Source organism: Paraburkholderia jirisanensis, from assembly GCF_054782355.1.
In genome coordinates this window covers 676,506-734,176 of the sequence record NZ_BAAGSQ010000026.1, presented here as the reverse complement: position 1 = coordinate 734,176, position 57,671 = coordinate 676,506, and the positions used below count along the sequence as shown (strand labels likewise).

The 57,671-nt window shown below is 64.1% G+C and carries 51 protein-coding genes (2 of these 51 cut by a window edge); 22 read left to right on the top strand and 29 right to left on the bottom strand.

Features of this window, described 5'->3' with window-relative positions:
• From ACYVNQ_RS19655 to ACYVNQ_RS19590, 14 genes are all read right to left on the bottom strand, one after another.
• On the bottom strand, window positions 1–344 hold the 5' portion of the coding sequence (locus ACYVNQ_RS19655) for an HU family DNA-binding protein (protein WP_460904233.1). It extends 106 nt beyond the left edge of the window; 344 of the gene's 450 nt are visible here — the first part of the coding sequence; it begins with the start codon at window positions 342–344; its stop codon lies beyond the left edge, outside the window.
• 210 nt (window positions 345–554) lie between these two features.
• On the bottom strand, window positions 555–2,066 hold the full coding sequence (gene pdxR / locus ACYVNQ_RS19650; RefSeq protein ID WP_460904232.1) for a MocR-like pyridoxine biosynthesis transcription factor PdxR: 1,512 nt from the start codon (window positions 2,064–2,066) through the stop codon (window positions 555–557).
• A gap of 12 nt (window positions 2,067–2,078) precedes the next feature.
• Window positions 2,079–2,513: a hypothetical protein gene (locus ACYVNQ_RS19645; RefSeq protein WP_460904231.1), complete on the bottom strand. Its 435-nt coding sequence runs from the start codon at window positions 2,511–2,513 to the stop codon at window positions 2,079–2,081.
• 37 nt (window positions 2,514–2,550) lie between these two features.
• Window positions 2,551–2,850 (bottom strand): hypothetical protein, encoded by a 300-nt coding sequence (locus ACYVNQ_RS19640; protein WP_460904230.1) that lies wholly within the window; start codon window positions 2,848–2,850, stop codon window positions 2,551–2,553.
• Window positions 2,851–2,970: 120 nt separating this feature from the next.
• A complete protein-coding gene (gene panE / locus ACYVNQ_RS19635; protein WP_460904229.1) occupies window positions 2,971–3,912 on the bottom strand; it encodes a 2-dehydropantoate 2-reductase in 942 nt (313 codons plus the stop codon).
• A gap of 114 nt (window positions 3,913–4,026) precedes the next feature.
• Window positions 4,027–5,211 (bottom strand): thiolase family protein, encoded by a 1,185-nt coding sequence (locus tag ACYVNQ_RS19630; protein ID WP_460904228.1) that lies wholly within the window; start codon window positions 5,209–5,211, stop codon window positions 4,027–4,029.
• Between the two features lie 112 nt (window positions 5,212–5,323).
• A complete protein-coding gene (locus tag ACYVNQ_RS19625) occupies window positions 5,324–6,856 on the bottom strand; it encodes an efflux transporter outer membrane subunit (protein WP_460904227.1) in 1,533 nt (510 codons plus the stop codon).
• Between the two features lie 10 nt (window positions 6,857–6,866).
• Complete coding sequence (locus ACYVNQ_RS19620; protein WP_460904226.1) at window positions 6,867–8,447, bottom strand: DHA2 family efflux MFS transporter permease subunit; 1,581 nt, start codon at window positions 8,445–8,447, stop codon at window positions 6,867–6,869.
• Window positions 8,448–8,505: 58 nt separating this feature from the next.
• A complete protein-coding gene (locus ACYVNQ_RS19615) occupies window positions 8,506–9,603 on the bottom strand; it encodes an HlyD family secretion protein (RefSeq protein WP_460904225.1) in 1,098 nt (365 codons plus the stop codon).
• Window positions 9,604–9,688: 85 nt separating this feature from the next.
• Window positions 9,689–10,186: a MarR family winged helix-turn-helix transcriptional regulator gene (locus ACYVNQ_RS19610; protein ID WP_460904224.1), complete on the bottom strand. Its 498-nt coding sequence runs from the start codon at window positions 10,184–10,186 to the stop codon at window positions 9,689–9,691.
• Between the two features lie 54 nt (window positions 10,187–10,240).
• On the bottom strand, window positions 10,241–10,663 hold the full coding sequence (locus ACYVNQ_RS19605) for a MarR family winged helix-turn-helix transcriptional regulator (protein WP_460904223.1): 423 nt from the start codon (window positions 10,661–10,663) through the stop codon (window positions 10,241–10,243).
• A gap of 107 nt (window positions 10,664–10,770) precedes the next feature.
• Entirely contained in the window at window positions 10,771–11,667 is an 897-nt protein-coding gene (locus ACYVNQ_RS19600) for a transglutaminase family protein (protein ID WP_460904222.1), read from the bottom strand.
• Complete coding sequence (locus ACYVNQ_RS19595) at window positions 11,664–14,279, bottom strand: circularly permuted type 2 ATP-grasp protein (protein WP_460904221.1); 2,616 nt, start codon at window positions 14,277–14,279, stop codon at window positions 11,664–11,666. Before ACYVNQ_RS19595 ends, ACYVNQ_RS19600 begins: the two co-directional genes overlap by 4 nt.
• A gap of 25 nt (window positions 14,280–14,304) precedes the next feature.
• Window positions 14,305–17,802 carry a transglutaminase family protein gene (locus ACYVNQ_RS19590; RefSeq protein WP_460904220.1) on the bottom strand — a complete coding sequence of 1,166 codons (3,498 nt, stop codon included), beginning with the start codon at window positions 17,800–17,802 and terminating at the stop codon, window positions 14,305–14,307.
• Window positions 17,803–18,196: 394 nt separating this feature from the next.
• Here ACYVNQ_RS19590 and ACYVNQ_RS19585 point away from each other — a divergent pair, with 394 nt between their 5' ends.
• Entirely contained in the window at window positions 18,197–19,396 is a 1,200-nt protein-coding gene (locus ACYVNQ_RS19585) for a zinc-binding metallopeptidase family protein (protein WP_460904219.1), read from the top strand.
• Between the two features lie 17 nt (window positions 19,397–19,413).
• Here the strand turns inward: ACYVNQ_RS19585 and phaP are convergent, their stop codons facing one another.
• On the bottom strand, window positions 19,414–19,836 hold the full coding sequence (gene phaP, locus ACYVNQ_RS19580; protein ID WP_460904218.1) for a TIGR01841 family phasin: 423 nt from the start codon (window positions 19,834–19,836) through the stop codon (window positions 19,414–19,416).
• Window positions 19,837–20,157: 321 nt separating this feature from the next.
• Between phaP and ACYVNQ_RS19575 the strand changes: the two genes are divergently transcribed.
• The 5 genes from ACYVNQ_RS19575 to ACYVNQ_RS19555 all read left to right on the top strand — a co-directional run bounded on the left by ACYVNQ_RS19575 (window position 20,158) and on the right by ACYVNQ_RS19555 (window position 26,702).
• A complete protein-coding gene (locus ACYVNQ_RS19575; protein WP_460904217.1) occupies window positions 20,158–21,600 on the top strand; it encodes a cytochrome P450 in 1,443 nt (480 codons plus the stop codon).
• A gap of 158 nt (window positions 21,601–21,758) precedes the next feature.
• Entirely contained in the window at window positions 21,759–22,727 is a 969-nt protein-coding gene (locus tag ACYVNQ_RS19570; protein ID WP_460904216.1) for a LysR family transcriptional regulator, read from the top strand.
• Window positions 22,728–23,052: 325 nt separating this feature from the next.
• Entirely contained in the window at window positions 23,053–24,240 is a 1,188-nt protein-coding gene (locus tag ACYVNQ_RS19565; protein ID WP_460904215.1) for an HPP family protein, read from the top strand.
• 179 nt (window positions 24,241–24,419) lie between these two features.
• Window positions 24,420–24,833, top strand: a complete 414-nt coding sequence (locus ACYVNQ_RS19560) for a MarR family winged helix-turn-helix transcriptional regulator (RefSeq protein ID WP_460904214.1) — start codon at window positions 24,420–24,422, stop codon at window positions 24,831–24,833.
• 12 nt (window positions 24,834–24,845) lie between these two features.
• Window positions 24,846–26,702, top strand: a complete 1,857-nt coding sequence (locus ACYVNQ_RS19555; protein ID WP_460904213.1) for a chloride channel protein — start codon at window positions 24,846–24,848, stop codon at window positions 26,700–26,702.
• Between the two features lie 153 nt (window positions 26,703–26,855).
• Here ACYVNQ_RS19555 and ACYVNQ_RS19550 read toward each other — a convergent pair whose 3' ends face one another.
• Together ACYVNQ_RS19550 and ACYVNQ_RS19545 are read right to left on the bottom strand one after the other, a co-directional pair.
• Window positions 26,856–28,307 carry a catalase gene (locus ACYVNQ_RS19550; protein WP_460904212.1) on the bottom strand — a complete coding sequence of 484 codons (1,452 nt, stop codon included), beginning with the start codon at window positions 28,305–28,307 and terminating at the stop codon, window positions 26,856–26,858.
• Between the two features lie 88 nt (window positions 28,308–28,395).
• The gene (locus ACYVNQ_RS19545; RefSeq protein ID WP_460904211.1) at window positions 28,396–29,085 is read right to left on the bottom strand and encodes an HD domain-containing protein; all 690 of its coding nucleotides are present in this window, start codon (window positions 29,083–29,085) and stop codon (window positions 28,396–28,398) included.
• A gap of 610 nt (window positions 29,086–29,695) precedes the next feature.
• Between ACYVNQ_RS19545 and ACYVNQ_RS19540 the strand changes: the two genes are divergently transcribed.
• Window positions 29,696–30,226, top strand: a complete 531-nt coding sequence (locus ACYVNQ_RS19540; RefSeq protein WP_460904210.1) for a GNAT family N-acetyltransferase — start codon at window positions 29,696–29,698, stop codon at window positions 30,224–30,226.
• A gap of 45 nt (window positions 30,227–30,271) precedes the next feature.
• On the opposite strand, the gene ACYVNQ_RS19535 is transcribed toward ACYVNQ_RS19540, so the two are convergent.
• Window positions 30,272–30,640 (bottom strand): DUF2917 domain-containing protein, encoded by a 369-nt coding sequence (locus ACYVNQ_RS19535; protein ID WP_460904209.1) that lies wholly within the window; start codon window positions 30,638–30,640, stop codon window positions 30,272–30,274.
• A gap of 309 nt (window positions 30,641–30,949) precedes the next feature.
• Here ACYVNQ_RS19535 and ACYVNQ_RS19530 point away from each other — a divergent pair, with 309 nt between their 5' ends.
• Window positions 30,950–31,894 (top strand): hypothetical protein, encoded by a 945-nt coding sequence (locus ACYVNQ_RS19530; protein WP_460904208.1) that lies wholly within the window; start codon window positions 30,950–30,952, stop codon window positions 31,892–31,894.
• A 52-nt stretch (window positions 31,895–31,946) separates the two neighbouring features.
• On the opposite strand, the gene ACYVNQ_RS19525 is transcribed toward ACYVNQ_RS19530, so the two are convergent.
• The gene (locus ACYVNQ_RS19525) at window positions 31,947–32,417 is read right to left on the bottom strand and encodes a ferritin-like domain-containing protein (protein ID WP_460904207.1); all 471 of its coding nucleotides are present in this window, start codon (window positions 32,415–32,417) and stop codon (window positions 31,947–31,949) included.
• 222 nt (window positions 32,418–32,639) lie between these two features.
• Complete coding sequence (locus tag ACYVNQ_RS19520; protein ID WP_460904206.1) at window positions 32,640–33,014, bottom strand: response regulator transcription factor; 375 nt, start codon at window positions 33,012–33,014, stop codon at window positions 32,640–32,642.
• A 628-nt stretch (window positions 33,015–33,642) separates the two neighbouring features.
• On the opposite strand from ACYVNQ_RS19520, the gene ACYVNQ_RS19515 reads away from it, so the two are divergent.
• Entirely contained in the window at window positions 33,643–33,873 is a 231-nt protein-coding gene (locus ACYVNQ_RS19515; protein WP_460904205.1) for a hypothetical protein, read from the top strand.
• A gap of 175 nt (window positions 33,874–34,048) precedes the next feature.
• Here ACYVNQ_RS19515 and ACYVNQ_RS19510 read toward each other — a convergent pair whose 3' ends face one another.
• Window positions 34,049–35,107: an AraC family transcriptional regulator gene (locus tag ACYVNQ_RS19510; RefSeq protein WP_460904204.1), complete on the bottom strand. Its 1,059-nt coding sequence runs from the start codon at window positions 35,105–35,107 to the stop codon at window positions 34,049–34,051.
• Between the two features lie 267 nt (window positions 35,108–35,374).
• On the opposite strand from ACYVNQ_RS19510, the gene ACYVNQ_RS19505 reads away from it, so the two are divergent.
• The gene (locus tag ACYVNQ_RS19505) at window positions 35,375–35,641 is read left to right on the top strand and encodes a hypothetical protein (protein WP_460904203.1); all 267 of its coding nucleotides are present in this window, start codon (window positions 35,375–35,377) and stop codon (window positions 35,639–35,641) included.
• Window positions 35,642–35,731: 90 nt separating this feature from the next.
• Here the strand turns inward: ACYVNQ_RS19505 and ACYVNQ_RS19500 are convergent, their stop codons facing one another.
• From ACYVNQ_RS19500 to ACYVNQ_RS19490, 3 genes are all read right to left on the bottom strand, one after another.
• The gene (locus tag ACYVNQ_RS19500; protein ID WP_460904202.1) at window positions 35,732–36,928 is read right to left on the bottom strand and encodes a mechanosensitive ion channel family protein; all 1,197 of its coding nucleotides are present in this window, start codon (window positions 36,926–36,928) and stop codon (window positions 35,732–35,734) included.
• Window positions 36,929–37,036: 108 nt separating this feature from the next.
• Window positions 37,037–38,584 carry a hopanoid C-3 methylase HpnR gene (gene hpnR / locus ACYVNQ_RS19495; protein WP_460904201.1) on the bottom strand — a complete coding sequence of 516 codons (1,548 nt, stop codon included), beginning with the start codon at window positions 38,582–38,584 and terminating at the stop codon, window positions 37,037–37,039.
• 429 nt (window positions 38,585–39,013) lie between these two features.
• Window positions 39,014–39,274, bottom strand: a complete 261-nt coding sequence (locus ACYVNQ_RS19490) for a DUF1488 family protein (protein ID WP_460904200.1) — start codon at window positions 39,272–39,274, stop codon at window positions 39,014–39,016.
• A 223-nt stretch (window positions 39,275–39,497) separates the two neighbouring features.
• Between ACYVNQ_RS19490 and ACYVNQ_RS19485 the strand changes: the two genes are divergently transcribed.
• Entirely contained in the window at window positions 39,498–39,809 is a 312-nt protein-coding gene (locus ACYVNQ_RS19485) for an antibiotic biosynthesis monooxygenase family protein (RefSeq protein WP_460904199.1), read from the top strand.
• Window positions 39,810–39,848: 39 nt separating this feature from the next.
• Here the strand turns inward: ACYVNQ_RS19485 and ACYVNQ_RS19480 are convergent, their stop codons facing one another.
• Window positions 39,849–40,778: a LysR family transcriptional regulator gene (locus ACYVNQ_RS19480; RefSeq protein ID WP_460904198.1), complete on the bottom strand. Its 930-nt coding sequence runs from the start codon at window positions 40,776–40,778 to the stop codon at window positions 39,849–39,851.
• A 236-nt stretch (window positions 40,779–41,014) separates the two neighbouring features.
• On the opposite strand from ACYVNQ_RS19480, the gene ACYVNQ_RS19475 reads away from it, so the two are divergent.
• The 6 genes from ACYVNQ_RS19475 (at window position 41,015) to moaA (ending at window position 47,242) form a co-directional block, all read left to right on the top strand.
• A complete protein-coding gene (locus tag ACYVNQ_RS19475; RefSeq protein WP_460904197.1) occupies window positions 41,015–41,959 on the top strand; it encodes a cupin in 945 nt (314 codons plus the stop codon).
• A gap of 267 nt (window positions 41,960–42,226) precedes the next feature.
• On the top strand, window positions 42,227–43,324 hold the full coding sequence (locus ACYVNQ_RS19470) for a hypothetical protein (RefSeq protein WP_460904964.1): 1,098 nt from the start codon (window positions 42,227–42,229) through the stop codon (window positions 43,322–43,324).
• Window positions 43,325–43,486: 162 nt separating this feature from the next.
• Complete coding sequence (locus ACYVNQ_RS19465) at window positions 43,487–43,819, top strand: ArsR/SmtB family transcription factor (RefSeq protein ID WP_460904196.1); 333 nt, start codon at window positions 43,487–43,489, stop codon at window positions 43,817–43,819.
• A gap of 48 nt (window positions 43,820–43,867) precedes the next feature.
• Window positions 43,868–44,317 carry an SRPBCC family protein gene (locus tag ACYVNQ_RS19460; RefSeq protein ID WP_460904195.1) on the top strand — a complete coding sequence of 150 codons (450 nt, stop codon included), beginning with the start codon at window positions 43,868–43,870 and terminating at the stop codon, window positions 44,315–44,317.
• Window positions 44,318–44,556: 239 nt separating this feature from the next.
• Window positions 44,557–45,930, top strand: coding sequence for a class I SAM-dependent methyltransferase (locus ACYVNQ_RS19455; RefSeq protein WP_460904194.1), 1,374 nt, complete (start codon window positions 44,557–44,559; stop codon window positions 45,928–45,930).
• A gap of 256 nt (window positions 45,931–46,186) precedes the next feature.
• Entirely contained in the window at window positions 46,187–47,242 is a 1,056-nt protein-coding gene (moaA, locus tag ACYVNQ_RS19450; RefSeq protein ID WP_460904963.1) for a GTP 3',8-cyclase MoaA, read from the top strand.
• A 37-nt stretch (window positions 47,243–47,279) separates the two neighbouring features.
• Here moaA and ACYVNQ_RS19445 read toward each other — a convergent pair whose 3' ends face one another.
• Together ACYVNQ_RS19445 and ACYVNQ_RS19440 are read right to left on the bottom strand one after the other, a co-directional pair.
• Entirely contained in the window at window positions 47,280–47,594 is a 315-nt protein-coding gene (locus ACYVNQ_RS19445) for an ArsR family transcriptional regulator (RefSeq protein WP_460904193.1), read from the bottom strand.
• 58 nt (window positions 47,595–47,652) lie between these two features.
• A complete protein-coding gene (locus ACYVNQ_RS19440) occupies window positions 47,653–49,077 on the bottom strand; it encodes an aminotransferase-like domain-containing protein (protein ID WP_460904192.1) in 1,425 nt (474 codons plus the stop codon).
• A 336-nt stretch (window positions 49,078–49,413) separates the two neighbouring features.
• Between ACYVNQ_RS19440 and ACYVNQ_RS19435 the strand changes: the two genes are divergently transcribed.
• Together ACYVNQ_RS19435 and ACYVNQ_RS19430 are read left to right on the top strand one after the other, a co-directional pair.
• Entirely contained in the window at window positions 49,414–51,720 is a 2,307-nt protein-coding gene (locus tag ACYVNQ_RS19435) for an FdhF/YdeP family oxidoreductase (protein ID WP_460904191.1), read from the top strand.
• A gap of 40 nt (window positions 51,721–51,760) precedes the next feature.
• Window positions 51,761–52,678 carry a bestrophin family protein gene (locus ACYVNQ_RS19430; protein ID WP_460904190.1) on the top strand — a complete coding sequence of 306 codons (918 nt, stop codon included), beginning with the start codon at window positions 51,761–51,763 and terminating at the stop codon, window positions 52,676–52,678.
• 90 nt (window positions 52,679–52,768) lie between these two features.
• Here ACYVNQ_RS19430 and ACYVNQ_RS19425 read toward each other — a convergent pair whose 3' ends face one another.
• A complete protein-coding gene (locus tag ACYVNQ_RS19425; protein ID WP_460904189.1) occupies window positions 52,769–53,665 on the bottom strand; it encodes a LysR substrate-binding domain-containing protein in 897 nt (298 codons plus the stop codon).
• A 195-nt stretch (window positions 53,666–53,860) separates the two neighbouring features.
• Between ACYVNQ_RS19425 and ACYVNQ_RS19420 the strand changes: the two genes are divergently transcribed.
• On the top strand, window positions 53,861–55,381 hold the full coding sequence (locus ACYVNQ_RS19420; protein ID WP_460904188.1) for an MFS transporter: 1,521 nt from the start codon (window positions 53,861–53,863) through the stop codon (window positions 55,379–55,381).
• A gap of 39 nt (window positions 55,382–55,420) precedes the next feature.
• Window positions 55,421–56,866, top strand: a complete 1,446-nt coding sequence (locus tag ACYVNQ_RS19415; protein ID WP_460904187.1) for an aminotransferase-like domain-containing protein — start codon at window positions 55,421–55,423, stop codon at window positions 56,864–56,866.
• A 1-nt stretch (window position 56,867) separates the two neighbouring features.
• On the opposite strand, the gene ACYVNQ_RS19410 is transcribed toward ACYVNQ_RS19415, so the two are convergent.
• The gene (locus ACYVNQ_RS19410; RefSeq protein WP_460904186.1) at window positions 56,868–57,056 is read right to left on the bottom strand and encodes a DUF2970 domain-containing protein; all 189 of its coding nucleotides are present in this window, start codon (window positions 57,054–57,056) and stop codon (window positions 56,868–56,870) included.
• 267 nt (window positions 57,057–57,323) lie between these two features.
• On the opposite strand from ACYVNQ_RS19410, the gene ACYVNQ_RS19405 reads away from it, so the two are divergent.
• Window positions 57,324–57,671, top strand: partial view of a nitrite/sulfite reductase gene (locus ACYVNQ_RS19405; protein ID WP_460904185.1) — the beginning only. The gene runs 1,452 nt beyond the window's last position; 348 of the gene's 1,800 nt are visible here — the first part of the coding sequence; its start codon is at window positions 57,324–57,326; its stop codon lies beyond the right edge, outside the window.

The following is a 57,671-nucleotide window of genomic DNA, read 5'->3' as shown; positions in this document are numbered from 1 at the left end:
CCGAAGCGCTTCTTCTTCGCCGGCACCGATTGCACGACGATCTTCAGAAGACCCGACAGCGTGAATTCGCCAGCGCCCTTCTTGTGGACCGAGCCGAGGATCGTGTCTTCGAGCGCGGCCAGCACGGCCTTGGCGGACTTCGGTTCGACACCCGAACGCTCTGCAACGTGAGCCGCCAGCGAGGCCTTCGTGAAGGTGTCCTTGATCGGCGACGCTGCGCCGGACGCCTTCACGGCGACCTTCTTAGCCGCTACTTTCTTCGTTGCGGGAGCCTTCGTTGCAGCGACTTTCTTGGTCGCTACGGTGGTCGCCTTCTTGGCAACCTTCTTTGCGGAAGTCGGCATGTTTCTCCTACCTGTTGTTGGTCAGTGAACTACGAAGTGCACACGACATGTGTGTCTTCACGCGGGATTCTACAAGCGTCGCGGCGTTTCGCGTGAATCTTTTTACGCGTTACAGCGCGATTTGTTGCGTGTCGCAGACTACGTGACACATTTTGACGCTTGTTTTACGGGTTAAAAGTCGCCGCGTTACGTTTTGTAGGTACCTGTCCATCACCTTTTGGGTTGTGGATGCTTGAACGTCGCGCCGTATGCAGCGGCGCGAAGCAGCTGCGCAAGCTGCGTCAACGCAGCGTCGATCCGTTCGGCTTCGATGCCGCCATAGCCGAACATGAGGCCACCGGGCGACGGCCCGCTCAACTTGAATTGAGCAAGTCCGTACAGCGCGATCGATGCGTCGCGCGCGAGCGCCACTACCGCGCCCTCTTCGAGCGGCGCCTTCAAAAGCGCAGCGAGGTGGATGCCGGCAGTCGGCACGATCGGCTCGAACCATGGCGCGAGGTCGCCTTGCAGATGCGCAAGCAAAGAAGCGCGTCGCGCTGAATAGAGCTTGTGCATGCGTTTCAGGTGTTTGGCGAACTCGCCGTCGAGCATGAACTTCGCCAGCGCGGCCTGTATCAGCGTGGCGCCGTGCCAGTCGCCGACCCGCCGTGCATTGCAAAGCGCTTGCGCGAGCGACGCGGGCGGCACCATGTAGCCCACCCGCAGTTCGGGAAACACGGTCTTCGAAAAGGTGCCGACGTAGGCGACCAGTTCGGCGCGATCGAGGCTTTTCAGCGGTTCGGTCGGGCGGCCCTCGAAGCGGAACTCGCAGTCGTAGTCGTCTTCGATGACGAGCGCGTCGTGCGCCTGCGCCCATTCGAGCAGCGCGACGCGCCGCTCGAGGCTCATCGGCATGCCGAGCGGAAACTGATGCGAAGGTGTCACATAGACGAGCCGCGCGTCTTTCGGCAGCCGTTCGACCACCAGCCCTTGCGCATCGACCGGCACCGGCACGACCCGCGCGCCGGCGGCCGCGAAGACGGCGCGCGCGGGCGGATAGCCGGGGTCTTCGACGGCGGCCACGTCGCCTGGGCGCAGCGTCACGCGAGCGAGCAGATCGAGCGCCTGCTGCGCACCTTGCGTGACGATAACGTCTTCCCAGTTACTGGCAACGGCCCGGTTGAACGCCAGATAACGCGCCACCGCAAGCCGCAATTCCTGCTCGCCGGCCGCCTCGCGATAGGCGCCGTTGCCGCGCGCCTGGGCACGCAGCGCATGGTTCATGCAACGCCGCCAGACATCGAAAGGGAAGTGCTTCATGTCGGTCACGCCGCCGATGAAGTCGTATTGCACCCCGCGCGACGGCAGCGGCGGCACCAGCACGCCGACCGAAGGATTGCCGCCCGAAGGGTCCCATAACGGCTGCGCGTGTAGCGCCGTTTTCGCGCTAGCCCGCGCCTTGAGCGCGCGCGCATGCGCGGAAGGCTCGGCCGGTAAACGCTGCAGTCCCTGTGCGACAAAGGTGCCGGCGCCGGCGCGTGTATAGAGAAAACCTTCGGCAAGCAGGCGTTCGAACACGTCGAGCGTGGTCTTGCGCGATACGCCGAGTTGCAGCGCGAGATCGCGGGTGGACGGCAACTGCGTGTCGCCGGCAAGACGCCCTTCGACGATCGCCGCGCGCAGCTGCCGGTAGATCTGGCTGGCAAGATCATGGCGCCCGTGAACCGCGATATGAAGATCCATGCGGCCCTGGCTTCAATAAGTGCGGTAAGCGGGATCGACCAGATGACCGGCGACGAACACGCTCGCGCACGGCACGGTAAACAACAGAAACAGCACAAGCAGCGTGACGTGCGCGGACCGGCGGCGCTGATGGCGCCGGCCGATCCAGACTAGCGCGACGCACAGTTGCACACCATAGAAGATCCACAGCGGCACGCTGGTCAGAATGCTGGCGTTACGCGCACCGGCGCTCCACAACGCGACCGGCACCGCTGCGACGCTAGCCAGCACGAACACCGCGAACACCCGGCTGGCACGTACCGACGGCACCAGCAGCAGCGCGGCCAGCACGCACTGCGCGGCGACCGTGGCGACAATCCAGTGCGGCAGTATGCTGCCCCTTGGATAAGCCTGCGGATCGCTCAGATACGCGAGGTAGACGATGGCGGTTCGCAAAGTGTCTGTCATCGTATTGCAGGGGAATAGGCCGGGCGGCAGCGCGGAGTCAGAACAGCACCGAGACCAGAATGGCCAGCCAGATCGACCCGACGCCGAACACGAACAGGCGGCGTGCGATGCGCACCTTGGCGTCGCTGGTGTCCGGCTCGACCGGGGACGTGGCCACCCACGGCACGAGCCCGAGAAGTGCGAAGCCGAGCAGCGCGAGCGCCGCGACCACCCGGTCGACCGGCCGCCAGCCCGACGCTTCGTTCACCCCCCAGTAGCCGAGAAATACGATGCCGACGGAGAACACCGTGGCCGATGCGGAACTGAGCGCCGTCACCGACCCTTGAGGACTCGGCATGATTTCACCTCCTGTCGCGGGGCTTTTTCTGGTGCGTCGATTCTACTTCATGCGCCTCGCGTGTTTGGCGCGGCGTAGCGCGCCTTGCAGGTGGCCGACCGCGGCCATGGCAATCTCAGATCAAGCGGCGCTGCGCGTCTGGCGCGCTTCGTATGCTTTCAGATTCGTGTACGCGACGCGCAGCAGCGACAGCGGCGCCGCACGATGCTGATCGTCGCCGCCGCGCGCGATCATGTCGCCGATGATGTGGTCGGCTTCGATCCGAGACTGGTTCTCGAGATCGCGCAGCATCGAAGCGGTGAGCGGCGAACCTTGCGCAAGCAGGATGCCGCGCGAACGCGCGAGGGCCGCTTCGCTGACCGGAAAGCCATGCTGCTGCGCAACGTTGCAGCACTCGTCGAACAGGCCTTCGATCAGCTGGCGGCCATCCGGCGTGCTCAGGATGTCGCCGATCGTCGCGCGGTTCGAAGCGGTGCTGGCTGCCAGCGTCGCCAGAAACACCCATTTTTCCCACATCCGCTGCATGATGTCGCCCACTGCATGGCTGTCGAATCCGGCGCCTTCGAAGCTGCGCTCGACTGCGCGGATCCGCTCCGACATCGAGCCGTCCAGTTCGCCATAGGTGATCTGATGCAGATCGTTCAGATGCTCGACTTCGCGCTCGCGGTTCAGCGTCGCGGAGATCAGACCCGCGCCGCCCAGCACGTTGGCCGCGCCGAACTTTGCCCGTAGCACGTCGATATGGCGCATGCCGTTCAGCACCGGCAGGATCATCGTAGCGGGGCCGACCGCCGGCGCGAACGATTCGATCGCGTCGTCGAGGTTATAGGCCTTGCAGCTCAACAGCACGAGATCGAACGGCGCGTCGAGACGCTCGGCCAGTACGGTCTTCACGTCGCGCAAGGTCACGCTGCCGCGCGGGCTTTTGATCACGAGGCCGTTGCGCTGCAATTCCTCGGCGCGTCCGGCGCGAACCAGAAACGTGACGTCGCGGCCTGCCTGCACCAGCCGTCCGCCAAAATAGCCACCGAGCGCGCCGGCGCCCACTACGAGAATTCGCATCACGATCTCCTGTTTGAATGAATGATGACGGCCTGGTCGCCCCAGGCACGAGTATCCGGTAAACGGACACGGCTCGCAGCGTGCGCGGCGAGCCGTCGGAAGTATGGCGGTGCTTCAGAGCATCTCGAGCGCGAGCGCAATGCCCTGGCCACCGCCGATACACAGCGTGACCACGCCGCGCTTCAAGCCATCGCGGCGCATCGAATGGATCAGACGGGTGGTCAGAATCGCGCCGGTCGCGCCGATCGGATGGCCGTGCGCCACCGCGCCGCCTTCGACGTTCACCACGTCTTCAGCCAGCCCAAGCTGACCGATGATCGCAAGCGGCACCGCCGCAAATGCTTCGTTGATCTCATAGCGCTCGACGTCGCCGATACTCCAGCCCGCGCGTTCGAGCGCCATCCGGACTGCCGGCACCGGGCCGAGCCCGAACATGCCCGGCTCGACGGCGGCCACGCCGAACGCGACCAGCCGCGCATGCGGCTCGAGGCCGTGCGCTTCCGCGTAGCCGCGTTCGGCCACCAGCATTGCTGACGCGCCGCTGTTCAGGCCCGGCGCATTGCCGGCCGTGATCGTGCCGTCGCTGCGGAACGCGGGACGCAGCCGCGCCAGCGTTTCGACGGTCGTATCCGGCCGCGGCTGCTCGTCGCGGATAAAGCTGATGGTCTCCTTACGGGCTTTGACGTCGACCCCCACCAGTTCCGCGTCGAACGCGCCACGCTGTTGCGCGGCGACGAAGCGTTGTTGCGAGCGTGCCGCGAAACGGTCTTGCGCGTCGCGCGTGATACCGAGCTGCGCGACCAGATCCTCGGTATGCCAGCCGGAATGCTGGTTGGAAAACGCATCGACCAGACCATCGTGCAGCGCGCTGTCGTAGATCTGCGCATTGCCCATCCGATAGCCCCAGCGGCCGTTGTCGAGCAGGAACGGCGCGCGGTCCATGTTTTCCATGCCGCCTGCCAGCGCGACGTCGCCGAAGCCTAGCCAGATTTCCTGCGCTGCCGACGCGATCGCCTGCGCACCCGAACCGCATACGCGGTTCAAGGTTTGCGCAGGCACCGTCACCGGCACGCCGCCGCCCAGCGACGCCTGGCGTGCCGGATTCATCTTGTTGCCGGCCTGGATCACGTTGCCCATCGTCACCGATGCGAGCTGGTCCGCGGCAAGACCGCTGCGGCGCAGCGTTTCGCGGATGGCTGCAGCGCCCAGTTGCGTGGCCGGCACGTCTTTCAACGCGCCGCCGAACGCGCCGATTGCGGTTCTCACCGGATGACTGATCACTACCTGTCGATTGCTCATCGCGATTCCTCAAATGAAGTACTGCATTGCGAATGCCTCGCCGATTGCGAAGCGCTTTCGTTGTTGCGGTAAGGGGCCGAGGGGCTGCAAGGCGGCTGCGGCACGGCGGCGTTCATTGCGCTGCGACCGATGCGGTTGGGGCTGCGGCTGCGGCTGCGGTTGGGGCTGCGCGGCTTTGCGGCGCGAGCGCGCTCGTGGCTGCAGGCTTTGCATCGCTCGCGCTTGCGTCTGCCGTGCCCGGCTCCGCCACGCTCCAGCCGCCGCCGAGCGAACGATACAGCGCCACCGCCGATTGCGCATGCGCCCGCTTCGCCTGGTTCAACGATTCGGCATCGATCAGATACGCCTGCTGCGCATCGAGCACGTCGAGGAAGCTCGATGCGCCTCCTTTATATAGTTGCGTCGACAAACGCAGCGCCTTGCCCGACGAATCCAGCGCGCCGGACAACCGCTCCACCTGGGTCGCGCCGCTGACCAGATCGCTGCGCGTATCCTCGATTTCTTTCAGCGCGTTGAGCATGGTCTGATTCAGCCCAAGCTGCGATTCGCGCATGCGGCTTTCGTTTTCGTTGATGTTGGCCGTAATGCGGCCGGCGCTGAAAATCGGCGCCGTCGCGCTCAATGCCGCGCTGAACAGGTTGTCGGTCAGCGTCGGCGCGCCGACCCACGACGCGGCCAGCAAGCCATCGGTCAGACTCAGATTGAACTGCGGATAGCGCTGCGCGCGCGACACGCCCACTTCCGCCGCGCGCTGCTGGACCTTTGCATAAGCAGTCAACACGTCCGGGCGACGCAGCAGCGCTTCGGACGGCAGCGTCTGCGGCACGCCGAGCGACGGCACCGGGATCGCGCCCGGCGCGCTCAACATCAGGTTCTGCACGCTTTCCGGCGTGCGGCCCGAAAACACGGCGATCAGGCTCAACTGATGCTGGACCTCCGACTGCACACGCGGAATCCGTGCCTGCAGATCCTGCAGCTGGTTCTGCGCCCGCGCGACGTCGAGCTGTGTCGACAAGCCATAACGCAGACGGTCTTGCGTCAGCTTCAGCGCGCGGCTGCGGATCTGCTCGTTGTCGTTGAGAATCTGCAGTTCCGACTGCGCCCAGCGCAAATCGATGTAGGCTGCCGCCGTATTCGCGGCGAGCGCGAGGCGCAGCTCGTTCAACGCCGACGCGCGGCCTGTGGTTTGCGCCTGTGCGGCAAGCACCGCGAGCCGTTCGCCGCCGAACACGTCGGGAGTCCAGTTCGCGGCAACGCCGATACCCGCGGCATCTACATAGCCGAGCGGCGGCGGCAAAGTCTGCCGTGTGTGCGATGCGGCCGCGGTGGCATCGAGTTGCGGCAACAGCGCGGCGCGTTGCTGCTTCGTTTGCTGCTGCGCCTGCGTGACGCGCTCGACCGCCGCTTGCACATCGAGATTGCTGTTCAGCACCGATTCGATCAGCTCATGCATCACCGGATCGCCAAAGTGCGCCCACCACGCCTGCGCGTCCACCGTGTCCTGCGGCGCAGCGACGCTCCACGCGTCAGGCGCAAGCGTCTTCACGGACTGCGGCAAATCCGCGTGCTGCGCCGGCGGCACGGCACAGGCCGCAAGCGTTAACGTGAGCGCCGCAGCAAACGCCGTTTTAAGCATTGCGTTCATGTCGGTTCCTTCAATGAGCATCGGGAGGCGGCGCGCTGAGTCCAAACGGCCGTGAAAAGATCATCGCCAGTACCGCAACGCCGAAACACAGCGCGACGGCCAGGAAGGTATCGGAGAACGTCAGCACCAGCGCTTCGCGCATCAGCAGCGAATGCAGCATCGCGAGGCTGCCTTGTACGCCGTTCACCACGTTGCCGCCCATCTCGGCGAGATACGCCGACTGCCGATGCAAGATCGCTTCGATAACAGGACGGCCCACGCTGACGTGCTCGTCAAGCCGTTCGTAATGCAGGTTAAGCCGGTCGTTGAGCATCGTGCTGACCACCGCGATGCCGATCGCGCCACCCAGATTGCGCATCAGGTTGAACAGGCCGCTGGCCGATTTCAGTCGCGACGGTGGTAACGAGCCGAGCGCCATTGTGACGATCGGCGCGATACAGAACTGCTGCCCGAAGCCGCGCAGCGCCTGTGGAATCAATAGTTCGCGCCAGCCCCAGTCGTTAGTGATCGGCACATACAGATAGCAGCCGAGGCCGAACAGGATCAACCCGAACACCAGCAGCGCGCGCAGACTGATAAAGCGTGCGACTGTCGAATACACCACCAGCCCGATCATCTGGAAGCCGCCGACCGACAGCAGCGCAATGCCGATCTGCAGCGAATCGAAGCCGCGCACGCGCGACAGATAGACCGGTGTCAAAAACACCGTGCAGAAGATGCCAATGCCGGTGATGAACGACAGCAGGCTGCCAATGCCGAAATTACGGATCGCCAGTGCCCGCAGATCGACGATCGGATCCTTCGCGGTGAACGCGTGCACCAGAAACAGAAAGCCGCTGATGCCGGCAATCCACGCGCAGGTCAGGATCACGTCGTCGCCGAACCAGTTCTTGCGCGGGCCTTCTTCGAGCACGTATTCGAGGCAGCCGAGAAAGCCGCACATCAGCAGGATGCCCAGATAATCGCCGCGTTTGAGCAGCGACACATCCGCCTCGTCGACGTGCACGAACTTCGGCACCAGCACCGTGACGAGCACGCCCGGTATCAGGTTCAGGTAGAACAGCCAGTGCCACGACCACTGGTCGGTGATCCAGCCGCCGATCACCGGGCCGATGGTTGGCGCGATCGACGCCAGCGTGCCGATCGCGGTCGACGCGACCAGCCGCTGCTTGCCCGGAAACAGCATGAATGCTGTGGTGAACACAGTCGGAATCATCGCCGCGCCGGCCGCACCTTGCAGGGCGCGAAACAGGATCATCGAATTGATATCCCACGCGAGGCCGCACAGCATGCTGGTAATCGTGAAGCTGAACGCCGAGGCAGCGAACAGCCAGCGCGTCGAAAACACCTTGGTCAGCCAGCCGGACATCGGAATCACCAGTATTTCGGCGATCAGATAGGAAGTCTGCACCCAGGACAGTTCGTCCTGGCTCGCCGACAGGCCGCCACCGATGTCCTTCAGCGATGACGCGACGATCTGGATGTCGAGCGTCGCCATGAAGAAGCCGACGCACATCAGCACGAAGGCAATCACCTTTGCGCGCATCGGCTGGTCGGCCGGGTTGGCGGGCAGGGTCGCGGTGGAAGTCATGGGGCGCGGTCCGGGTTCGTTGCGGTGGGGTTAGTCACGGTTTGCTCACACGCCTTGTTCAGGATCGGGTGCGTGCCGGGTCGAGGTGCACGTCCACCGTCGCCGACAGCCCCGGCCGCAATACCTGCTGCATGTCCTTCGGCACGTTCAGGTGGACCCGCACCGGCACGCGCTGCACAATCTTCGTAAAGTTGCCGGTGGCGTTTTCCGCGGGCAGGACGCTGAAGGTCGCGCCGGTCGCAGGCGCCAGGCTCTGCACGGTGCCGGTGATGCTCCGGCTCGATGCGTCGAGCTTCACGTCCACCGTGTCGCCGGCGTGCATGTGTTTGAGCTGGTCTTCCTTGAAGTTCGCGTCGATCCACAGGCCGCTGGCCGGCACCACGGTCAGCAACGACACGCCGATGTTCGCCAGCATGCCGACCCGCGCGGTGCGATTGCCGATGTAGCCGTCGATCGGCGCGCGGATCGTCGTGTATTCCACGTTCAGTTCGGCCACGCGCTGCGCCGCCCGGGCCGTCGCGACCCGCGCCTGCGCATCGCCGATCTGCGCATCGATTACCCCCAGTTGCCGCTGCGCGGCAATCAGCGACGCATTGCTGCGCGCCACCGCGGCGCGCGCCTTGAGCTGGTCCGCATCGGCCCGCTCGACCACCTGGTCGGAGACAGCCTCGTCTTTCACCAGTGCGCGGTAGCGGTTCTGGTCGGCGGCGCTGCGTGTCAGCTCCGCATTCGACGCCTGCACGCCGGCCGTCTGTTCGTTGATCACCGCCAGTTGCAGCGTGCGCTTGGCCTGCAGTTCGGTAACCGAGGCCTGCGCACTAGCCACTTCCGCATTCGCCTGTGCAAGACGCGCGTCGTAGTCGCGCGAATCGAGGCGGATCAGCACCTGGTTGGCGTGCACGTACTGGTTGTCCTGCACCGCCACGTCGGTGACGAAGCCGCTCACGCGCGGCGCCAGCACCGTCACGTCGCCGCCCACATACGCATCGTCGGTCGACTCGACGAAGCGGCCCACCAGGTACCAGTACGATCCGGCCGCCGCCACCACCAGCACAACCGACAACAACGCAATCAACATCCAGGGAATACGGCGCGCCGGCTTTGCGACGCCCGCTGCGCCTGCCGGCGCAATGCTCGATGGAGAAGAAGTGGACATGATTTCGTGTGTGTATGCACTATCAATGGTTGAAAAAAAGCGCCTTGCAGCGCTGCACCGGGGGCACTGTGCTTTTTCTGCTTCGCTATTTCTTTGTCAGCGCCAACAGTTCGCGTCTGAGGAACGTCGCGCGCTCCTCGCCAAAGCGCTCTTCGAACTCGCGCTGCGCCCTGTGCCACGAGCTGCGTGCAGAATGGACCTTTTCGAGCCCGGCAGGGGTCAGCGCAAACACCAGTGCGCGGCGATCGCGCGGTGATGCGTCGCTGACGATCAGGCCGTCGCGTTGCAACGGTTGAATCGCACGCACCAGCGTCGTACGCTCCATCACCATCCAGTCGGCGAGTTCCTTGATCGTCATGCCTGGCTTCATGGCGAGCCGCCACATCACCGAGAACTGCGTGATCTTCAGCCCGGTTCGCGCCAGGTGCCGGTCGTACAACTGCGAGGCGAAGCGCGCGGCCTGCCGGATTGCGAAGCAGTCGTCCTCTACCAGCAGCTGTGCAAAGTCGAAGTCGGCTTCTGCTCCGGATCCGGCTTCAGTACCGGTTTCGGATTCGGTTTCAGTTTCGTTATCGGAGTGCATATACACAATTCAAATAACCATAAGGGCCGGTCGGTTCCGGAAGCGTTCGAAAGATCAGGCTGTCAGATTGAACAGTTCGCCGCGTAGCGCTTTCGCGCGGGTGCGGCCGAACTTCACTTCGAATTCGTCTTGCGCGGCGCGCCATGCGACGGCGGCCTGCTCGAAGACGCGCTGCCCGGCATCGGACAGGCTGAAAAGAAAGGTGCGGCCATCATGCTCCGACGGCTCGCTGAGCACGAAGCCGTCGCGTTGCAACGGCTTCAACGCACGAACCAGCGTGGTGCGCTCCATTACCATCATATCCGCCAGATCGAGGATCGATAGATCTGGCTTGCGCGCCAGCTTTGCCATGATCGTGAACTGCGCGGCCGTCAGGCCTACCTCGCCGAGATGGCGTTCGTAGATCTGCGTTACATAGCGCGCGGCCTGCCGCAATGCGAAGCAGTTGCACTCGTCATGGGAAATGGCTTTGTTCATGAAGGCAAAGTCTATATGTGTGTATGCACGTTGTCAAGCCGGCATTCGAAATTGGGCAACCTTCGCGCACCGGTCAGTTTCAAAGACACTGTTTCGCAACGTCCACCTCACAACGCAAGCACGTGCACCGCCACTTCCACGCGATGCGCGCCACCGCCCAGAATCATGCCGCGCAGCAGCGACACGTCGCTGTAATCGCGGCCGATGGCGAGTGTGATGTGATCGACGTCGGCCAGCACGTCGTTGGTCGGGTCGAGGTCGATCCAACCGCTTTGCGGACAATGCACGGACACCCATGCATGCGACGCGTCGGCGCCGATCAGCCGCGGCTGGCCCGGCGGCGGATCGTTGCGCAGATAGCCGCTGACATAGCGCGCCGGCAAACCGAGCGTACGCAGGCAACCGATCATCACCTGCGCGAAGTCCTGACACACACCGCTTTTCAGCTCGAATGCGCGTTCGGCCGGCGTATCGAACATCGTGGCCGACGGTTTGTAAGCGAAATCCGCGTGAATGCGGTGCATCAGGTCGATCGCGCCCGCCACGATTGCCGTGCCGGGTGCGAAGCTCGGCAGCGCATAGTCGCGCAACGCCGCACTCAGCGCGATATTCGGCGACGCGAAGCAGAACTCGGTCTGCGGCAGGCACGTGCCGCCCGCGCGATAGCGCAGTTCATCGGCGACGCTTTCCCACGCGGGCGTCGCATCCGGGTCGAGATTGGCCCAGCGCGGCGTCAATTGCACGGTCGTTTCGCTGACGAACTGCAGACGTTCGTGCGGCGCATCGAGCGCGAAGTACAGCACGTCGTTGCCGAACCCGTCGATGCGGCTATGCTGATACGACGGCGCCGGCTCGATGCGTTCGTCGTGCGACACGACGCGCTGCCACGCGCACGCAAGCGGCCGGATCGTGGCGAGATGCTGCGCCGTTTCGACCAGCGTCGAGTAGTGGTAGGTGGTGCGGTGAGACACCGACAGCAGGATGGGCGCGCTCTTGTCGCTCATGACGACACCTGCGAAGCAAGCGTATTCGCGTGGCTGAAGTAGCGCGCGCTGATCTCGTTGGCCGCTGCGCTGACCCAACCCGTCAGGTGATCGCAGAGTTCGGTCAGCTGCGCATACGCACCGTCCGCGTCGACCGTGCACAGCCGCTCGAGCATCGGCAGCGAAGCGGTCGACGGCAGCAGATCGTTAAACGGCCGATGCCGTGTGCCGCCCGCGGCGAGCGAGATGTCGTCGAGCTTCGTGCACAAGCGCGCGTAGACGCCGTACAGGCCGCGTGGGTTGGTCGGCTCGATCACCAGCAGATCGATCAGTGCCGGCACTTCGAAGCGGCCCGGATACAGCGAGCGGTAAGTCAGCGTGCTGTCGAACAACTGCAGCAGCAGATCGAAACCGGCCGGCGTGGCCAGTTGCCCATTGCTCGCGAGCGTGCGCAGAATCGTCGCCATCGCCCACACGCGTTCGATGTGGCGGCCGGCGAACTGCAGCCGCCACGCTTCATCGCGCGTCATCCGGTCGCCTTGCGCGCCGCTGATCGCGGATAGTTGCGTTGCAAGATGTTCGAGCCCGTCCACCAGCTTCATGCGGTTGTAGCGCGCCTTGCCTTGCGCCTGCACGGCCGAAGCAGCAACCGCGGGCGTCAGCGTTGCGAGCGCGTCGCGGAAATCGTTGCGGGCGGCGAGAATCGTGCGCCAGTGGTCGTTCGACAGACGGCCGCGAATTTCGCCGCTCGCGCGCGCCATGCTCGCAAGATTCTGTCCGATGCTCGAGGCGCCATTGCTCTCGTGCAGATTTGCCACCAGCGTGCGTTCGAACGACTGCAGCGACTGGTTCGCCAGCATGTCTCCCTGCTGCACGAGCCCGAACTGCAGCGCGAGTTCGACCAGCGTCGAGAACATCGTGCCTGCGTCGTTGCCTTCCAGCGAACCGAGCATGAGCCGCAGCAAGCGCACGTTGTTCTCGGCGCGCTCGCCGTAGCGGCCGGCCCAGAACAGGTTTTCCGCGGCACGACTCGATACCGTGCGATGTTTGCGCGCGAGATCGGCGGGCTTCAACGGCGACGGCAACAGCGTAAAAGTGGAGCTCGGCTGGCTCGACAGCACCCACGTGTCCACGCTGCTGCCGCCGAACTGCATCGATACGCTCGACTGCCGTTCCCCCGCGAGCCGCGCAAAACCGCCGGGCAGTACGTGCCAGCCGCCGTTGATGTCGGCGATCGCATACACGCGCAGCACCGAAGGCCGGTTGCCGAGCGCGCCGCTTTCGTAGCGCGGCGTGCACGAATACGGCAGCGGCTGCTGAACCGTGAACGCATCGGGCGCCGCATCGATCTCGCTCTTCCACGCGGCAAGCTTCTGCCGTCCGCCGATCACACCCGGCGGCCCTGCCGCCGCGGGCGCGCCGGTCGACATCTGCGGCCACGTCGGTACGAGGTACGCTTCGTCGATCTGCCCGAACGCATGCTCGCGCGCGACGGCCTCGCCGCACCACCAGGTCGGCACCCCCGGCATCAGCAACGATTCGCCGAGCAGCGCCTGCGCAATGCCGGGCATAAAGCCATGCAGTGCCGGCGATTCGATAAAGCCCGACCCCGGCACGTTCGACACGATCACGTTGCCCGCACGCATCACCTGCAGCAGGCCAGGCACGCCGATGGTCGAATCGGCGCGCAGTTCGACCGGATCGCAGAACTGGTCGTCGAGCCGGCGCAACACCACGTGCACGCGTTCGAGGCCCGCGAGTGTCTTCAGATACAGCATGTCGTTGCGCACCGTCAGGTCTTTACCTTCAACCAGTGCGATGCCGAGATAGCGCGCCAGAAACACGTGCTCGAAATAGGTTTCGCTGAATGGTCCGGGCGTGAGTAGCGCGATATTCGCGACGCTATCCGGCGCTTCGTCGCGCATGGTCGTGCGCGCAAGCTGGGCGAGCGTGCCGGTCAGCTGCGAATACGACGGCGCGAGCCGGCTCACGCGCATTTCGCGGAACGCATCGCCGAACAGGCTCGATACGATCAGCCGGTTTTCCAGCGCGTAGCCCAAGCCCGAAGGTACTTCGGTGCGATGCGCCATCACCGTCCAGTTGCCGTCGGGCGCGCGCGCGAGGTCGACGGCAACCGCCTGCAGAAACTGGCCGCCGGGCGGCATGTAGCCCTTCACCGCGCGCAGATAGCCGCGATGTCCGAACACCAGCGCAGGCGGCAGCTTGCCCTGCTGCAGCAGCGTTTGCGCACCGTACACGTCGGCCATCAATGCATTGAGCAGACGCGCGCGCTGCATCACGCCGCGCTCGATCTCTGCCCAGTCGCTTTCCTCGATCAGGAACGGCAGCAGGTCGAGCGCCCACGGGCGCGGCTCGCCCTTGTCGGCGTAGACGTTGTACGTGATGTCGTTGTCGCGCACCTGCTGCGCCACCGCAGCATTGCGCGCGTCGAGCCCCGCAATGCCGTCTTCGCCGAGCAGTTCGAAGAAGCGCCGCCACGGTTCGCGCAGCGCGCCGGACGGCTCGCGCAGTTCGTCCCAATGGCCTTCGCGCGCCGGCAGCGCGCGCAGCAGCGCAGCGGCATCGGCATGGCCGGCGGTGGTTTCGAACGGAAAGGTCGATTGAAAGGCCAAGATCGGTACGTCGCTCGTTATTCGGTTACCAGTAGCGCAAGTCCAGCGTAAACGGGAACTCCAGACTGCGCGGCGGCGCGCCTTCGGCTACGGCGAGCGGCCCCGGTGTATGCCCTGCCGCCGAAAAGCGCGCGCGCCGCCGGCTCTCGGCTTCGTATGCGTTGACCGGGAACGTCTGGTAATTGCGTCCGCCGGGATGAGCGACATGATACTGGCAACCGCCGATCGAGCGCCCGCTCCACGTGTCGACCACGTCGAACGTCAGCGGCGCGTGCACGCCGATGGTCGGATGCAGCGCAGCAGGTTGCCACCAGGCGCGGTAGCGCACGCCGGCCACGTGCTCGCTGACGCGCCCGGTCGGCTGCAGCGGCAACGCGTGGCTGTTGACCGTCACGCGATGACGATCGCCGTTCAATCCGAGCACGCGCACCTCGAGCCGTTCGACCGACGAATCGACGTAGCGCACCGTGCTGCCGGCCGAGCCCTCTTCGCCCATCACGTGCCACGGTTCGAGCGCGCCGCGCAGCGTCAGCGCGATACCGTTCACGTCGAGTTCACCGACCAGCGGAAAACGGAACGCGAAGTGCGGCGCGAACCACGCGGCATCGAATGCATAGCCGGCTTCGCGAAGTTCGGTCAGTACATCGTCGAAATCCATCTGCACGAAGCTGCCGAGCAGAAAACGATCGTGCAGTTCGGTGCCCCAGCGGGCGAGGCGCGTGGTGTACGGCGTTTTCCAGAAACGCGCGACCAGCGCGCGCAGCAGCAACTGCTGCACGAGGCTCATGCGCGCATGCGGCGGCATTTCGAAGCCGCGCAGTTCGAGCAGGCCGAGCCGGCCGGTCGGGCCGTCCGGCGAGTACAGCTTGTCGATGCAGAATTCCGCGCGGTGCGTGTTGCCGGTCACGTCGATCAGGATGTTGCGTAGCGACCGGTCGATCAACCATGCGGGCACGGGCGCGCCACCCATCCGCTCGGTCTGGCGCTGCAATTCGCGCAGCGCGATCTCCAGTTCGTAGACCTGGTCGTTACGCACTTCGTCGATGCGCGGCGCCTGGCTGGTTGGGCCGATAAACAGTCCCGAGAATAGATACGACAACGACGGATGGTTATGCCAGTACGCCACCAGGCTTGCCAGCAGGTCCGGCCGACGCAGGAACGGACTGTCCGGCGGCGTCGCGCCGCCGAGCACGAAGTGGTTGCCGCCGCCGGTGCCGGTGTGGCGGCCGTCGAGCATGAACTTCTCGGTCGACAGATACGATTCGTGCGCGGCGCCGTACAGGAATTCCGTGTGGTCGACGAGTTCGTCCCAGTTCGACGCCGGGTGAATATTGACTTCGATGACGCCCGGATCCGGCGTGACCTGCAGCATTTTCAGACGCGGATCGCGCGGCGGCGGATAGCCTTCGATCACGACTTTCATGTCGAGATCGCGCGCGCTCGCTTCGACCGCGGCGAGCAGGTCAAGATAATCGTCGAGCACGGTGAGCGGCGGCATGAACACATGCAGCAGCGCGTGGCTCGAGCCGAACGATTTCGCTTCGGCTTGCGGGCCGGCGGCACGCGCCGGGTTGCGCACTTCGACGCACAGTGCGGTGCGTAGCAGCGACGCGGCGGATTCGCCGCGCGCGGGCATCGGTGTCGGTGTAGACATCGGTTCGCCAAAGTCGTGACGCGCCGCGCCGCGCGCCCCATTGCCGCCATCGACACGCGACTTCGGCGCTACGCCGCCGTCTGATGCAGCAACGCCATCGTACGTACCGGGTCGCCAATGCGGGTTCGCATACTCATGCGCCTCGCCCGCCACACCCGCGTACTGCATCCGCAATTGAGCGGCGCTACGCAGCGGCGCGGGTTCGTCGAATGGATCGCGTACGTGCTGCACCGGATAGTCCGCCGCCGTGGCCCACGGCAGCGAATCGAGCGGCAGCCGATAACCCATCGGCGAATCGCCCGGAATCAGGTACATCCGCTCGTCGCGGAAGAACCACGGGCCGCTGGTCCAGCGCTCACCGGGCCCCCGCGAAAGCGGCAACGCATAGCCGGTTACTGCGGCTAGGCCCGCATCGAATACGCGGCGCAGGCGCACGCGTTCCTGTTCGTCGGCCAGCCGCGCTTCGAATGGATCGACGTTGACCGGCAGGCGCCGTTCGCGCCACAGGTAGTACCACGTGTCTTCGTGGCCGGGCTGAATGTGCTTTTTGTCGAGTGCGAGCTTGTCCGCAAGATGCTCGATGAAACGCTGTGCGTCTTCCGCGGTGTAGCAACCGGGGTCGCGCTCGTCGGCAAAACGCGCCGGGTCCTGCCAGCAAGGCTCGCCGTCCGCACGCCAGAATAGCGATAGCGCCCAGCGCGGCAGTTGCTCGCCCGGGTACCACTTGCCCTGCCCGATATGCAGAAAACCGTTCGCGCCATAGCGTTCGCGCAACCGGTCCATTAGCGTTACCGCATAACTGCGCTTGGTGGGCCCAAGCGCGTCGGTGTTCCATTCGGCGGCGTCGCGGTCGCGCACCGCGACGAAGGTCGGCTCGCCGCCCATCGTCAGACGCACGTCCATGTCGTGCAGATCGCGGTCCACTTGCGCGCCCATCTCCAGCACGCCATTCCATGTCGCTTCGGTGTAAGGCTTCGTCACGCGCGGCGTTTCCAGCACGCGGGTGATCGTCATCGAATGCATGAACTCGACTTCGGATTCCTCGACGGCGCCCGAAATCGGCGCCGCGCTGCCCGGCTCGGGCGTGCAGGCGACCGGAATATGCCCCTCGCCCGCCAGCAGCCCGGAAGTCGGATCGAGGCCGATCCAGCCCGCGCCCGGCAGGTACACTTCGCACCACGCGTGCAGGTCGGTGAAATCGACTTCGGTGCCGCTCGGGCCATCGAGCGCTTTCGTATCCGGTGCCAGCTGCAGCAGGTAGCCGGACACGAAACGCGCGGCAAGACCCAGCTGCCGCAGGGTTTCGACCAGCAGCCAGCCCGAGTCGCGGCACGAACCGGAAGCATTGACGAGCGTCTCCTCAGGCGTCTGCACGCCCGGCTCCATGCGGATCAGATAGCGGATCTCGCGCTGCACGCGCTGGTTCAACGCGACGAGGAAATCGGCCGTCACGCATGGCGCGCGATCGATACTCGCCACGAAGTCCGCAAAGCGCGGCGTCATATCGCGTTTGACGAGGTACGGCGCCAGTTCGGCGCGCAGTTCAGGCGCGTACTTGAACGGAAACTTCTCGGCGGATGGCTCGAGGAAGAAATCGAACGGGTTGTACACCGCCATTTCCGCGACGAGGTCGACGGTTACCTTGAATTCGCGCATCCGGTCCGGAAACACCAGTCGCGCCTGATAATTCGCAAACGCATCCTGCTGCCAGTTGATGAAATGCTGCGCCGGCTCGACGCGCAGCGAATACGACAGGATCGGCGTGCGACAGTGCGGCGCCGGCCGCAGCCGGATTACCTGCGGCGAGAGTCCGACCAGCCGGTCGTAGCGGTACTGCGTGACGTGATTCAAGGCAACGCGTATGGACACACCGGACTCCTGGTCGAATGCGAGGGGGACAGGCGGGGCAGCCGCAAAAAGCAAGCTTCATGCCGTTGGATGGTGCAACGGGCGGGATCGCCGCAGCACGGCGCAGCGACAGGATCGCTGCGGATCGGAACCACGCGCCTGCCCCATACCTACCCCGTACTTGCCGCGCCGTTATGCTGCACGTCGGCCTGACGCACCAAACCGGCGCACACCGGCTGCCCCATGTTGTACGCAGTGTGCGCTCAACCTGCGACATGCTACGGCTGCGGCATGAACATTGCGCAACACGGCAACGGCGCGCACCGGAGCGCCGTTGCAATGCGCCGACAGCCGATGCGACGCCACCGTTGCGCGCGCAACCACCCATCCGAACGACCGCAGACAGGCTGACCCGATGAAACCGTTCCACTGCAACCGCTGCGAGCAACGCGTGTACTTCGAGAACGTGCGCTGCGAAAGCTGCGACACGCTACTCGGCTACGTGCCTGAACTCGACGAGATTAGCGCATTCGACGATGCGGGCGACGGTACCTGGCGCAGCCTGCACCCCGCCGCCGAAGGCAAGCTCTACCGGCCGTGCCACAACTATGCGGTGGAAAACGTCTGCAACTGGATGCTGCCCGCCGACGATCCGGCGCCGCTATGCCGCGCGTGCCGCCTGACGCACACGATTCCGAATCTCAGCAACCAGGACAACCGCTTCTACTGGTACCGGCTGGAAACCGCGAAACGCCGGCTGCTCTATACGCTTGCCGAACTCGGCCTGAGCATCGAGGCACGCGATGCCGATCCGGAACACGGGCTCGAATTCGAATTCCTCGAAGATTCGGGCAACGGCGAACGGGTCATGACCGGCCACGCGAACGGCAAGATCACGCTGAACATCGCCGAAGCCGACGACGCTCACCGCGAACGGATGCGCACCGCGATGGGCGAACCGTATCGCACGCTGCTCGGGCATTTTCGTCACGAGTCCGGGCACTACTATTTCGAGCGGCTGATTACCGGCACGCGCTGGCAGGATCCGTTTCGACAGGTATTCGGCGACGATTGTGCCGACTACGCACAGGCACTCGACGCGTACTACCGCGACGGCGCGCCGGCCGACTGGCCGCAACGCTACATCAGTGCGTACGCAACGATGCATCCGTGGGAAGACTGGGCCGAAACGTGGGCGCACTACCTGTTGATCGTCGACGTACTGGATACCGCGACCTCATACGGCGTCGCACTACTGCCGCCGGGGCCGAACGACCCGGCGCTGCTCGACCAGACGCCAGTGGAAGAAGCCAGCTTCGATAATCTGATGAAACGCTGGTTTCCGTTGACGTACGCGCTAAACAGTTTGAACCGCAGCCTTGGAATGGCGGATGGCTATCCGTTCACGCTGGCGCCGGCGGTGGTGGACAAGCTGCGCTTCGTGCATCGCGTGATCAGCGCCGCGGCGCGGGAGGCCGCGGGCAAGCAGACAAGCCGTGCGACGGGCGGCATCGGCGCTGCAACATCGGGGAATACGACAGGCGGCGCCGATGCAAAAAGCAAAGCGCCGCCCGCTACGGATGACCAAACCGGCAACAACACTGGCCAACCGTAGCCCTGCTGTTCCGCTGCTTACTTCTTCTGCTGCATCAGCGTCTTGAGTTCCTGCACGTTTTCCTCGACGCGCTTGGCGATCACCGCATACGAGTCGGCCTGCGACCGGTAGGCCGCCTGTGCGAGCTGCTGCATGTCGGCGAGCGCCTTGTGCAGCGTCTGCTGAACCAGCTCGGCGGTGTCGGCCGACGGCATCCCGCCGGAAGCGGCCTGCTTCGACGCGACCGCCTGCAGTTCGGTCAGCGTCGAGCGCAGCATGTCGGCCTGCTTCTGCGCCAGTGACTGCATGCCTTGCCATGCGGTCTGATTGGCCGCGACCAGCGCCTCGACGTCCTTGCGGCGCGCTTCCATCACCGCCGGCACATCGAAGCCGGGCAGCTTGAACTGTTCCAGCATCTTGTTGAATTCGGCAAACGGATTGGCTGCGTCATAGGTAGGCATGTTCGATTCTCCGGAGGCGATGCGTCGAAATTGGACCGTGCAGTCGGATGGCCGCGCCGCGGCCGGACGTGCGCACGTGAACCGGATCATGCACTTTCTGTTCCCGATGCGCCAGCCTTAACGGCTCGCGCATTCTGTGTGTTCCATGTCTTCCTGCTTGCGTTGTGTCGTGCAACCACGCGAAGCCGTAAGCCTGACCGACGGCTATCGCGTAGCCCACGATCCACATACAATGGGGCCGAAGCAATCGTCCGAGAAAAGACGGCGCAAGCCGGCGCGGCACGCACGCCGCCGCCCGCAAGGCCAAACCCGGAGACCCCCATGAGCACACTGGCAAGCGGCGACACGAACCAGACCACCCCCGGGCGCGTGCGCCGCCTTGTCGAACTGCCGGCGCCCAAAGGCTTGCCGCTGATCGGCAATCTGCATCAGCTTGCGCCGCAAGATCTGCATCACACGCTGGAGCGCTGGGGCCGCGAAGTCGGCACACCATTTCGCTTTCAGATCGGCGGGCGCTCGATCATGGTCGTGTCCGATACCGACCAGGTACAAAGCATGTCGCGCGAACGGCCGCACCGGTTTCGGCGCTTCCGTCCGCTCGAAGCGATTCTCGAAGAGTTCGGCGCGAACGGCCTGTTCTCCGCTGAAGGCGCCGCATGGGAACCGCAGCGGCGGCTGATCATGCAGGCACTGTCGATTCCGCAGATCCGCGCGATCTATCCGACGCTGCACGGCATCACCGAGCGTCTGCAGGCGCGCTGGCTGCGCGCCGCACGCGAGCGGCGCACTGTCGAAATGGTCGAAGACCTGAAACGCTATACGGTGGACGTCACCAGCGCGCTCGCATTCGGCGAAGACCCGCGCACGCTGGAGCGCGATAGCGGTGTGATTCAGGAGCATCTCGCGATCATCCTGCCGATGCTGATGGCGCGCCTGAATTCGCCGTTCCCGTACTGGCGCTACGTGAAGCTGCCGCGCGACCGCAAGCTCGACCGCTCGCTGATCGAAATTCACCGCTACGTGCGCCAGATGATGGAACGGGCTCGCCAGCACATGCGCGACGACCCGCCCGAAACGCCGCGGCATCTGCTCGAAGCGATGCTCGCGATGCGCGACACACCCAACTCCGGCATCACCGACGACCAGGTTGCCGCCAACGTGCTGACCCTGCTGCTCGCAGGCGAAGACACCACGGCGCACTCGATGGCGTGGTCGATGCTGTTTATCGCGGGCGATGCATCGCTGCAGCAGCGCATGGCAACGCAAGCGCGCCGCGTGCTCGGCACGGCACCGGTGTGCCCGGACTACGCCACGCTAAAAGAACTCGACCTGTTCGAAGCGGTCTGCACCGAAACCGGCCGCTTCAAACCGGTGGCCGCGCTCAGTTCGTTCGAGCCGCTCGAAGACGTGACGCTCGGCGACGTGCGGGTGCCTGCCGGCACGACGATCTTCTTTCTGAACCGGCCGCCAATGCACGACGCGCGCAACTTCGCGAACCCCGAGCGCTTCGATCCGGACCGCTGGCTGCAGCCGCGCGATGCCGGACGCGGCGCGCACGAGCCGCGTGCTTATCTGCAATTCGGCGCGGGGCCGCGGGTCTGCCCGGGCCGGCATCTGGCCGGTGTGGAAATGCGCGCGGCGCTGTCGATGCTGGTGGCGAACTTCGAAGTGAAGCTGGCGGTCGATCCTGCGCAGATTCGCGAAGTCAGCGCGTTTACGATGGTGCCGAGTGCGATGCCGGTGGAGTTGACCGTGCGGCAGTGAGTGGTGCCTGCACGACGCTGCGCAAGCGGCGCTACGTGAATAGCGCTACGCCGTCGACGCCGCCTTTCGGCGCCGCGCATCGTCATGCATCCGCGCCGCTTTATACTAAGCCACTCAATCCGCTCATCCGTTCACTTCATCTCTTACGCCAAACCCGCATGGACCGCTTGCAGGCAATGACGACCTTCGCCACGGTCGCCGAGACAGGCGGCTTTTCGGCCGCCGCGCGTAAGCTCGACGTGTCGCCGTCGGTGGTCAGCCGCATCGTTACGGAGCTCGAAGAACATCTCGGCGTGCGGCTACTCACGCGCACCACACGCATCGTGCGGCTCACCGAAACCGGTACCGCGTACTTCGAGAACTGCCGGCGCATTCTCGGCGAAATCGATGAAGCCGAGCAATCGGCCACCGGCACCCATGCCGCCCCGCGCGGCTTGCTGACGATCACCGCGCCCGTGCTGTTCGGCGCCGCTTACGTCACGCCGCTTGCGGTCGAGTATCTGCAGCGCTATCCGGAAGTCGATCTCAGCTGTCTGTTTCTGGACCGCATCGTCAATGTGATCGACGAAGGCATCGACGTCGCGGTGCGCATCGGCGCGTTGCCCGATTCTTCGCTGCAGGCGATCCGCGTCGGCGCCGTGCGGCGCGTACTGTGTGCCGCGCCCGATTATCTGCAGCGCTGCGGCACACCGCAATCGCTCGACGAACTCGCCGCTCATACGACCATCGCAACCACCGGTGCGTCGAATTCGGTCGACTGGCGCTTTGCCGTCGACGGCCGGCCGCGATCGTTGCGCACGCAACCACGGCTGATGACCACCACCAATGACGCGGCGATTGCCGCTGCGGTATCGGGCTTCGGCATCGCCCAGGCGTTGTCGTATCAGGTCGCCCACCATCTGCGCGCCGGCACGCTGCAACTGGTGCTCGAAGCATTCGAGCAGCCCGCGCTGCCGATTAACGTGGTTCATCGCGAAGGGCGGCATGCCACGCAAAAAGTGGGCGCTTTCCTCGATCTCGCGATCGACCGGCTCCGCGCCGATCCGTCGCTTGGTGAGACGGCCCACTCCGATAGCACCGCGATGCACGCGGCAAATGGCGAGGATGGGCTCACAGCCGCCAAATAACGTTGGCGTGCTGCCGCTCGTCGTGCAGGATCGCGCCACGCATTGGCGCGTCAACACTATCTCCGATACGTCTATCAGGCCGCGCTTTCGCGCCGATGCCTTCAGCGTTTTATGTCAGCTTGTGAGCTGTTTCGGCACAGCACGTCTTTCGCTTTTCTGCACTCCACCGCACCCTTTATGCACCGAAATGCTGCACTGCGGCTTTTCCATGCACCAATTTTATATCACAATGATATATAAACATGACGACTAGTTCGTTCCCCAGACGACGACGGTCCGCTAAGGTTCGACGCTCGCCTTACCTTTTTTGCATCACCCAGATACCTTGATCCGCTCCAACGTACCCCGCTGGCTATCCTGGTTTGCGCCCGCCCTGCTCACTGTCCGCTGGCCCGAGCGGCTGCGCTCGGCGCTTGGTGCGCTGCTTGGCATCGCGTCGATTGCGCTCGTCACACCATGGCTGCTCGGCGCGGGATCCGGCATTCCGATGCTGATCGCGCCGATGGGCGCGTCCGCCGTGCTGCTGTTCGCCGTGCCGGCCAGTCCGCTCGCACAGCCATGGTCGCTGCTCGGCGGCAATCTCGTATCCGCCACGGTGGGCGTGGCATGCGCGAGCTGGATTGCAGACCCGGCGCTCGCCGCCGCCGTGGCAGTGGCCGGCGCGATCGCCGGGATGCTGACGCTGCGCTGCGTGCACCCGCCATCCGGCGCAGTGGCATTGACTGCCGTGCTCGGCGGTCCGGCAATCCACGCACTCGGCTACCGCTTCCTGCTGGAGCCGGTATTGCTGCAATCGGTGGTTCTGCTTGCTGTGGCGCTGGCGTATCACGCGCTGACGCGCCACCGCTATCCCCACGTGCTGCAGCAGCCGGCCGGCGTAGATGCCGAAGCGCGGCAACGTCAGCTGCGCGACGACCTCGACACGGTGCTCAAGCGCCAGAGCGAATTTCTCTCCATCGACCCGGCGGATCTCGCGGCGCTGCTGCGCGACACGCAGATGCAGGCTTATGCACGCAGCTTCGGCGAACTGAAGTGCGCGGATGTCATGTCGAGCCACACGGTCAGCGTGTCGCCCACTACCACCGCGAAGACCGCCGCCGCGCTGCTGAAGCAATACGACGTCAAGGCGCTACCGGTGATCGATGCGCAGCGCCACGTGATCGGCATCGTCACGCGTGCGGACCTGATGGGCGCCGCCAGCATGACGCGCGGTGCCGGGCCGTTCGAGCGGCTGCTCGCAAAGCGCTTGCCATGGCTGTCGCTGCGCGCGAGCCGGCGGCGGCGCGCCCGTACGATTCGCAGCACCAGCGTTGGCACGCTGATGGCCTCGGGCGTGCGCACGGTCGCCACTGCGACACCGATCGCCGAACTGGTGCCGCAATTCGCGGCACACGGGCATCACCACATTCCGGTGGTCGATGCGAACCGGCAGCTTGCCGGCATCATCACGCCGACTGACCTGATTACCGGCTTGTATCGCCAAAGCGGCGAACAGCTGCACCGCGCGGCCTGATGTCACGCGGCGCGGGTGCACGCCGGTGCGCCCGCTCATAGCACACGCTGCGGGCAGCACATAGCCGCTCAAAAACCACAAGACACCCGGGAAAACACCAGACCGGTGTGCTGCCACCGCACATTTATATCACTTCATGATACATTCTGCACTTCCCCGTTCTGACCGACCGCTCCACCATGAAGACCGTCTCACGCGAATTGAGCAAAGCCGATTTTGAGCAGCTCTCCGAATTCCGCTATCACATGCGGCGTTTCGAACGCTTTTCCGAACGCGCCGCGCAAGGCGAAGGCATTACGCCGCTGCAGTACCTGCTGTTGCTGCACGTCAAAGGCTATCCGGAGCGCGAATGGGCCACCATCGGCGAGCTTGCCGAACGCCTGCAGGCACAGCATCACGGCGTGGTTGCGCTCGTTACGCGCTGTGAAGCGCTCGGGCTGGTAGAGCGCAAAGTCAGCGAAAGCGACCGCCGCCAGGTTGAAGTGCACCTGCTGAAAGCCGGCGAAAAGCTGCTGTCGCGCCTCGCCGAACTGCATCGCGCCGAACTCAAGTCGCTAAAGGGCGCCTTCACGATTCCACATATCGACCTGTAATCCGTTGACATCATGAGCCTCGACGCCCACAAGCGCGACTTTTCCAGCAATGCCCGGCTGCCCGGCATCTCCATGCTTGCGGTGGTAATCGGCTGTCTCGCCACGCTCGCGGCATTCGTTCTGCTGAGCCTGATTCATCTGTTCACCAATCTGTTCTTCTACGGCAGCTTTTCGTTCGCAGACCACTCGCCGGCGTTAAACACGCTTGGTGCGTGGGTCATCCTGATCCCGATTGCCGGCGGCCTGGTCGTCGGGATGATGGCGCGCTACGGCTCGGAGAAGATTCGCGGCCACGGCATTCCCGAAGCGATCGAGGCAATCCTGTTCGGCAAGAGCCGCATGTCGCCGAAGGTCGCGGTGCTCAAGCCACTGTCGTCGGGCATCGTGATCGGCAGCGGCGGCCCGTTCGGCGCCGAAGGCCCGATCATCATGACGGGTGGCGCGATCGGCTCGCTGATCGCGCAATGCTTCAAGGTCACCGCCGCCGAGCGCAAGACATTATTGGTTGCGGGCGCAACGGCCGGCATGACTGCGGTGTTCGGCACGCCGGTGGCCGCCGTGCTGCTCGCCGTCGAACTGCTGCTGTTCGAATGGCGGCCGCGCAGCTTCCTGCCGGTGGCGCTCGCATGCGCAGTGGCGGGCTTTGCGCGCGCGATCTTCTTCGGCACCGCACCGCTGTTTCCGCTGCAAACCGCGGAGCCAGGCGCGATGTCGCTGCTGTCGTGCGTGGTGGCCGGGCTGTTGTCGGGTGCGCTCGCATCCGGCTTGTCCGCCGCGCTCTATAAAACGGAAGACCTGTTCGGCCGGCTGCCATTGCACTGGATGTGGTGGCCCGCGCTAGGCGGCCTCGTGGTCGGTATCGGCGGATTCGTCGAACCGCGCGCGCTGGGCGTCGGCTATGACGTGATCGGCGATCTGCTGCATCAGCACATCGCGCTGCAGATCGCGGTGGCAATTCTGGTCGTCAAAGCGGTGATCTGGGTGGTCGCGTTGGGCTCGGGGACATCGGGCGGCGTACTCGCGCCGCTGCTGATGCTCGGCGCCGGCCTCGGCACCGTGCTGGGCCACGTGTTGCCCGGCAACGAGCCGGCCCTGTGGCCGCTGGTGTGCATGGCGGCCACGCTCGGTGCCACACTCGGCGCGCCCCTCACGGCGATCGTGTTCGCGTTCGGCCTCACGCACGACAGCAACGCACTGCTGCCGCTGCTGGCGGCCACGCTGGTGGCGCACGGCTTTGCAACGGTCGTGATGAAGCGCTCGATCATGACCGAGAAGATCGCGCGCCGCGGGTATCACATCTACCGCGAGTACGGCGTCGATCCGCTCGAACGGCATTACGCAGACGAGGTGATGTCACGCACCGTCGAAGCGATCGATGCGAATGTGACCGTACGCGATGCGCTCGCCACGTACTTCGGCCCGAAGCAGACGCGGCGTGCGTATCCGGTCATCGGCAACGAGGCGGTACTGGGCGTGGTAGATCGTGCGACGCTCGAAGCGGCACAGCAGGAAGCAGCGGAAGCAGAGGCCGCGGCAGACACCGCATCAGCCGATCCACGTGACCTGCGCAATCTGCGTGTCGGCGACATTCTGCAGGGCACGCCGGTGGTGGCCCTGCCTCATGAAACCTGCCGCGTGGTCGGTATGCGGCTCGCGGTACATGGGCTCGAACGCATGCCAGTGGTGTCGGACCGCAAGTCGTTGCGGCTGGTCGGCATCGTGTCGCGCAGCGATCTGATCAAGCCGTCGCTCGGACACTTCGAAGAAGAACATAAGCTCGAGCGCTTCCGCTATCTCGGCTTCGGCGGCGACAAACGCAACTTCGCGCCGGTCCAACCGGTACACAACGAAACGCATCCGCACGGCTAGTCCACACGCGGCACGTTTCAAAGCAAAAAAACGCCCGCCGTCACGCTCCGCACACACAGCGGATTGCAACGGCGGGCGCACTGTCCCTCCATACCAGGCCATACGTTCGCCCCAAACCGCTCAGGACGAACGCGCAGCCCTCCTCCTCAAGCCTTAACGCGCATTCTTCGCTGCGGCGATCGCCTGCAGTGCCTTCGTCACGCCTGCACCGTAAGCCGCATCGGCTTTCGTGCAGTGCTCGACGTGCAGCGCCTGCACCGCATCGGTGGTGCCTTGCAGCGCCCGTGCGGTGTTGTCGAACAGCGCCTGCTGCTGGGCCGGCGACATCTTGCGGAACAGCGCGCCCGGTTGCGAGAAGTAGTCTTCGTCGACGCGGTGGTTCCAATGGCCCGCTGCGCCTTCGACGTCGAGCGGCGGCTCGCTGTAGTCCGGCTGATCCTGCCATTCGCCGACCGTGTTCGGCTCATACGATGCGGTGCCGCCGTAGTTGCCGTCGGTGCGCATCTTGCCGTCGCGGTGATAGCTGTGCACCGGGTTCTTCGGCGCGTTCACCGGAATCAGGAAGTAGTTCGAGCCGAGACGATAGCGCTGCGCATCCGCATACGAGAACAGACGCCCTTGCAACATGCGGTCCGGCGAGAAGCTGATGCCCGGCACCGTGTTCGACGGCGCAAAGCCTGCCTGTTCGGTCTCGGCGAAGAAGTTCTCCGGGTTGCGGTTCAGTTCGACCACGCCCACTTCGATCAGCGGGTAATCCTTCTTCGACCAGATCTTGGTCAGGTCGAACGGATTGCAGTGGTACGTCTTCGCATCCTTTTCCGGCATGATCTGCACCGACAGCGTCCACTTCGGGAAGTCGCCGCGTTCGATCGATGCGTGCAGGTCGCGCTGGTTGCTTTCGCGATCCGTCGCGACCACGGCTTCCGCTTCCGCATCCGTCAGGTTTTCGATGCCCTGCTGCGTACGGAAGTGGAACTTCACCCAGAAACGCTCGTTCTGCGCGTTGATAAAGCTGTACGTGTGGCTGCCGAAGCCGTGCATGTGACGGAAGCTCTTCGGAATGCCGCGATCGCTCATCACGATCGTTACCTGATGCAGCGCTTCGGGCAGTTGCGTCCAGAAGTCCCACTGGTTCTGCGCGCTGCGCAGGCCGGTGCGCGGGTCGCGCTTGATCGCGTGGTTCAGGTCGGGGAACTTCAGCGGATCGCGGAAGAAGAACACCGGCGTATTGTTGCCGACCATGTCCCAGATGCCTTCGTCGGTATAGAACTTGAACGCGAAGCCGCGGATGTCACGCTCCGCATCTGCCGCGCCGCGTTCGCCTGCCACCGTCGAGAAGCGCGCGAACATCGGCGTCTTCTTGCCGATCTCCGAGAAGATCTTCGCACGCGTGTACTTCGTGATGTCGTGCGTCACGGTGAAGGTGCCATGAGCGCCCGCACCTTTCGCATGCATCCGGCGCTCCGGGATCACTTCGCGCGCGAAGTGGGCCAGCTTTTCGATCAGCCAGACATCTTGCAGCAGCGCCGGCCCGCGTACGCCGACAGTCTGCGTGTTCTGATTGTCGACGACAGGAGCGCCGAAAGCGGTGGTGAGTTTGCTCATATCCTTTCCTTTGAAACAGTGACCAAAGTGGGGTTATACGGCTAATGCCCTGGTAAAAACGCCGGCGTGGTCGACGCCGGCGTACGGATTAACCGTGCTTATGCGATGGGTCGTCGCAGTGCACACAACCCTTGCGATCGTCGACCCACGACGACCCAAGGATGATGCTGCAGAAGTTCAGGCGTTTGTACGTCGGATCCTTCAGCGCCAGCACATCGGCCTTTACATTGCCGAAAGTGGTGAGCGGCTTATGCATCGTGCCGTGCGCAAACGCGTCGATGATCTGCTCCTTGAAGTTGCTTTCGCGCGGGTGCGCCGCCACCACCTGTTCACGCTGCTCGTCGGTGAACTGATCGTAGGCGAGGCCCAGCACGTCCATCTCTACACCGGCCGTCACCAGCGAAACGACCGGCTTCTTATGCTCCGGAATACCCGGCGTCGTATGCAGCGCGATCGAATCCCACACCTGCTCGATTTCGTACTCGCCGACACCGTATTGCTGGAGGAAGTCGCGCGCCGTATTGGCGCCGTCCACCTCGAAGCGAAACTCCTTGCTGCTGTACTGCCTCGTCAAGCCCATATCGTGGAACATCGCACCCATGTACAGCAGCTCGGCGTCGTATTTCAGCTTCCTGCGTTCACCGGTCAGTGCCGCGAACAGAAACACGCGCGTCGAATGGTTGAACAGCAGGTCCGATTCGGTGTCGCGCACCAGTTGCGTCGCGTCACGCGCCATCTTGCTGTCGGGGATCTTGATGCCGGCGATTACCTTGCTCATTGCGTTGCTCCAATATGGAAGAGTGTTCGGATACGGTCTGCCGGGATCTTTTAAATCTCGGCGCACCGTCTCTGGACTACGCAACAAGTGTCGTTTTCTGCCGCCTTTCCCTCAACCGGTTCGACCCTTCGAACCGTGCCAATCACACCTCGTCTTCTGCCACAGCGTTTGGCCATGGTAAGTGAGCTACCGTTGCGCCCGCAACAAAAGCAAACAAATCGCCACCATAGAGCCTATCAATATGCTGCGACGGCGCTATGACAGGCGGTTCAAACGTCGATAAATAATGGCCTTGGGCCTGCCGATATATTTGCGTAATTGCACTGTGTTTTTCCAGTCTGCATGGCTAACGCCCTGCACCGAACCGGCTGCAATGCCCTCGGCAAGCGGCCATGCTGACCCTGTACAGGCGGCGTGGCCTCTGCAGACCAGCAAGGGTGCTGTGCCGGTGCTGTCATGGTTCCAGGAAGCTGAAGCCAATGGATTATCCGATGGTTTTTTGAAGTGCGCAGTTAAGGTCTACACTCTGCCGGCCAGCCGCGCCCTCCGGCGCGTGGCAACCGGGACCAGAACGGAGACAGGCGTGGGGACAAACGCGGGGGCAACCACCATGAATCATCACGAGATCGGCGTGCGGCGCGTCAGCGCCGACGAAGCGGCAGACTGTATGGAAGGTCTTGCTGACGTGCTGCTCGATTGCGTCGCGGGTGGCGCTTCGGTCAGCTTTATGTGGCCGCTCGCACGCGACACCGCACTCGACTTCTGGCACGGCGTCGCACACGGCGTGGCGCGCGGCGAGCGCGCGCTGCTGGTTGCCGAGGACCACGCCGGCCGCATCGTCGGCACCGTGCAGTTGATCCTCGCGCAACCGGAAAACCAGCCGCACCGCGCCGACGTCGCGAAGATGCTGGTGCATCGCGACGTACGCCGGCGCGGCGTCGCGCGGCGCCTGATGGCCGAGGTGGACGAGCTTGCGCGCGCCGCAGGCAAGACCGTGCTGGTGCTCGATACCGTCACCGGCGGCGATGCCGAGCGGCTCTATCAGCGAGCCGGCTGGCAGCGTGTCGGCGAGGTACCGAAGTATGCACTGATGCCGGACGGCGAATTTTGCTCGACGACCTTCTACTACCGGCACCTGTGATCGCGCGTCGGGCGGCCTTGCGCCGCCGCAGCACCTGAAGCGACGCTAGATCGAACGGAGCGCGAGCGGCGAGCGGCTGCCGACCATCGCACGCAGGCGCCCGAGCCAGCCGTGCGAGCGGCACGTCGACCCTGAATAAGCGGAGGTCACCGCGATTTCTGCGGCCTTCTGTCCGTCGGTGCTGATTCGCACGCGCTCGTTGCGAGGCAGATGCAGGGTCTCGCCCGGTTCGAGCCAATAATCGTAGTTGCTGTCGAATCGCGTCAGCCAAACGCGCTCGCGCAACACGAATAGTTCAGCATCCGCTGCAAGCTCCCAGCAGAAGAGCTGACCAGGCTCGAGCGCGAAGCGCACGGTGATACTCGGCAGCCGGACCTCAGGCTGAACCAGTCCCGACTGAATTGGCTGATGCATCGTTAATCTCCGTTCGCGTCGCACCAGACAGCCACGGTCGTGCGACGGGCGCGGTGTGCCGGCTCGGCATTACCCGCGACATCAACACAACACCCGATGCAGGGTGAATATTCCCAGTCCTGATCATCTGGCCATTCGTTGTTGTCTGTGGTTACCCGTTTTCCAGCAGGGTTGGCATGGCGCGGTGATTGCTCCGCATCTGCAAAGATGTGCGACATCGCTGGCAACGCGTATGCTGCGTAGCGCAATAAATATAATGCGCGAGACCAACGCATTGCATGCCACGAAACATGAAGGAGACTCGAGAAAATGACCCTATTCGCTACTTCGACTGCGCGGCAAGCCCGGCGGCAGCGCGCTATCGTCAGCACAGCGGCACGCATGTTCGCCGCGCTATGCATGCTGATGCTGCTGGGTGTCCAGCCCGCGCGCGCCGACGGTGCCGCGGATCTACGCGAAAAATATCAAGCCCTTGCACAACAGCTTGCGCACAATCCTTTTCACCGGCCGCTATATCTGGATTCATCGGAAGCGCCTGATGCGCTGAAGGGCGACATCTACGCCGTGCTCGACTATCCGTTCGCAACCGTCAACAGCGCGCTGAACGATCCGGCGCAAGGCGCGGCAAACTGGTGCGAGGTGCTGATCCTGCATCTGAATATCAAGTATTGCCATGCATCGACCGGCAGCAACGGCAGCACGCTCAGCGTGAATCTGGGCAAGAAAACTGAAGAACAACTGTCGTCCACGTTTCGCGTGACGTTCAACTACCGGCCCGACGAGTCGCGCGCCGATTACTTCAAGGTAGACCTGAATGCGGACAAAGGACCGATGAGCACGAAGGACTACCGCATCGTGCTGGAAGCCGTGGCGCTCGACAGCAAACACACGTTCATCCACCTCACCTACGCATACGGTTACGGCACAGCAGGGCGTTTCGCGATGAAAACCTATCTGGCGACGATCGGTAGCGACAAGGTCGGGTTCTCGAGCCAGCGCGGATCGGCCGATGCACCGGGCGCATACATCGGTGGCGTGCGCGGCCTTACGGAACGCAACACGATGCGCTATTACCTCGCGATCGACGCGTATCTCGCCTCGCTAGCAGCGGCGCCCGACCGGCGCGTCGAGCAGCGTTTCGCGAGCTGGTTCGACGCAACGGAACAGTACCCGCGACAACTGCATGAAGTGGAACGCGACGACTACCTGCAGATGAAGCGCCACGAATATCAGCGCCAGCAGACCGCACAATAACGCCGCCCAGGGCGGCAGCGTGCGATCCGCAAGAGCGTGCCCCCGCGTGCGCTCATGAAAGCGGCGCGGCCCCCGGCGTCGTTTCCACCGCACCGGGCCGACGCAACATCTTGTCGACTTCGCCGGCGTGCATCTCTTCGGTGTGAATCATTTGCCGCGCGTATTCCTCGAGCGCGACCGAGCGGCCTTCAACCCGCTTCAGTAGTTCGCGATAAAGCTCGAGCGCCACTTTCTCGGCCTCGAGCGACTCGCGCAAGATCGAGCCGATATCGAACGTGTGCGAATCGAGCAGTGGCCCAATTTCGAGCGACGGGTACGCGCCCAGCGTGGTGATCCACTCGCCGGCCTGTTGCGCGTGCAGCAACGATTCGTCAGCCTGCTGCCTTAGCCACGAGACGATCGGAATTCTGCCGAAACCAAACACGAGAAACGAATAGTGCGTGTAACGCACGACACCGGCGAGTTCCGATTCCAGAATCTGGTTAAGCACGCTAACCACGCCGTGCTTATCGAGTTCGGACATATTCCCTCCTATGCGCTTGGCCCCGGCCGCAACACGCCGGCCGGCGTAGGTGATGGTGCGCCACACGGCCCGCACACATCAAGCAGGCACTATTTCGCGGCGCAGCACTGCAAAGGCAGCGTAACGGAAGGCGCAAACTTCATGCCGAGGGTTTACGCGGGGACTTGCGACCCGGCCGCTTCTGGCGGCTCACCTGGTGGCTGCTGTTGCACGGCAGTCCGGCTAGTTCGAGGCGCCGAGAATGGACTCGAGGCAGCGCGTCATTTCAGCTGCATCGACCGGTTTGTGTAGAAAGGCACGTGCGCCATTCGCACTGGCTTGACGCTGCGCTTCGTCGGAAGGGAAGGCTGTGACGAAAATGATGGGCAGCGGGTTGCCGATTGCAATCAGATGCGCCTGCATTTCGAGGCCCGTCATGCCCGGCATCTGGATATCGCAAACGATACACGCCGTATCGGTGCGATCGCCCGACTGTAGAAACGCTTCCGCCGAAGCAAATAGTTTGACGCCCCAGCCCAATGAGCGAATGAGGCTGGCGGTAGCGATCCGGACCGATTCGTCATCGTCGACGATCGAAACAATGAGTGCGTAAGGCAAAGCTGCAGATCCTTCATGAGGATTGGCCAGCCAGAGCGCGTGCGCGCCCCGTTAAATTAGCCGGATCAATCTATCTGTTACGCTGCGCAGCGTAAATCATATGTAAGTATGAAGACCATGGCGCAACGGTTAAATATCGGTGCACCCATGCGTCGTCTATGCGCCGTGATTGTGTACCGCGCGTAGCCTGCCTAAATTTCGATGTGGATACAATCTCATCGTGCGCTTCGCACAGCGCAAATTGAAACGGATCGTTATTTTTACCGCCTGACGTGGCCGCATTGCCACATAAAGCGCAATCATGCCAAGTATCCGTGCGCACGCACACTTGAAGCGGCCGCTCCGCGCTGTGCATATCGATGCGTCGACAACCATCGACAACCATCCGCAACCACGCACCATCATTACCCTTACAGCACAAAGCAATTCCCGAAGTAACGCGGTGGAATAAATCGACGGGCTCCAGGTTAACTCATGTGCTAGCGGGCCTGCCGTTGGCACGGGTACATGCCGCACCGTTACCCGTTTACAACTATAACGCGCGATCTGCTTTCGCTTCGAAGGCGTCGCGCTCCATCTACTCTGCTACCGGAATGCAAACAACCATGAACTGAACGGACGCTACGCATTGACGCCGGCCTTCTCGCCAGGCGGCTCCTATACGTTCACACATGGCCATTTCGACGCCGCCTCGGCGCAAGCCTCACCTAAGTGGAATCAGTTCATGGTGCAGGTCGATTACACGCTGTCGCGCCGTAATGATGTTCATCTGGATGTCGTGTATCAACATGTGGGGCGCACACGGCACTGCCGTGCCCGGCAATGCGTCGGTGTTCAATCGCGCGACTTCGTCGAGTGACCGGCAGGCAACCGTCGGGGCCGGCATCCGGCATCGGTTCTAAACCGATCGATCTCCCAAGGGGCTGTGCGGTGGTCCCTTTTGCGCTGCCCGTTCGCGGGCAGCGTTTTTTTTGTGCTTTTTCAATCGCAGCGGCGAGCTGCGACGGATCACAGAAGACGACCGCAGACGGGCTTCAGTTACGTATGGCGGCGTCCGACACCGCCGCAACGGTTTCGCGGGCTTTGTCGATCACCGCGGCTCCACCCTCTTTTGCGCGGCTCTTACGCCAGCCCGCCGGCGGCATGCCGAATTCGCGCTTGAATGCGCGATTGAACGCCGCCTCCGATTCATAGCCGATCTGTTCCGCGATGGCGGCCAATGTCTTCGTACCGTTCACCAGTTCCTGTGCCGCGATCATCAGGCGCCAGCTTGCGAGATACTGCATCGGCGGTTGACCAAGCAACTCGCTGAAACGCTGTGCCAACGCGGAGCGCGATAAACCGACCTTGCGCGCGAGTTCGTCGACGGTCCAGCAGTGCGCGGGCTGCGCATGCATAACGGCGAGCGCGCGGCCGACGAAGCGATCGCCCACCGCAGCCAGCCAACCTTTGCGATCCGGCGGCAGCGCATCGATACAGCGTCGCACCGCTTCGACAAACAGCAATTCCGAGAGCCGTGCGAGCACCGTGGCGCTGCCGGCACGCCATTGCGCCGCTTCGATCGCCGCGAACTTCAGCGACGATTCGAGCCACGCGGAGTGCGGGTCGTTGCGCATGTCGATCTTGAACATGCGGGGCAATGCTGCGAGCACCGGGTTGTTGAATGATTCGTCGCAGGCCAGAAAGCCGCATAGCATGCGCGTGGCGTCGCCGCCTCCGCCGTAGTGAACTCTCAGCACGTCGCCCGGCGACGCGCGCAACGGGTTGGCCAATAATTCGCTGCCTTGCACCGGCGGCAGGTCGCGTGCGCTGGCCATCACGTGCGCCTCGCCTTGCGGCACCACCAGCAGTTCGCCGGCGTCGACTTGCAGCGCAGCACCCGGTTCGTCGGGCAGCCACGCCCAGCAGCGCCCTTCGGTGATCAGATGATAGGACACAACCCTTTCCGAATGCGGCAGCAGCCCGGGCATGAAGTACTCCCGTAACGGCGTATCCGTTTGCCCATACAGACACCAGGGCGCGGTGAATTCGCCGTTCAGATACACGGCACCGCTCAGGCGCACGAAGCGCAGCACATCCGACACCGCATCCATAATCCGCTTACCGTCTGTTCCGGCGCTTCGCACAAGAATTCTGGACGCCAGATCATTCATCAAAGAAGCCTTCGCCAAGATACTACTCCCACGTACAGCTGCAACTGCATGCATCCGCTACAAAAAGATGCACGCGGAAACGGTCATCCGTGTATTTGAAGTTGAACGATCAACACGTACGTTTTTTAGACGTCCCGGAGGGGTTGATCGAGATCACGCGGCGCAGCACTCCGACAATCGGTCCAATCACTCTTCAGGAGCACTACCATGACTCACGGCACACTTGCAGCTGTCGCCATCGCTATCGCCACCGCAGCGGCCTCCCTGGCGCTGACACGTTCGGCGCTCGCCAGCGGCTATGGCCCCGCCCCCTTCTATCAGCCAGCCGACGGCGCACCGGCTTCGCAGCGCGGCATGAGCACGCAAGCGCTTGCGGCGGACGACGCGCGCACCAATCGTACGAACGGAATTGCCCCTTCGAAGGATAAGCAGGAGTTCGCTGAAACGATGCTGACCGCGGGCGACAAGCACTAACCCGGCAGCAAGCCGATCTGACGACGGCCGGCGTGCAATGGCGCGCCGGCCGTTTGATTGATTGATCTGATGCAGCGAAGAAAAATATCGCTAGCGCTTCTGGAACACGCGTAAGCCGAACAGCGGCAGAACGCCGTACACGTGGTCGAACATATCGGACTGCAGCGCTTCGTACGCTTCCCAGCGTGTCTCGTCGACGAACAGGAATACTTCGAGCGGCAAACCGTATTGTTCCGATTGAAGTTGCCTCACGACGAGCGACATATCGCTGCGCACGGCCGGATGTCTGCGAAAGTATTCGATCAGATAGCGCCGGAACAGCCCGAAATTGGTCATGCGTTCGTTGCCCAGCAGCGCTTCGATATCCACCTGCATGTCGGTGCTCGATTTCAGCCGGGCGAGCAATTCATCCTCGCAAAAGCGGATCGTGTCGAAGTCCAGATTGATCGCGTGCTTCACGCGCCGCCCGCCGGCAGCGAACATGCCGCGCCAGTTGCGCACGCCGTTGGCGATCAGCCCGTAGCTCGGCAGCATCACGATCGAGTTGTCGAAGTTGCGCACCTTGATCGTGTTCAGCGAGATGTCGATCACGACGCCGTCGGCGGTAAATCCCGGCACCTCGATCCAGTCGCCGATACGCACCATGTCGTACACAGCAAGCTGGATGCTTGCGACAAAGCCAAGCAGCGAATCGCGGAACACGATGATCAACAGTGCCGTCATCGCGCTGACGCCGGTCAGGAAATACGTCGGCGAGCGCTGCAACAGCAGTGAGATGATCGCAATCAGCGCGATCAGATACAACACGATCGCCGCCACCTCCAGAAAGCTCTTGATCGGCTTTTCATTGGCAAACGGGTAGTGGCTGTAGTGATCTTCGATGCTGGTGAGAAACGCGCGCGCGGCCCACGCGGCCGTCAGCACCATGAAGCAGGACGACAGCACTTCCACCGGCACGCCGAGCGCGGCGATCACCGGAAACGTGATGCCCTTCAGCAGCGGCGCGGACAGGTAGATGATGTAGGCCGGCACAAGCGGCGCAAGCCGGTCGAACACCTTGTGACGCACGGCCTCGCGCAGCCAGCTGCGGCGTTCGTTGCGCGCGAGGCGCCCGGCAATCTTCACCAGCACGAAACGCGTGATGAAGAAACAGATCGCACTGGCAAGAAAGATCAGCACGAACAGCGCCGCGACGAGTATGACCGCCACCACCGGGCTTTCGGTGTGAACGTAGAAGTGGTGACTACCGTCGGGTGCGGTGACGAACTGAAATATGCCGTCGAACATAACGTGTCCCCAGCTCGGCCAACCTGGTGCTTCGTCGCTACGTGCGATTTGCGCGCGAAGCTTGCGTCTGCGATTTCGTTTGCTTCTGTGCTTGCGTTTTCGTCTGCGTCAGCCGGTACCCATGCGCGTCTGGTCGACGAAGTGCTCGGTCGCGTCGTCGATCTTGCGTCCCTTGCGGCCCACTGGACCGTGAATATACAGCGTCTTTGCACTGGGCCGCGCAGCGTCGCTCGCGAATTCAGGCGGCGGCGTCATCTCATAGCGCACTTCGCGAGCATGATCGGCAAGCTGTAGTTCAGGATTGAACACCGAGTTGAAGCGCCACAGCATGCGCACGAAATTCGTCTGCCCGCGCAGCAGCAGCGCAGCCGCCTCGCTCGCCGCACCGCGCAGCGCGCTCCAGCCAAGATGCTTGCGGTTGAGCACCTGCTGCGTCTTGACGAGTTCCGCATAGAACTCCGGCAGCGGCAAGCGCGTCGGCAGCACCGCGTGCTGGATGTCGTAGAGCCGATAGTCGAGGCTCGTCAGGCGGCGCCGTTCGCGCATCCAGATTTCCGTGCCGGGGTACGGCGTATTCACGCTGATATTGACGATCTCCGGAATCGCCAGACACCATTGCCGCACCGCTTCGAAGCGCTCACGGTCCCAGTCGGGATCGGCGATCAGGTTGATCGCCACTGTCAGTCCAAGCGAGCGCGCAAACTCCAGGGCCTCGAAATTCTTGTCGACGTCGACGCGCTTGCGGAACGCCTCGAGACCCGCCGCATCGATCGCCTCCATGCCGATGAACATGTACTGCAGCCCAAGCTTGCGCCAGAACGCGAACACTTCCTTGTTGCGCACCAGCACGTCAGCGCGCGTCTCGAGGTAATACTGCTTGCGGATCTTGCGACGCTCGATCTCGTGGCCGATCGCCATGCCATGGTCGGCATGCACGAACGCGACGTCGTCGACAATGAATACGCCCGGCTCGCGCAGCGACGCAAGTTCCTCTGCGATGATCTCTGGGCTGCGCGAACGATAGGTGCGCCCGTAGAAGGTCCACGCGCTGCAGAACGTGCAATCCCATGGGCAGCCGCGCGCAAATTCGATCGAGGCGCATGGGTCGAGCACACCAATGAAGTATTTGCGCCGATGCCGCAGCAGGTCACGTGCGGGGCGAATGTGGTCGAGCGATTCGACGAAGCCCGGCGGCGGCCCTTCGCCGTCGCGCGTGATCGCGCCCGGTACCCGCAGCAAGTCGCCGCGCGCCTGCGCGACGCTCAGCAGCTGCGCAACCGATGCTTCGCCTTCGCCTTTCAGCACGCAGTCGATTGCACCTTCCGCGTGACGCAGGATGTCCGCGGCAGTGAACGACACGCTATGTCCACCGACGAATACGAAGCAATCGGGCCGCTTCGCCTTGATCGCCTTCGCGAGGTCGATGATTTCGGGAATGTTGGCGAGATAGTTGCCCGAGAAACAAACGGCATCCGGCTGCCAGTTGCGGATCCAGCGATCGAGATCGCGATGCGTCTCGACCTGCAGATCGATCAGCCGCACCTCGTGGCCGGCTTCCCGTATCACGGCAGCGACCGTCTCGAGGCCGAGCGGCTCCAGACGCAGGAACACGCGGGTGTACATCAGGCCGCTGGGATGAACCGCAAGTACTTTCATGAATTCTCCTGGCGGCCAGACACGGCACGCGAAGTTCGGCAACGGCCCAAAGCCGCTGCCTTTCACGGTGAAGTTTCCTGCGCACGTCGTCCGCCGCGGCCGATGGCCACAGCGCCGAGCCCTCGACCCCGCTCGAGGTTAACAACGATTCTACTGTCGAAGCGGCGTTGTCTGCCTGGAAGCGTGGCACAACCGCCGCACGACAGCGCGCAACGGGACGGCGCTTCGCATGGCGCAACGCGTGTTGCGGATGAATCGGGAGGGAGATACGCCAGGATGCCGATGAGGTTTGCAAGGATCGGAAAACGTCGGCAAACCGCGCCAGGCAGAGGTAAAAGCGGCGAACCACGAACAGTCAGCGAACCGGCACTGGGCCAACCGCGCGTCCGCTGATGGCCGGCGGACGCGCTGGCGGTACAGGTTGGCGCGCTAGTCGAGGTCGCGCGTCTCCAGCTCGACGGATTGACCGCCATTGCGCTCGAGCACGCGTTGCGCGGCGGCTTCGATGCGTGGACGGTTCGCTTCGAAGGACTGAACCAGCTCGTGAGAAGAAGTACCTGTGTTGCCGAAATGATCGTTCAATGCATCCATCGAAACGCTGCACCAGACTTCCTTGCCGCTGACCTTCGCTTCGAATGCAACACGCGATGCCGCCACGACATGGCGCCGGCCGGTAAATTCAATCGTCATTTTGCTGTTCCTCAGGTGCTGAAAGCGATGGCATGGTGATACGGTCGCGCAGCAAGGCGCGCTCCAGCCGGGCTGGCGGGTCGCGTGCGGGCACGGGGCTGGCGACATCGGACAGCCTATGCCGTTCGCTGAAGACGCACAATAGGCGTTCTATAATCGGTCACCCGCCCGCGATTCGAGCTTCGGGCATCACCGGGCAACAACCGACACAGGATTGCAACGCATGTACATCGCGATGAACCGCTTCAAGGTCGCCCTCGGTTCCGAGGCCGCATTCGAACAGGTTTGGAAAAGCCGCGACTCGCACTTGCAACAAGTGCCCGGCTTTGTCGAATTCCACCTGCTCAGAGGCCCCCGCAAGGACGATCACGTGCTCTATTCGAGCCATACGGTCTGGGCCAGCCAGCAGTCCTTCGAAGCCTGGACCCAGTCCGAGGCATTCCGCGCCGCGCATCGCGATGCGGGCAGCAACCGGCCACTCTATCTCGGGCATCCGGAGTTCGAAGGCTTCGAAGTCATTCAGACTGTCAAATAACCGCGCATGAAGCGGTTGCGAGCTGGTGGGCCATTTACGTCAGGCCTGCCAGTAGCGCTCGTCCGCGTAGAGCGCCGCGTAGAAATCCAGAAACGCGCGCACTTTGGATGAGACGGTTTTCTTCGGCGGGTACACGGCCCAGATCGCCGGGTCTGCGTGCGCTGTACGGGCTTCCCATTCGGGCAGCAACTGCACCAGTGTGCCCGCGCGCAGTGCCGCGCCTGCAGCCCATGCAGGCAGCAGTGCAATGCCGCACCCTGCAATGGCCAGTTCGAGCAAGGCGTCGGTATCGTTGGCGCGGATGCGCCCGTGCAACTGCACCGCCACTTCCTTTTGCCGCGCGGCGCGCGCCGCGCGCTTGACCAGCAGCCACTTGTCGTCGGGCGCGAGCGCGACGCGCAATGCGGTATGCGCCGCCAGTTCAGCGGGGGTAGACGGCGTACCGTGCTGCTTCGCATAAGCCGGGCTCGCACAGACGATGCGCCGATGGTCGGCCAGCCGCCGCGCCATCAACTGCGAATCGGGCAGCACGCCAATGCGGATCGCCAGATCGACACGCGCTTCGATGATGTTGAGCGGCTCATCGGTTAGCACCGCATCGACATCGATATGCGCATAGCGCTCGGTGAACGCACGCAGATGCGGAATCACATGACGCCGGCCGAATGAGCCTGGCATCGTCACGCGCAACAGGCCCTGTGGCGATGCATTCAACGATGCGGCGAGCTGACGTGCTTCGTCGAGGCGCTGTACCGCTGTTTGCGCGTGCGTGCGAAACACGTGGCCACCTTCGGTCAGCACGAGGCCGCGTGTCGAACGGTTGAACAGCGCGATACCGAGATCGGCCTCGAGTTCGCCGATATGGCGCGACACCGTCGAAGTCTTCACTTCCAGTTGCGCGGCCGCCTTGCTGAAGCTGCCGAGTTCTGCCGCATGAAGAAACGCGCGCACCGCTGCGAAATAGTCCATGAATGATGATCGATTGGATAGATGCCACGCGGACGAGGCGCCGCTGATGTAACGGAACATAGCGTTGCGCGGCGCGCGTGGCTAGCCCTTTTCTGCAAAGCTGATTCGCCGTCTGGGCGGTTCAGCCGCGCGGCCTGCCGGCCTACAGTGACGTCGAAGGTTGAGCAACACACGAAGCGGCGGCAACGCCCACGTGGTCTGCAACCTGACTCGACCGCCACTTACCGGAGAGAATCATGCTGGATCAAACCAAAAGCACGACGCTTGCAATGAACGACGCGGTGAGCACCGATGCGCAGTACTTCGAATACACGTCGTCCGCGAACCCGATTGGCGCGAAGCTGATTTCACGCGTACCGTACCGCAGTTTTCCCGCTGCGCTGTACGACAGCGGGCCGACCCGCATCGTCCCACTCGATCTGTCGGCCGAACTCGGCTGCCCAAGCCCGGCGACCGGCCCGGGGCTCGCCGCGCACTTCGTGCGCATCGCTGCGGGCGAAACCATCGCGGTCGCGCCGAATGCGACGTCGCTGGTGTTCTACGCGATCGACGGCTCGGGTATCGCCGCGCAAGGCGACGTGAGCTTCCAGTTCGCCAAAGGCGACTTCTTCACGATACCCGGCGGCGCGGAAGTCAAACTCGCCGCTGAATCGACTGCGCGCCTGTATTACGTCAACGATGCACCGTTGTTGACTTATCTCGGCGTCAGCCCGGCCGCCGCGCGCTTCACGCCGACGCTGTATCCGGCCGAACGCGCCGAACAGGAACTGCAGAAAGTGTCAGCCGCCCCCGGCGCGGGGCAACGCAATCGCGTCAGCATCCTGCTCGGCAACGCGCGCTTTCCGCAGACGCGCACCGTCACGCACTCGCTGTGGGCGATGTTCGGCGTAGTCGCGCCGAATACGATGCAAAAGCCGCATCGCCACCAGTCGATCGCACTCGATTTCATCTCGGCGTGCGAGCCCGGCTGCTATACGCTGGTCGGTACCGAACTGGACGCGCAAGGCAATATTGCCAATCCGCAGCGCGTCGACTGGGAGCCCGGTATGGCGTTCGTCACGCCGCCCGGATACTGGCATGCGCACTTCAACGAATCGGGCGCGAACGGTTACGTGATTCCGATTCAGGATGCGGGGCTGCAGACGTATCTGCGCTCGCTCGATATCCGCTTTGCGCATTGATCGATAGCACCGCGTAACGGTGCTGTTTGCGACGCCTGGCGAGTGCCTGCGAAATTGTGTCGCGCAGGCGCTTCCCAGGCGTTTTCCAGTCCTTTTCCAGCCCCTCCAGAATCCCCGCCAACCCAAGCCCCGCGGGCCTCTGCGGCCCATGACACAGCCTGACATAAGTTTGCAAGAGACTTCACCGGCGCGTCCTCCTATAGTTCACTCCGTCGCCACGCAATGCAGTACGAAGTGGCTCCCAACCGCCAAGGACTCGCCGTGAACATCCGATCAAATGCCGCTACCGCCGCTCAGGTTTCGCCGGTTTCCTCCGCAGCTGTCGCCAACAAGCGCGGCGTGCTGCGCCACCTCGTGATGGCCGCCGCAGCCGCGGCATTCGCGCTCGGCAGCGCCTCCGCGTGGGCTGGCTGGGGGCACGGCGGCACGGCTTACACGTCGCACGGTACGTACACCGGCGGTCACTACACGTCGTGCGGCGGCAGCACCTGCTCCCATGCAGGCGGCGTGGTCGGCCCGTGGGGCGGTGCCGCAACCAACAACGGCAGCGTGACGCGCACCGGCACCGGCCAGTTCTCGAACTCGGGCACCGCAACCGGCCGCTACGGCAACCAGGTGCAGCACTCGGGCAACACCGATTGCGCCGGCGGCACCTGCTCGCACACCGGCTCCATGACCGGCCCGGACGGCAAGACCGCCACGACGTCGGATTCGGTGACGCGCAACGCACCCGGCCAATACTCTTCGTCGGGCACGGTCACCGGCTCGAACGGGAACACGGTCAACCATTCGGCCTCGACCAACTGCGCGGGCAATTCGTGCTACCGGTCGGGTAGCGCCACCGGCAACGACGGCGGCACCGTGTACCACTCGGGCAGCGCGACACGCGTCGGGTCGAATACGGTCGTCACGTCGAGCTCGGTGACGGGTACGCACGGCACCACGGTGACGACCGGCGGTTCGGTGACTGCGGTCAGCGCGTCGGTTGCGGTAGTGCCGGCTCCGGTGGTCGTGGCGCCCGCTCCTGCTCCGGTGGTCGTGGCTCCTGCACCGGTAGTGGTCGCCCCGGCTCCGGTGGTGGTAGCGCCGCCGCCGGCACAGGCTGTCGTGGTGGTGCCGCCGCCGGCTCCGAAGACGGTGTATGTCGCGCCGCCCCCGCCGAAGACCGTGTACGTCGCTCCTGCACCGAAGACCGTGTACGTCGCGCCGGCTCCGAAGGTGGTGTACGTTGCGCCGCCCCCGCCGAAAGCAGTCGTGTACGTCGCGCCGGCGCCCCGTATGGTCTACGTCGCGCAACCGCGCCCCGCCGTGTGGGTGCCGGGACACTGGATGGGCCGCATGTGGATTCCGGCACATTGGGCCTGAACGCAACGCAGCAATAAGGCAGGAGGAGCAGGCGGGAACCGGTCGCAAGCCGGTTCCCGCTTTTTTGTTTGGGTGCACGCGAGGCGCAGCTTTTCGCAACGCGATGCGCTTTGAGCGCTATAATCCAGCTTGACATGCAACCAAACGGTTACCTATTATCCAATGGACGACGACGCCGTGTTCCGCGCGCTGGCAGACTCCAGCCGCCGCCTGCTGCTCGACCGGCTGCACGCAGAAAGCGGCCAGACCTTGCTGCAGTTGTGTCAGGGGCTCGACATGTCGCGCCAGGCGGTGGCCAAGCATCTGCGGATTCTCGAAGAGGCGAACCTGGTGTCGTCAAAGCGCACGGGGCGCGAGAAGCGCCATTTCCTGAACCCGGTGCCGATCAATGAGATCGCGGAACGCTGGATCGGCAAGTTCGAGCGGCCGCGGCTCGCGGCGCTATCGGAACTCAAAGAAGCGCTCGAACGCCCGGACGGCGAGCGCAGCGAATGAGCCTCGGCGGCGCGCAGCCGGCACTGGCTCGACAATGGAGGCAGAACCATGGCAGGCAGCACGTTTATCTATGTCACCTACATCCGCACGTCGCCGGACAAGCTGTGGAAGGCGCTGACGAGCCCCGAATTCATCAGGCAATACTGGTTCGGCATGCATTGCGAATCGGATTGGCAAACCGGCTCGTCGTGGCGGCTGATGTTCGAGGACGGACGCGTGGCCGACACCGGCGAAATAGTCGAAAGCACGCTGGGCAAGCGCCTCGCGATCCGCTGGCGCAACGAATTCAAGCCCGAGCTGAAAGCCGAAGGCGATTCGCTGTGCGTGATGGAAATCGAAGCAACCGGCGACGCCTCGAAGCTGACCGTCACTCACTCGATCGACAAGGATGGATCGGAGTTCATCCGTGCAGTATCGGGCGGCTGGCCGCGCATTCTGTCGAATCTGAAGTCGCTGCTGGAGACTGGGGACGTGGCGCTGGCAAGCAAGCCTAACTGATAGGAATCACACGGTCTTGCGGCACTGCGCAATCGCGTGCCGCTCAACTCGCCGCAGAAGCGGGCGAAAGTACATCTGGCATCAGTTGCCTGATACCCACAGGCGCAGATCACTCGCCCCGTAGCCGCCACGCCCTCGCACTGTGTTCTGCTGTTCGCCGCCGGATTGTGTCTGCCGCACGCACGCGCACGCCGCTACGCTGTGACGCTTCGCAACCTGCATCAGGCAACGGAGACGGCATGACGCAACGCCCGCCCGTCGCAACCGCGCTCGACCGCTGGGTCAGGCGCGTGCGCGATACGCTCGACCTGCCGGCACAGCTGCGCATCGCGGGCGGTAGACCCTATGCGCTGGGGCGCTCGGCGGCGCCGACTGTCGAGATCGTCGTGCGCGACCGGACTGCGCTGCCGCTGCTGTTCGATGCGCACCTCGACGCGCTTGCCGAAGCGTACGTAAAGCGGCGCATCGACGTGCACGGCCCGTTGTCCGACATCGTCGAGGCGGCGACGCGCCTCGCCACCCTGCGCAAAGCGGACCCCGCGCCTACGGCCGACCACCCGGCGCAGCGGCCCGCCAGCGCCAACCCTGACACCGACAACGCCAGCGACCCCAACGCCCCCGCCGACAACGAACACGCGCAACTGCGCTACCACTACGACCTGTCGAACGATTTCTACCGGCTCTGGCTCGACGACGACCTCGTCTACACGCCCGCGCGCTTCGAACACGCCGGCGATACGCTCGAAAACGCGCAGCGCCATGCGCTCGACCGCACACTCGACGAGCTGCAGCTCGCCCCCGGGCACATGCTGCTCGACGTCAATTGCGCGTGGGGCGCACTGGTGATTCGCGCCGCGCAACGGCACGGGGTGCGCTGCATCGGCATCACACAGGCGGAAAACCAGTATCAGCTCGCCACCGAACGCGTGCGCGCCGCGGGTCTCTCCGAGCGCATCGAGATTCGCCTTGCCGACTATCGCACGCTGGCTGGCCGCTTCGAGCGCATCGCGAGCGTCGGGCTCGGCGCGCCGACCAGCGCACGCGAGCTCACGCGACGCTTCGCCAAACTGCATCAGCTGCTGGCCGACGACGGCATCGTCGTCGCGCACAGTCTCACGTCCGCCGCACCCGGCGCGCAGCCGGACGCGCTGCCGTCCAGCGACCTGCTGGCGGGCCGGCATCTGGCGCGCTATGTGTTTCCGGCCGCACCGCCGCCGCCTGTTTCGTTCACGCTGCAGGCAATGCAGCACAACGGCCTCGAATCGCTCGGCATGGAAAATCTGCGCAGTCAGCACGCGCTCACGCTGCAGTGCTGGCTGCAGCGTTTCGAGCGGAACGCGCCGCGCATCCGCGAGACGATCGGCGAAACCAAGTACCGGATCTGGCGCGTGTATCTGGCGGGCCGCGCCTATGCGAGCGCAGCCGGACGTATGTCGCTGTACCAGATCGTCGGGCAGAAGGCAGACCGCGCGGCAGCCGATGCCGGCTGGATGGGCGCGGGCCTGTCGTCGCCTGCGCCTTCGCAGGCATCGATGGCTGCGCCTGCCAGCGCGTCGGCAACGGGTACGCCGCACCCGTCGCTGAGTGCGCATCCGCCGCAGCTCGGACGATAACAGCCACCAACTGTGCTCTTTCAGCCGACCCCGCACTGTATCCGTGCAAAACAGCCGACTCGCCCTATTCTGACCGTGCGCCCAAAGCGCGCGCGCAGCCCGATGTCAGGCCAGCGCGCCGCCGCGCGACGAACGGAGAATCCGCGTGAGTGATGTGTGTCTGCCTGAAGTGTCGGACCTACCCGAGGCCAACCGCGCCGCCGCCGGCAGCGCCGCATGGCTGCGCGCGCGCCCGACGCCGGCCGGCACCCAGGCATTGCGCAGCGCGGACTTCGACAACGCCTGCACCGATTCACTCGGCCGCGCGTTGCAAGACCTGCGGCTATCGGTGATCGACCAGTGCAATTTTCGCTGCACGTATTGCATGCCGAAGGAAGTGTTCACGAAGGACTACCGCTTCCTGAGCGCAGCCGAACGTCTGTCGTTCGACGAACTGGCCACGCTGGCCGGCGCATTCGTCAAGCTGGGCGTCGAGAAAATCCGTCTGACCGGCGGCGAGCCGCTGCTGCGCAAAGACCTCGAGCGCCTGATCGAACGCCTTGCCGGCATGACGACGCGCCGCGGCCGCCCGCTCGAACTGGCGCTGACTACCAATGGCTCGCTGCTCGCGGCCAAGGCGCGCGGCCTGAAAGCAGCCGGCCTGCAGCGTGTGACGGTGAGCCTCGACAGCCTCGACGACGACGTGTTCCGCCGCATGAACGGTGTCGATTTCCCGGTATCGCGCGTGCTCGAAGGCATCGAGGCCGCCTACGCAGCCGGCCTCGCGCCGCTCAAGGTGAATACGGTGATCGAGCGTGGCGTCAACGAACACCAGATCGTGCCGCTCGCACGGCACTTTCGTCATAGCGGCGTGACGCTGCGCTTCATCGAGTTCATGGATGTGGGCGGCGCGGCGTCGTGGACGCAACACAACGTGTTCACCTCCGCCGACGCGCGGCGCATGCTTGAAGAAGTCTATCCGCTGGTCCCGCGCGAGCAGCAGCAGCGCAGCGACACCGCGCAGCTCTATCGCTATGCGGATGGCGCCGGTGAAGTCGGCTTCATATCGAGCGTGTCGCACCCGTTCTGCGGCGACTGCACGCGGGCACGCGTGGCCGCCGACGGCAAGCTGTACCTGTGCCTGTTCGCGACCGAATCGTTCGATTTGCGCCGGCTCGTCAAAAGCGGTTGCAGCGTCGACGATCTCGCCGGCGAAATCCGCGCGGTTTGGGCGCGCCGCGGCGATCGCTACTCGGAACTGCGCGAAGAAACCCGCGCGACACCGGGCAAGAAACACTACCCGACCGTACGGATGTCGCTGGTCGGCGGCTAGTCCGGCCGCCCGCGCCGCACGCGCCGCGGGCCACACATTACGCCTGCCCTTCGAACAGATCCGAGCATAATGCCGCACCCGCGTCGGTCAGCACCGCGTTGCCGGTGCCGTCCGGCCGCACCTCCACTTCGACCAGTTCCGCCACCGTCAGATCGGTCAGCAGGCGGCGCAGCGTGCTCATCGGAAATTGCAGACGCTTGCTGAGCTTGGCGAGCGACCACGGCTTGTCGGGCGATTCGCTGCGTGCCTGCCACAGTTCCGCGAGTACCGCGGCGAGTTGCACCTGCGGATCGTTCATGTCGGGCGCGGCATCGTCGGGCATGCCTTCGTGGTCTTGCGAGTTCAGGGCCATGTGCGTCTCCAATCGGTTTTTAATAGTCGTCCACCAGCCGCGCGTGCGCTCGATGCGCTTAAGCGGCCGTACGCATACACGATGCAACCAGCTTGCCAAGCGTGATCACCGCCGATTCGACCCGCTCGTTCCACGGGTAGCTGTAATTGAGCCGGATAAAGTTGCGGTAGCTCGGCGTCGTCGAAAACATGTAGCCGGGCCCGACTGTAATGCCATTCTCGAGCGCCAGCTGATACAGCCGCATCGAATCCACCTCGGCCGGCAATTCCACCCACAGCACATAGCCGCCCATCGGTTCCGAGGTCTTCGTGCCTTCCGGAAAGAAGCGCTTGACCATCGCCTTCATCAGATTGGCCTGCTGTGCATAGGCCTTGCGCAGCTTGCGCAGATGATGATCGTAGCTGTCGTGCTTCAGATACTCGGCAATCGCGAGTTGCGGAATCGACGGGGTAGTCAGCGTATTCAGGAATTTCAGCTTCTCGACCTGCTCGCGGTAGCGGCCGGTGATCGCCCAGCCGATCCGGTACATCGCAGACAGGCTCTTCGAAAACGACGCGCAATGCAGCACCAGGCCTTTCTCGTCGAACGACTTGAGCGCGCTCGGATGCGAGCCGCCGTAATAAAGCTCGTGATACACGTCGTTTTCGATCGCAGGCACCTCATAGCGCGCCAGCAGTTCGACGAGTTCGCGCTTCTTGTCATCCGGCATCTGGAAACCGAGCGGATTCTGGAAATTCGGCATCACCATGCAGGCGCCGATACGCTGCGTTTCCAGAATGGTGGCGAGCGCCCCGAGATCGATGCCCTCGCGCGGATGCGTGGCGACCTCGATCGCGCGCATGCCCATCCGTTCGATCGCGTGCAGCATCGCGTAGTAAGTGGGCGATTCGACGGCAATCACGTCGCCGGGCTTCGCCACCGCCTGCAGACACAGATTGATCGCCTCGGTCGCGCCCACCGTAATCACGATCTCGTTCGGGTCGATCGACAGCCCATTCTCCATATAGCGCTTGGCGATTTGCCCGATCAGCGGCCGGCAGCCCGGCGGCAGTTCCTCGGAGCCTTGCCATAGCGCGGGCCGCCGCGCGATCGCGTTCGCGTACTGGTTGATGCGCTGATACGGAAACGCGGACGGATCCGGATAGGGCGAGCCGAGCGGCACCGCCTCGTCGCTGCGGATCGAGCGCAGCGTGGACAGCACGAGCCGGCTCACGTCCACCGAAGCGGAGATCGCCATCGGCCGCGATGCCGCGAGTTCGGCAGCGGCCGCCGGGCCGCGCGGTCGCACCACATAGCCCGATTGCGGACGGCTTTCGATCACCCCACGGCTTTCGAGCAGCGCGTACGCACGCAGCACCGTCGTGATGCTCAGCCGATGGTGCTGGCTGGTGCGCCGCACCGACGGAATCTTTTCGCCGGGCAGATAGACGCCTTGCGCAACCAGCGCTTCGATGTCGTCGGCGAGCTTCTCGTACAGTTTCAAGCCTTTCTCCCCGCTTGTTTTCGCTTCTGGGTGCGCCGCGGGCGCCTGCCGCAAGGACGGCCGCGCTCGAGGCCGCCTCGCCCCACCAGCGGCCCAGGCATCACCGTGGATCGCCGCATTGTGCCATCGCTTATGCACCACTTGCAGGCGCTGTACTGCTTTTCGCGCCCAGCAAGCCCGACTGTGCTCTTTATCTATCGCAGATTGTGTGTCTGCCGCGACGTAAGGCCGCGCCCTACCATGCAACGCATGAACCGTAGCCGTGCGCCGCGTGAGCAGTCAGAAGCGGGCCACGGCTACCGCAGTGTGGCAAGCAGGTCTCCTGGAGTGATTGTCGTGGAACAGCAAAAGCAGCAAGCGCGCATCGAACCTTACAAACATCCGGCAGCGGGCTGGGGTGCCCTCAAGTACGTCGCGTTGAACCTGATCAAGGAACGCGTCGCCGGCGCCAACTACAAGACGCTGTTGCGCCAGAACCAGCCCGATGGTTTCGATTGCCCGGGTTGTGCATGGCCCGATCGCGAGAAAGGATCGACCTTCGAATTCTGCGAAAACGGCGTGAAGGCCGTGGCGGCGGAAGCCACCGGCAAGCGCGTCGTGCCGAGCTTCTTCGACGCGTACACGGTCGAACAGCTGATGCAGCAAAGCGACTACGAACTCGAACAGCACGGCCGCCTGACCGACCCGATGGTCTACGATCCGGTCACCGACAAATACAAGCTGATCGGCTGGGACGACGCATATCAACTGATCGCGAGCCATCTGAACCGGCTCGACAATCCAGATCACGCGGCGTTCTACACGTCCGGCCGCGCCAGCAACGAAGCGGCATTCCTGTACCAGCTGTTCGTGCGCATGTACGGCACCAACAACTTCCCGGACTGCTCGAACATGTGCCACGAAGCGACCAGCCGCGGCTTGCCGCACACGGTCGGCGTCGGCAAGGGCACGGTGCTGCTCGAAGACTTCGAGCATGCCGATACGATTCTGGTGTTCGGCCAGAATCCGGCCACCAACCATCCGCGCATGCTCGGCGAGCTGCGTGAAGCCGCCAAACGCGGCGCGACCATCGTGTCGATCAACCCGCTGCGCGAGCGCGGCCTCGAACGCTTCGCGAGCCCGCAGCATCCGATCGAAATGTTGACCGGCGGCAGCACGAAAATCGCGTCGGCGTTTATCCGGCCGAAAGTCGGCGGCGACTTCGCGCTGTTGAAGGGCGTCGCAAAACGCCTGATCGAACTCGACGACGAAGCAAAGGCCGCCGGCGCCGAACGCGTGCTCGACGTCGAATTCATCGAAGGCCACACGGCAAACTTCGCGGCATTCGAACAGGATCTGCGCGCCGAATCGTGGGACCTGCTGGTTGAAGAAGCCGGCCTGCCCCGCGAAGAAATCGAAGTGCTGGCGCAGATCTACGCAAAAGGCCGCAAAGTGATCGCGTGCTGGGGCATGGGCCTCACGCAGCACAAGAATTCGGTCGCGACGATCCACCTGCTGTCGAACCTGATGATGATGCGCGGCAATATCGGCCGCGAAGGCGCGGGCCTGTGCCCGGTGCGCGGCCACTCGAACGTGCAGGGCAACCGCACGATCGGCATCGAAGACAAGCCGACGCAGGCCTTCCTCGACCGCCTAGGCAAGGCATTCGATTTCGAGCCGCCGCGCGAGCATGGTCTCGACGTGGTCGAAACGATCGCGGAGATGTTAGAAGGCAAGGTGAAAGTGCTGATCGGCCTGGGCGGCAATTTCTCGATCGCCACGCCCGATACGCCGCGTACGTGGGACGCGCTGCGCATGCTGGACCTGTCGGTACATATCACGACCAAGCTGAACCGCAGCCACCTGATACACGGCAAGGAAGCGCTGATCCTGCCGACGCTCGGCCGCACCGAAATCGACATTCAGGGCGGACATTCGCAAGGCGTGACCGTCGAGGATTCGATGTCGATGGTGCACATCTCGTACGGGATGAACATTCCCGCGTCGAAGAACCTGCAGTCGGAAACCGCGATCGTCGCCGGCATCGCACACGCGACGCTCGGCAGCAAGAAGGTGCCGTGGCTGTGGTACGCGGAAGATTACGCGCGGATTCGCGACGCGGTCGAAAGAAGCATTGACGGCTTCGATGGTTACAACGAACGGCTCGCGCAGCCGGGCGGCTTCCATCTGCATATCGCATCGCGCGAACGCATCTGGCTCACGCCGACCAACAAGGCGAACTTCATCGTGCATCAGGTCGAGCACGACACGCCGGTCAAACGCGCCCGCGAACAGCACGGCACGCGCGTGATGACGCTGATGACCACCCGTTCGCACGACCAGTACAACACCACCATCTACGCGCTCGACGACCGCTATCGCGGCGTGTACGGCCAGCGCCGCGTGGTGTTCGTCAACAAGGAAGACCTGCAGATGCTGGGCATGAACGCAGGCGAATGGGTCGATATGGAAACGGTGTGGGACGACGGCATCGAACGGCGCGCGGACCGCTTCCTGCTGGTCGAATACGACATCCCGCGCGGCTGCATCGGCGCGTATTACCCGGAAACCAATCCGCTGGTGCCGCTGCATAGCGTCGGCGATATCTGCAATACGCCAACCTCGAAGTCGGTTCCGGTACTGCTGCATCGGCACGCAGCGTGACCGGTTCGTCCAGCACGCACCGCGCCAGGCGCCGCACATCATGATCGTTCGCCCGCAAGAGAACTGGTTTCGCATGCTGTTCGTCTGGAACGGTTCGGTGCTGCCGTCGATCCTTCCGCAGTTGGCGTTCGTGCTGCTGGTCAACGTCATCGCGGTGATGACCGACGGCACGATCTTCGGCGAGAAAGTGCCGCTCAATACGACGCCGTTTACGCTGGTGGGCGTTGCGCTGACGATCTTTCTCGCGTTTCGCAACAACGCTTCCTATAGCCGTTACTGGGAAGCGCGCCAGCACTGGGGCGACGTGCTGATCGCGGGGCGCGCGCTGGCTTCGCAGGTCATCGCGTATGTGCCGGCCAGCGCGGATTTCGAGCGGCGCGCGTACGTCAACAAGCTGATCGCGTTCGCGCACGCGTTGAAGCACCAGTTGCGCGGCACCGACCCGTTCGCCGATATCGTCCGGTTTCTGCCGTCGGAACGCGCCACTGCGCTGGTACACACGCGCTATCGGCCGATTGCGCTGATCTGCGACTTGCGCGCCGCACTCGCCGATCTGTATGCAAGCAAGGCTATTTCGAGCCAGCAGCTGATGATGCTCGACAACCAGGTCAACCATCTGGCGGCGGCCGTGGCAGGATGCGAACGCATCGCAACAACGCCGATTCCCTACCCGTACGGCGTACTGTTGCACCGGACGGTCTACGCGTACTGCATGCTGCTGCCCTTTGGTCTGGTCGATTCGATCGGCTTCGCGACGCCGCTGGTCGCGGTGTTCGTCGCGTACACGCTGATCGCGCTCGAGGCGATCGCCAGCGAAGTGGCCGAGCCGTTCGGCTCGCAGCCGAACAGCCTGCCGCTCAATGCGCTGTCGCGCAATTTCGAGCGCTCACTGCTCGAACTGTGCGGCGCGGAATTGCCGGCGGAATGGACCGCCAGCCAGGGTTATCAGATGACGTAAGCGGGGCCGCGGTGCGGCAGCGGCGCTGTGCCGTGCGCCACGCCACACGTGTGCAGCGAAACGCATGCTCTTCACGACGCACGATGCGTTTCAGGCACGACGCTCAAGCGAATCCGGCACGGTTCGCGTGATCTGCTCGATCAGGCTGCGCACGGCCGGCGCGCGCTCGAACTTGCGAAAAACGGCCGCCACTTCCGACGTGATCGGCTCCCCCGCAAGCTCCCTGAATACGACGTTGGGCAAACGCGCGACCTCGGCCAGCAGGTTCGGCACGATGGCCACGCCCACGCCGAGCGACACTTCGGTCAGTACCGCCAGCAGCCCACCCGGCGCGCTGGCGATATCCGCGCTGAAGCGGCCGCGCCGCGCCACTTCAAGCGTGCCGAGACGCTGTTCGGGCACCACGAAACGTTCGCCGGCAAAAGCGCGCGAGCGCAACGGCCCGTCTTGTTGTGCGAGCTTGTGTTCCGCCGGCAGCGCCGCGCAAAAGCGGTCGATCAGCAACACATGCTGACGCACCGACGGCGGCAACTCCACCGGCAAACGCACAAACGCAATATCGAGGCGACCGTCGTCGAGCAACACGGGGAGTTGCTCCATCGGAAACTCGCGCGCGTCGATATACACGTGTGGCCGCGCACGACGAAACATCCGGATCTGCTGCTGCATCACACCTGAAAACGCTGCCGACCCGATAAAGCCCACGTTGACGCGCCCGAGTTCGCCGCGCCCCGCGCGGCGGCCGATGCTGATGGCCCGCTCGAACTGCTCGAGCGTCGCGCGGGCTTCGGCGAGAAACGCTTCGCCGGCCGGCGTCAGCGCGACCGAGCGCTTGGTGCGGCTAAACAGCTGCGCATCGAGCGCGTGTTCGATCTGCTGGATCTGTACCGTCAGCGTGGGTGCCGAAATACCGAGCGTTTCAGCTGCCTGAGCAAAATGCAGCTGCTCGGCTACCGCGATGAAATAGCGCAAGTGTCTTAGTTCCACGCTCGGCTCCCGAAGCCTCTATTAGGTGGAAACTAATTATATCGACAAACACCGTTAATGAAATCGTGCGCGAACACTGGTTGAATTGAGCCTCGTGCCGCCGCAAGGCGGCTTTGCTCTCCCGTTTGCCCGCCCGTTTGCACGGTTCGTTTGCCGCGTGGTTGGCACGCGCGTTTTGCATCACACAAGGTCTTCATGAGTTCGATCCCCGCTGAGCGACCGCTGTCGCGCCAGACCGCCCTGCTGCTGACCGCGTCGGTCGGCTGCGCCATGACCGTGCTCGACACGAATGTGGTCGGCATCGTGCTGCCCACCATTGCGCGCGATCTGAACGCGTCGTTCGCCGACATCGAGTGGGTAATCAGCGCGTACGTGCTGTGCTTCGCGTCGCTGCTGTTGCCGGCCGGCTCGATTGCCGACCGCTTCGGACGCAAGCGCGTGTTCCTGATCGGCATTGCGCTATTCGCGGCGGCATCGCTACTGTGCGGCCTCGCGCCGAGCGCCCAGGCGTTGTACGTGGCGCGTGCACTGCAAGGCGTCGGCGCGGCATTCCAGCTGGCGCCGGCGCTCGCCAACATCGGCCACGCGTTCCATGACGAACGCGAACGCGCGCGCGCATGGGCCACGTGGGGCACCTTCATGGGCATGACGATGGTGACCGCGCCGCTGATCGGCGGCGTGATCAACGCGTATCTCGGCTGGCGCTGGGCGTTCTACATCAACGTGCCGATCTGTGCGGCGCTGGCGATCGGCGTGTTGAAGAACATCGAAGAATCGCGCGACCCGACGCCGCGCACGCTCGACTTCCCCGGCATCGCGCTGTTCGCCGCGGCGATGTTCGCGCTGACGTGGGCGCTGATTATCGGCCCGGGGAGCGGCTGGACCAGTTCCGCGGTGTTGACGCGCGGCGGTGCCGGCGTCGCGCTGTTTGCGCTGTTCGCACGCGTCGAGGCGCGCCGCGCGCATCCGATGCTCGATCTGATGCTGTTCCGCTCGCTGCCGTTCGTCGGCGCGATTGCCGCGATGTTCGCTTATGCGGCCGTCGCGCAGGTGATGGCGTCGCTGCTGCCGCTGTTTTTGCAGAATGCACGCGGCGAGACACCGCTCGAAGCCGGTATCGGCATGCTGCCGTTTGCCGTCGCGATGCTGGTGCTGCCGATGGTCGGACGCCGGCTCGGCAAATTCATGCCGCCGTACCGCATCCTGACGCTCGGCCTGCTGATTGCCGGCGGCGGCAATGCGCTGCTGAGCTTTGCCGCAGGCTCCACCAATCAGGCGCTCCTGTTCGCCGGCATGGCGCTGCTCGGCAGCGGCGGCGGCCTGCTGAACGGCGAAACGCAGAAAGCGATCATGAGCACCGTGCCGCGCGAACGCGCCGGCATGGCCTCCGGCATCAGCACGACGGCGCGCTTCTCCGGCATTCTGCTTGGCTTCTCGGGGCTGGGCGCGGTGCTCGCGCAATCGGCGCAAAGCGCGCTGCAGCACAACGTCCAGGCGGCCGGGCTGACGGTGCAGCCAGGCTTTATCGAGCGGGTCGTCGCCGGCGACTTCGAACGCGCCACCCAGCTGTATCCGCAAACCTTGACCCACACCGTGATGCAGGTTGCGCGCGCGGGCTACGGCGCCGGCTTCGCGAGCGCGTTTGCGGCTGCGACCGGCGTCGCGCTGGTAGCCGCGGCCATCGTATTCGGTTCGATGCATTGGCGTAAGCGATAATCGCGGGTGCGCATGTGCGCGCCCACGACCTGACGCCCGATGACCCGATATGAAGCGCTTGCGAACACCATGGCTGCCGAGATCCGCTCGGGCAGCCTTGCGGTTGGCGCACGCATGCCTTCGTTGCGGCAGGTCATTGCGCAGCATGGCGTCAGCCAGTCGACGGTGTTTCGCGCTTACTACCTGCTCGAAGAGTGGGGGCTGATCCGCGCGCAGGAGCGCTCGGGCTTTTACGTCGCGCCGGGCGCGGCGCTCGCCAGCAAGCCGCCGGCCCGCGCCGCCGAGCCCGCCAAGGTCGATATCAGCGATCTGGTGTTCTCGGTGCTCGACGCTGCCAAGCAGCCGGGCATCGTGCCGCTCGGTTCCGCGTTCCCGTCCCCACTGCTGTTCCCGCTGCCGCGTCTGGCCAAATCGCTCGGTCAGGCCGCACGCTTTATGAACCCGTGGAGCACCGTTGCGGACTTGCCGCCCGGCAACGAAACGCTGCGCCAGCAGATTGCGTTGCGCTATCTGCGCATGGGCGTCGCGCAACCGCTCGAACAGATCGTCGTCACCAACGGTGCGCTCGAAGCGCTGAACCTGAGCTTGATGGCCGTGACGCGGCCGGGCGACGTCGTCGCCGTCGAGGCGCCCGGTTTCTATGCAGCGCTGCAGGCGATCGAACGGCTCGATTTGCGGGCAGTCGAGATTCCGGTGCACCCGCGCGACGGGCTCGACCTTGCAGCCCTCGAACGTGCGTTACACGATTATCCGGTGCGCGCGTGCTGGTTCATGACCAACTTCCAGAATCCGACCGGCGTCACGCTGCCGATCGAGCGGAAAAAGGCGTTGGTGGCGCTGCTTGCGCAACACCAGGTGCCGCTGATCGAAGACGACGTGTACGGCGAACTGCATTTCGACGCGGACTATCCACTGCCTGCGGCCGCGTTCGATACGCAGGGCCTAGTAATGCATTGCAGTTCGTTCTCGAAGACACTCGCACCGGGCTACCGGATCGGCTGGGTTGCGGCCGGCCGTTTTGCAGACCGCGTGCAGCGGCTCAAGCTGATGTCGACGCTTTCATCGAGCATTCCGGTGCAGGCCGGCATCGCCGATTACCTGCAGCACGGCGGCTACGACAAGCATCTGCGCAAGCTGCGCAGTGCGTTGCGCACGCAACGGGATCAGATGGACGCGGCGATCACCCGCTGGCTGCCGGCCGGCGTGCGCTGGGTGCGCCCGCACGGCGGCTACTTCCTGTGGCTCGAACTGCCGGATGCCATCGATGCGATGGCGCTGCATCGGCTCGCGATCGAGCGCGGCATCAGCGTCACGCCCGGGCCGCTGTTTTCCGCGACGCACGCGTTCGAGAATTGCGTGCGGGTCAATTTCGGCCACCCGTGGAGCGCGAAAATCGACGATGCACTGCGCGTGCTCGGCGAACTGCTGGGCGACGCGGCCGTCGCGGTACGCGAGACGAGCAACGCGGGCGAACCACACGCCTAGCCTAGTGCGCCACCGTCAGCGCCAGCTTCACCAGACCAAACAGCGTCGCGCCGAAACAGGCGGCAAGCGCAACCGCCATCACCGGCAGCAGCGAGATATTCACCGACGCAAAGTCGGATTCGTGCGACGCGCTCTTTCTGACGCCGAAGAAGCTCCACAACACGATTCGCATCATTTTCAGCAGGTTCATCATCGCTCTCCCGCCGGCCTCGCGACCGGATCTTCTGTACTTTGACGGGTTCATCGTAAGCGTTGCGCGCGTCGCAGCACAGCAGCAGATGCGCGCAGATCGAGCGCAGCAGACGCGCTTCTGCTGCGTGCGGATTGACTCCATCTGCTTATTTCCCGTGGCGGACGGCAGCGCTACCTTGGTGCCCCGCTTTCGATCTGCCTGCGCAGTGCTGTCTTCGAAACCGAAGCGCCGCGGATCTTTTGCCCCTCAGGTCACCACGCAGCCATGTACCAATACACCGAATTCGACAAAGCATTCGTCCACAGCCGGGCCGCGCAATTCCGCGACCAGCTCGAACGCTGGCAAACCGGCAAGCTCAGCGAAGACGCATTTCGCCCATTGCGCCTGCAAAACGGCTGGTACGTGCAGCGCCATGCGCCAATGCTGCGGGTCGCCGTGCCTTACGGGGAGCTTTCCAGCGCCCAGTTGCGAGTGCTGGCGCGGATCGCCCGCGATTACGACGCACCTGAAGCGGATGTCTATCGCGCCGCGCTCGACGCGCAGCGCAAGCTCGGCACGACGCGGCTGCCGACCCACCACGCGCACTTCACGACGCGCACCAACGTGCAGTTC

Coding starts and splice junctions, on each gene's coding strand:
- pdxR (WP_460904232.1), bottom strand. CDS start 2,066: ATGGATCTTCATATCGCGGTTCACGGGCGCCATGATCTTGCCAGCCAG.
- ACYVNQ_RS19645 (WP_460904231.1), bottom strand. CDS start 2,513: ATGACAGACACTTTGCGAACCGCCATCGTCTACCTCGCGTATCTGAGC.
- ACYVNQ_RS19640 (WP_460904230.1), bottom strand. CDS start 2,850: ATGCCGAGTCCTCAAGGGTCGGTGACGGCGCTCAGTTCCGCATCGGCC.
- panE (WP_460904229.1), bottom strand. CDS start 3,912: ATGCGAATTCTCGTAGTGGGCGCCGGCGCGCTCGGTGGCTATTTTGGC.
- ACYVNQ_RS19630 (WP_460904228.1), bottom strand. CDS start 5,211: ATGAGCAATCGACAGGTAGTGATCAGTCATCCGGTGAGAACCGCAATC.
- ACYVNQ_RS19625 (WP_460904227.1), bottom strand. CDS start 6,856: ATGAACGCAATGCTTAAAACGGCGTTTGCTGCGGCGCTCACGTTAACG.
- ACYVNQ_RS19620 (WP_460904226.1), bottom strand. CDS start 8,447: ATGACTTCCACCGCGACCCTGCCCGCCAACCCGGCCGACCAGCCGATG.
- ACYVNQ_RS19615 (WP_460904225.1), bottom strand. CDS start 9,603: ATGTCCACTTCTTCTCCATCGAGCATTGCGCCGGCAGGCGCAGCGGGC.
- ACYVNQ_RS19610 (WP_460904224.1), bottom strand. CDS start 10,186: ATGCACTCCGATAACGAAACTGAAACCGAATCCGAAACCGGTACTGAA.
- ACYVNQ_RS19605 (WP_460904223.1), bottom strand. CDS start 10,663: ATGAACAAAGCCATTTCCCATGACGAGTGCAACTGCTTCGCATTGCGG.
- ACYVNQ_RS19600 (WP_460904222.1), bottom strand. CDS start 11,667: ATGAGCGACAAGAGCGCGCCCATCCTGCTGTCGGTGTCTCACCGCACC.
- ACYVNQ_RS19585 (WP_460904219.1), top strand. CDS start 18,197: ATGAAACCGTTCCACTGCAACCGCTGCGAGCAACGCGTGTACTTCGAG.
- phaP (WP_460904218.1), bottom strand. CDS start 19,836: ATGCCTACCTATGACGCAGCCAATCCGTTTGCCGAATTCAACAAGATG.
- ACYVNQ_RS19575 (WP_460904217.1), top strand. CDS start 20,158: ATGAGCACACTGGCAAGCGGCGACACGAACCAGACCACCCCCGGGCGC.
- ACYVNQ_RS19570 (WP_460904216.1), top strand. CDS start 21,759: ATGGACCGCTTGCAGGCAATGACGACCTTCGCCACGGTCGCCGAGACA.
- ACYVNQ_RS19560 (WP_460904214.1), top strand. CDS start 24,420: ATGAAGACCGTCTCACGCGAATTGAGCAAAGCCGATTTTGAGCAGCTC.
- ACYVNQ_RS19555 (WP_460904213.1), top strand. CDS start 24,846: ATGAGCCTCGACGCCCACAAGCGCGACTTTTCCAGCAATGCCCGGCTG.
- ACYVNQ_RS19550 (WP_460904212.1), bottom strand. CDS start 28,307: ATGAGCAAACTCACCACCGCTTTCGGCGCTCCTGTCGTCGACAATCAG.
- ACYVNQ_RS19545 (WP_460904211.1), bottom strand. CDS start 29,085: ATGAGCAAGGTAATCGCCGGCATCAAGATCCCCGACAGCAAGATGGCG.
- ACYVNQ_RS19540 (WP_460904210.1), top strand. CDS start 29,696: ATGAATCATCACGAGATCGGCGTGCGGCGCGTCAGCGCCGACGAAGCG.
- ACYVNQ_RS19535 (WP_460904209.1), bottom strand. CDS start 30,640: ATGCATCAGCCAATTCAGTCGGGACTGGTTCAGCCTGAGGTCCGGCTG.
- ACYVNQ_RS19530 (WP_460904208.1), top strand. CDS start 30,950: ATGACCCTATTCGCTACTTCGACTGCGCGGCAAGCCCGGCGGCAGCGC.
- ACYVNQ_RS19525 (WP_460904207.1), bottom strand. CDS start 32,417: ATGTCCGAACTCGATAAGCACGGCGTGGTTAGCGTGCTTAACCAGATT.
- ACYVNQ_RS19510 (WP_460904204.1), bottom strand. CDS start 35,107: ATGGATGCGGTGTCGGATGTGCTGCGCTTCGTGCGCCTGAGCGGTGCC.
- ACYVNQ_RS19505 (WP_460904203.1), top strand. CDS start 35,375: ATGACTCACGGCACACTTGCAGCTGTCGCCATCGCTATCGCCACCGCA.
- ACYVNQ_RS19500 (WP_460904202.1), bottom strand. CDS start 36,928: ATGTTCGACGGCATATTTCAGTTCGTCACCGCACCCGACGGTAGTCAC.
- hpnR (WP_460904201.1), bottom strand. CDS start 38,584: ATGAAAGTACTTGCGGTTCATCCCAGCGGCCTGATGTACACCCGCGTG.
- ACYVNQ_RS19490 (WP_460904200.1), bottom strand. CDS start 39,274: ATGACGATTGAATTTACCGGCCGGCGCCATGTCGTGGCGGCATCGCGT.
- ACYVNQ_RS19485 (WP_460904199.1), top strand. CDS start 39,498: ATGTACATCGCGATGAACCGCTTCAAGGTCGCCCTCGGTTCCGAGGCC.
- ACYVNQ_RS19480 (WP_460904198.1), bottom strand. CDS start 40,778: ATGGACTATTTCGCAGCGGTGCGCGCGTTTCTTCATGCGGCAGAACTC.
- ACYVNQ_RS19475 (WP_460904197.1), top strand. CDS start 41,015: ATGCTGGATCAAACCAAAAGCACGACGCTTGCAATGAACGACGCGGTG.
- ACYVNQ_RS19465 (WP_460904196.1), top strand. CDS start 43,487: ATGGACGACGACGCCGTGTTCCGCGCGCTGGCAGACTCCAGCCGCCGC.
- ACYVNQ_RS19460 (WP_460904195.1), top strand. CDS start 43,868: ATGGCAGGCAGCACGTTTATCTATGTCACCTACATCCGCACGTCGCCG.
- ACYVNQ_RS19455 (WP_460904194.1), top strand. CDS start 44,557: ATGACGCAACGCCCGCCCGTCGCAACCGCGCTCGACCGCTGGGTCAGG.
- ACYVNQ_RS19445 (WP_460904193.1), bottom strand. CDS start 47,594: ATGGCCCTGAACTCGCAAGACCACGAAGGCATGCCCGACGATGCCGCG.
- ACYVNQ_RS19430 (WP_460904190.1), top strand. CDS start 51,761: ATGATCGTTCGCCCGCAAGAGAACTGGTTTCGCATGCTGTTCGTCTGG.
- ACYVNQ_RS19420 (WP_460904188.1), top strand. CDS start 53,861: ATGAGTTCGATCCCCGCTGAGCGACCGCTGTCGCGCCAGACCGCCCTG.
- ACYVNQ_RS19415 (WP_460904187.1), top strand. CDS start 55,421: ATGACCCGATATGAAGCGCTTGCGAACACCATGGCTGCCGAGATCCGC.
- ACYVNQ_RS19410 (WP_460904186.1), bottom strand. CDS start 57,056: ATGAACCTGCTGAAAATGATGCGAATCGTGTTGTGGAGCTTCTTCGGC.